The 56955-nt window shown below is 59.9% G+C and carries 51 protein-coding genes (2 of these 51 running past the window's edge); 17 read left to right on the top strand and 34 right to left on the bottom strand.

The window, feature by feature from the left end; genetic code table 11:
* Positions 1-1313 carry the 3' portion of a cysteine--tRNA ligase gene (cysS, locus tag AC3WRD_RS24555; protein WP_102622491.1) on the top strand. Its footprint begins 70 nt before the window's first position, so only the last 1313 of its 1383 coding nucleotides appear in the window; its start codon lies beyond the left edge, outside the window; its stop codon occupies positions 1311-1313.
* A 312-nt stretch (positions 1314-1625) separates the two neighbouring features.
* A complete protein-coding gene (locus AC3WRD_RS24550; RefSeq protein ID WP_102622490.1) occupies positions 1626-2834 on the top strand; it encodes an MFS transporter in 1209 nt (402 codons plus the stop codon).
* A gap of 66 nt (positions 2835-2900) precedes the next feature.
* Here the strand turns inward: AC3WRD_RS24550 and AC3WRD_RS24545 are convergent, their stop codons facing one another.
* Complete coding sequence (locus tag AC3WRD_RS24545) at positions 2901-3773, bottom strand: undecaprenyl-diphosphate phosphatase (RefSeq protein WP_102622489.1); 873 nt, start codon at positions 3771-3773, stop codon at positions 2901-2903.
* Between the two features lie 244 nt (positions 3774-4017).
* Entirely contained in the window at positions 4018-5865 is a 1848-nt protein-coding gene (locus AC3WRD_RS24540; protein ID WP_102622488.1) for a sigma-54-dependent Fis family transcriptional regulator, read from the bottom strand.
* A 249-nt stretch (positions 5866-6114) separates the two neighbouring features.
* Here AC3WRD_RS24540 and AC3WRD_RS24535 point away from each other — a divergent pair, with 249 nt between their 5' ends.
* The 6 genes from AC3WRD_RS24535 to AC3WRD_RS24510 are packed head-to-tail and all read left to right on the top strand — an operon-like array spanning position 6115 to position 12064.
* Positions 6115-7209: an ABC transporter ATP-binding protein gene (locus AC3WRD_RS24535; RefSeq protein ID WP_007951489.1), complete on the top strand. Its 1095-nt coding sequence runs from the start codon at positions 6115-6117 to the stop codon at positions 7207-7209.
* Positions 7209-8318, top strand: coding sequence for an ABC transporter ATP-binding protein (locus AC3WRD_RS24530; RefSeq protein WP_102622487.1), 1110 nt, complete (start codon positions 7209-7211; stop codon positions 8316-8318). Before AC3WRD_RS24535 ends, AC3WRD_RS24530 begins: the two co-directional genes overlap by 1 nt.
* Positions 8315-9181 carry a carbohydrate ABC transporter permease gene (locus AC3WRD_RS24525; RefSeq protein ID WP_007981247.1) on the top strand — a complete coding sequence of 289 codons (867 nt, stop codon included), beginning with the start codon at positions 8315-8317 and terminating at the stop codon, positions 9179-9181. Before AC3WRD_RS24530 ends, AC3WRD_RS24525 begins: the two co-directional genes overlap by 4 nt.
* Positions 9182-9190: 9 nt before the next feature.
* Positions 9191-9991 carry a carbohydrate ABC transporter permease gene (locus AC3WRD_RS24520; protein WP_085732164.1) on the top strand — a complete coding sequence of 267 codons (801 nt, stop codon included), beginning with the start codon at positions 9191-9193 and terminating at the stop codon, positions 9989-9991.
* Positions 9992-10001: 10 nt separating this feature from the next.
* Positions 10002-10274 (top strand): DUF2160 domain-containing protein, encoded by a 273-nt coding sequence (locus AC3WRD_RS24515; RefSeq protein WP_039767461.1) that lies wholly within the window; start codon positions 10002-10004, stop codon positions 10272-10274.
* A gap of 47 nt (positions 10275-10321) precedes the next feature.
* A complete protein-coding gene (locus AC3WRD_RS24510) occupies positions 10322-12064 on the top strand; it encodes an ABC transporter substrate-binding protein (RefSeq protein WP_102622486.1) in 1743 nt (580 codons plus the stop codon).
* Positions 12065-12106: 42 nt separating this feature from the next.
* Here the strand turns inward: AC3WRD_RS24510 and AC3WRD_RS24505 are convergent, their stop codons facing one another.
* The 6 genes from AC3WRD_RS24505 to AC3WRD_RS24480 form a co-directional block, all read right to left on the bottom strand.
* The gene (locus AC3WRD_RS24505; protein ID WP_102622485.1) at positions 12107-12985 is read right to left on the bottom strand and encodes an alpha/beta fold hydrolase; all 879 of its coding nucleotides are present in this window, start codon (positions 12983-12985) and stop codon (positions 12107-12109) included.
* On the bottom strand, positions 12982-13932 hold the full coding sequence (locus AC3WRD_RS24500; RefSeq protein ID WP_102622484.1) for a class I SAM-dependent methyltransferase: 951 nt from the start codon (positions 13930-13932) through the stop codon (positions 12982-12984). Before AC3WRD_RS24500 ends, AC3WRD_RS24505 begins: the two co-directional genes overlap by 4 nt.
* The gene (locus AC3WRD_RS24495; protein WP_102622483.1) at positions 13929-15152 is read right to left on the bottom strand and encodes a YcaO-like family protein; all 1224 of its coding nucleotides are present in this window, start codon (positions 15150-15152) and stop codon (positions 13929-13931) included. The genes AC3WRD_RS24500 and AC3WRD_RS24495 overlap by 4 nt, the downstream gene beginning before the upstream one ends.
* 50 nt (positions 15153-15202) lie before the next feature.
* Positions 15203-15331 carry a hypothetical protein gene (locus tag AC3WRD_RS24490; RefSeq protein ID WP_256580660.1) on the bottom strand — a complete coding sequence of 43 codons (129 nt, stop codon included), beginning with the start codon at positions 15329-15331 and terminating at the stop codon, positions 15203-15205.
* A 384-nt stretch (positions 15332-15715) separates the two neighbouring features.
* Positions 15716-17122, bottom strand: a complete 1407-nt coding sequence (locus tag AC3WRD_RS24485) for a heavy metal sensor histidine kinase (protein WP_102622482.1) — start codon at positions 17120-17122, stop codon at positions 15716-15718.
* Complete coding sequence (locus AC3WRD_RS24480) at positions 17119-17793, bottom strand: heavy metal response regulator transcription factor (RefSeq protein WP_096822275.1); 675 nt, start codon at positions 17791-17793, stop codon at positions 17119-17121. The genes AC3WRD_RS24485 and AC3WRD_RS24480 overlap by 4 nt, the downstream gene beginning before the upstream one ends.
* A 409-nt stretch (positions 17794-18202) precedes the next feature.
* Here AC3WRD_RS24480 and AC3WRD_RS24475 point away from each other — a divergent pair, with 409 nt between their 5' ends.
* From AC3WRD_RS24475 to AC3WRD_RS24455, 5 genes are all read left to right on the top strand, one after another.
* Positions 18203-19450 (top strand): TolC family protein, encoded by a 1248-nt coding sequence (locus AC3WRD_RS24475; RefSeq protein ID WP_102622481.1) that lies wholly within the window; start codon positions 18203-18205, stop codon positions 19448-19450.
* Positions 19451-19499: 49 nt separating this feature from the next.
* On the top strand, positions 19500-20693 hold the full coding sequence (locus AC3WRD_RS24470) for an efflux RND transporter periplasmic adaptor subunit (protein ID WP_096822273.1): 1194 nt from the start codon (positions 19500-19502) through the stop codon (positions 20691-20693).
* A 15-nt stretch (positions 20694-20708) separates the two neighbouring features.
* The gene (locus tag AC3WRD_RS24465) at positions 20709-23861 is read left to right on the top strand and encodes an efflux RND transporter permease subunit (RefSeq protein ID WP_102622480.1); all 3153 of its coding nucleotides are present in this window, start codon (positions 20709-20711) and stop codon (positions 23859-23861) included.
* Between the two features lie 133 nt (positions 23862-23994).
* On the top strand, positions 23995-24195 hold the full coding sequence (locus AC3WRD_RS24460; RefSeq protein WP_096822271.1) for a co-regulatory protein PtrA N-terminal domain-containing protein: 201 nt from the start codon (positions 23995-23997) through the stop codon (positions 24193-24195).
* A 79-nt stretch (positions 24196-24274) separates the two neighbouring features.
* Positions 24275-24607, top strand: a complete 333-nt coding sequence (locus AC3WRD_RS24455; protein ID WP_102622493.1) for a DUF2790 domain-containing protein — start codon at positions 24275-24277, stop codon at positions 24605-24607.
* Between the two features lie 151 nt (positions 24608-24758).
* Here AC3WRD_RS24455 and AC3WRD_RS24450 read toward each other — a convergent pair whose 3' ends face one another.
* The 3 genes from AC3WRD_RS24450 to AC3WRD_RS24440 all read right to left on the bottom strand — a co-directional run bounded on the left by AC3WRD_RS24450 (position 24759) and on the right by AC3WRD_RS24440 (position 26899).
* On the bottom strand, positions 24759-26084 hold the full coding sequence (locus AC3WRD_RS24450) for an OprD family porin (RefSeq protein WP_102622479.1): 1326 nt from the start codon (positions 26082-26084) through the stop codon (positions 24759-24761).
* Between the two features lie 159 nt (positions 26085-26243).
* The gene (locus AC3WRD_RS24445; RefSeq protein ID WP_007951468.1) at positions 26244-26558 is read right to left on the bottom strand and encodes a helix-turn-helix domain-containing protein; all 315 of its coding nucleotides are present in this window, start codon (positions 26556-26558) and stop codon (positions 26244-26246) included.
* The gene (locus AC3WRD_RS24440; protein ID WP_096822369.1) at positions 26555-26899 is read right to left on the bottom strand and encodes a toxin; all 345 of its coding nucleotides are present in this window, start codon (positions 26897-26899) and stop codon (positions 26555-26557) included. Before AC3WRD_RS24440 ends, AC3WRD_RS24445 begins: the two co-directional genes overlap by 4 nt.
* A gap of 369 nt (positions 26900-27268) precedes the next feature.
* On the opposite strand from AC3WRD_RS24440, the gene AC3WRD_RS24435 reads away from it, so the two are divergent.
* A complete protein-coding gene (locus AC3WRD_RS24435; protein WP_096822269.1) occupies positions 27269-27733 on the top strand; it encodes a GNAT family N-acetyltransferase in 465 nt (154 codons plus the stop codon).
* Positions 27734-27799: 66 nt separating this feature from the next.
* On the opposite strand, the gene nuoN is transcribed toward AC3WRD_RS24435, so the two are convergent.
* From nuoN to AC3WRD_RS24325, 22 genes are all read right to left on the bottom strand, one after another.
* Positions 27800-29263, bottom strand: coding sequence for an NADH-quinone oxidoreductase subunit NuoN (gene nuoN, locus AC3WRD_RS24430; protein ID WP_102622478.1), 1464 nt, complete (start codon positions 29261-29263; stop codon positions 27800-27802).
* Positions 29264-29270: 7 nt separating this feature from the next.
* Positions 29271-30803: an NADH-quinone oxidoreductase subunit M gene (gene nuoM, locus AC3WRD_RS24425; protein ID WP_096822265.1), complete on the bottom strand. Its 1533-nt coding sequence runs from the start codon at positions 30801-30803 to the stop codon at positions 29271-29273.
* A gap of 39 nt (positions 30804-30842) precedes the next feature.
* On the bottom strand, positions 30843-32696 hold the full coding sequence (gene nuoL, locus AC3WRD_RS24420; protein ID WP_102622477.1) for an NADH-quinone oxidoreductase subunit L: 1854 nt from the start codon (positions 32694-32696) through the stop codon (positions 30843-30845).
* Positions 32693-33001 (bottom strand): NADH-quinone oxidoreductase subunit NuoK, encoded by a 309-nt coding sequence (nuoK, locus tag AC3WRD_RS24415; RefSeq protein WP_003180046.1) that lies wholly within the window; start codon positions 32999-33001, stop codon positions 32693-32695. Before nuoK ends, nuoL begins: the two co-directional genes overlap by 4 nt.
* A gap of 3 nt (positions 33002-33004) precedes the next feature.
* Complete coding sequence (gene nuoJ / locus AC3WRD_RS24410) at positions 33005-33505, bottom strand: NADH-quinone oxidoreductase subunit J (RefSeq protein ID WP_096822263.1); 501 nt, start codon at positions 33503-33505, stop codon at positions 33005-33007.
* A gap of 9 nt (positions 33506-33514) precedes the next feature.
* On the bottom strand, positions 33515-34063 hold the full coding sequence (gene nuoI, locus AC3WRD_RS24405) for an NADH-quinone oxidoreductase subunit NuoI (protein WP_085712394.1): 549 nt from the start codon (positions 34061-34063) through the stop codon (positions 33515-33517).
* Between the two features lie 11 nt (positions 34064-34074).
* Positions 34075-35082, bottom strand: a complete 1008-nt coding sequence (gene nuoH, locus AC3WRD_RS24400; protein WP_007951460.1) for an NADH-quinone oxidoreductase subunit NuoH — start codon at positions 35080-35082, stop codon at positions 34075-34077.
* Positions 35079-37793 carry an NADH-quinone oxidoreductase subunit NuoG gene (nuoG, locus tag AC3WRD_RS24395; protein WP_102622476.1) on the bottom strand — a complete coding sequence of 905 codons (2715 nt, stop codon included), beginning with the start codon at positions 37791-37793 and terminating at the stop codon, positions 35079-35081. Before nuoG ends, nuoH begins: the two co-directional genes overlap by 4 nt.
* A 136-nt stretch (positions 37794-37929) precedes the next feature.
* Entirely contained in the window at positions 37930-39285 is a 1356-nt protein-coding gene (nuoF, locus tag AC3WRD_RS24390) for an NADH-quinone oxidoreductase subunit NuoF (protein WP_064380702.1), read from the bottom strand.
* A complete protein-coding gene (gene nuoE, locus AC3WRD_RS24385; RefSeq protein WP_003223804.1) occupies positions 39282-39779 on the bottom strand; it encodes an NADH-quinone oxidoreductase subunit NuoE in 498 nt (165 codons plus the stop codon). The genes nuoF and nuoE overlap by 4 nt, the downstream gene beginning before the upstream one ends.
* A gap of 2 nt (positions 39780-39781) precedes the next feature.
* Positions 39782-41566 (bottom strand): NADH-quinone oxidoreductase subunit C/D, encoded by a 1785-nt coding sequence (gene nuoC / locus AC3WRD_RS24380; protein WP_096822261.1) that lies wholly within the window; start codon positions 41564-41566, stop codon positions 39782-39784.
* A gap of 70 nt (positions 41567-41636) precedes the next feature.
* Positions 41637-42311, bottom strand: coding sequence for a NuoB/complex I 20 kDa subunit family protein (locus tag AC3WRD_RS24375; protein WP_003223809.1), 675 nt, complete (start codon positions 42309-42311; stop codon positions 41637-41639).
* A gap of 10 nt (positions 42312-42321) precedes the next feature.
* On the bottom strand, positions 42322-42735 hold the full coding sequence (locus AC3WRD_RS24370; protein WP_003223812.1) for an NADH-quinone oxidoreductase subunit A: 414 nt from the start codon (positions 42733-42735) through the stop codon (positions 42322-42324).
* Positions 42736-43281: 546 nt separating this feature from the next.
* A complete protein-coding gene (gene aceA, locus AC3WRD_RS24365; protein WP_011334956.1) occupies positions 43282-44607 on the bottom strand; it encodes an isocitrate lyase in 1326 nt (441 codons plus the stop codon).
* 476 nt (positions 44608-45083) lie between these two features.
* A complete protein-coding gene (locus AC3WRD_RS24360) occupies positions 45084-45821 on the bottom strand; it encodes a secretin N-terminal domain-containing protein (protein ID WP_096822260.1) in 738 nt (245 codons plus the stop codon).
* 132 nt (positions 45822-45953) lie between these two features.
* Positions 45954-46379, bottom strand: a complete 426-nt coding sequence (locus AC3WRD_RS24355) for a GNAT family N-acetyltransferase (protein WP_085712389.1) — start codon at positions 46377-46379, stop codon at positions 45954-45956.
* The gene (locus AC3WRD_RS24350) at positions 46372-47544 is read right to left on the bottom strand and encodes a ribosomal protein uL16 3-hydroxylase (RefSeq protein WP_096822258.1); all 1173 of its coding nucleotides are present in this window, start codon (positions 47542-47544) and stop codon (positions 46372-46374) included. The genes AC3WRD_RS24355 and AC3WRD_RS24350 overlap by 8 nt, the downstream gene beginning before the upstream one ends.
* Before the next feature lie 86 nt (positions 47545-47630).
* Complete coding sequence (gene purB, locus AC3WRD_RS24345) at positions 47631-49001, bottom strand: adenylosuccinate lyase (RefSeq protein ID WP_039767413.1); 1371 nt, start codon at positions 48999-49001, stop codon at positions 47631-47633.
* A 126-nt stretch (positions 49002-49127) separates the two neighbouring features.
* Entirely contained in the window at positions 49128-49751 is a 624-nt protein-coding gene (gene hflD / locus AC3WRD_RS24340; RefSeq protein WP_096822257.1) for a high frequency lysogenization protein HflD, read from the bottom strand.
* The gene (mnmA, locus tag AC3WRD_RS24335) at positions 49748-50872 is read right to left on the bottom strand and encodes a tRNA 2-thiouridine(34) synthase MnmA (protein WP_074688946.1); all 1125 of its coding nucleotides are present in this window, start codon (positions 50870-50872) and stop codon (positions 49748-49750) included. The genes hflD and mnmA overlap by 4 nt, the downstream gene beginning before the upstream one ends.
* Before the next feature lie 59 nt (positions 50873-50931).
* Entirely contained in the window at positions 50932-51378 is a 447-nt protein-coding gene (locus AC3WRD_RS24330; protein ID WP_096822256.1) for an NUDIX hydrolase, read from the bottom strand.
* Positions 51379-51456: 78 nt separating this feature from the next.
* Positions 51457-53682, bottom strand: coding sequence for an NADP-dependent isocitrate dehydrogenase (locus AC3WRD_RS24325; protein ID WP_102622475.1), 2226 nt, complete (start codon positions 53680-53682; stop codon positions 51457-51459).
* A gap of 481 nt (positions 53683-54163) precedes the next feature.
* On the opposite strand from AC3WRD_RS24325, the gene icd reads away from it, so the two are divergent.
* Positions 54164-55420 (top strand): NADP-dependent isocitrate dehydrogenase, encoded by a 1257-nt coding sequence (icd, locus tag AC3WRD_RS24320; protein WP_003223831.1) that lies wholly within the window; start codon positions 54164-54166, stop codon positions 55418-55420.
* 79 nt (positions 55421-55499) lie between these two features.
* On the opposite strand, the gene AC3WRD_RS24315 is transcribed toward icd, so the two are convergent.
* Positions 55500-55781 carry a cold shock domain-containing protein gene (locus AC3WRD_RS24315; RefSeq protein ID WP_096822254.1) on the bottom strand — a complete coding sequence of 94 codons (282 nt, stop codon included), beginning with the start codon at positions 55779-55781 and terminating at the stop codon, positions 55500-55502.
* A 224-nt stretch (positions 55782-56005) separates the two neighbouring features.
* Between AC3WRD_RS24315 and clpS the strand changes: the two genes are divergently transcribed.
* Both clpS and clpA read left to right on the top strand, forming a co-directional pair.
* Entirely contained in the window at positions 56006-56368 is a 363-nt protein-coding gene (gene clpS / locus AC3WRD_RS24310; protein WP_015094394.1) for an ATP-dependent Clp protease adapter ClpS, read from the top strand.
* Between the two features lie 30 nt (positions 56369-56398).
* Positions 56399-56955 carry the 5' portion of an ATP-dependent Clp protease ATP-binding subunit ClpA gene (gene clpA / locus AC3WRD_RS24305; RefSeq protein ID WP_085732141.1) on the top strand. Its footprint extends 1714 nt past the window's final position, so the window shows 557 of its 2271 coding nt (coding positions 1-557); its start codon is at positions 56399-56401; its stop codon lies off the right edge, out of view.

The following is a 56955-nucleotide window of genomic DNA, read 5'->3' as shown; positions in this document are numbered from 1 at the left end:
GCATGTACGTCTGCGGGATGACCGTGTACGACTACTGCCACCTGGGCCATGGCCGCAGTATGGTCGCGTTCGACCTGGTGACCCGCTGGTTGCGGTTCAGCGGTTATGACCTGACCTACGTGCGCAACATCACCGACATCGACGACAAGATCATCAACCGGGCCAACGAGAACGGCGAGTCGTTCGAAGCGTTGACCGAGCGCATGATCGCCGCGATGCACGAAGACGAAGCGCGCCTGAACATCAAGAAGCCGGACATGGAGCCGCGCGCCACGGATCACATCCCTGGCATGCACGCGATGATCCAGACCCTGATCGACAAGGGTTACGCCTACGCCCCGGGCAATGGCGACGTGTACTACCGCGTCGGCAAGTTCATGGGTTACGGCAAGCTCTCGCGCAAGAAGATCGAAGACCTGCGCATCGGTGCGCGGATCGAGGTCGACGAAGCGAAGGAAGATCCGCTGGACTTCGTGCTGTGGAAAGGCGTCAAGCCGGGCGAGCCGAGCTGGGAGTCGCCGTGGGGCGCCGGGCGTCCAGGCTGGCACATCGAGTGCTCGGTGATGTCCACCTGCTGCCTGGGCGAGACCTTCGACATTCATGGCGGCGGCAGCGACCTCGAGTTCCCGCACCACGAAAACGAAATCGCCCAGAGCGAAGCGGCCACCGGCAAGACCTACGCCAACGCGTGGATGCATTGCGGCATGATCCGTATCAATGGCGAGAAGATGTCCAAGTCCTTGAACAACTTCTTCACCATTCGCGACGTGCTCGACAAGTACCACCCGGAAGTCGTGCGTTACCTGCTGGTGTCGAGCCACTACCGCAGCGCGATCAACTACTCGGAAGACAACCTCAAGGACGCCAAGGGCGCACTGGAGCGTTTCTACCACGCGTTGAAAGGCCTGCCGAACGTTGCTCCGGCTGGCGGCGAAGCGTTCGTCGAGCGTTTCACCACGGTGATGAACGACGACTTCGGCACGCCGGAAGCCTGCGCGGTGCTGTTCGAGATGGTCCGCGAGATCAACCGTCTGCGCGAGAGCGATCTCGATGCGGCGGCCGGTCTGGCGGCGCGCCTGAAAGAACTGGCCAGCGTGCTGGGTGTGTTGCAGCTCGACGCCGATGACTTCCTGCAGGCCGGCGCCGAAGGGCGCGTGGATGCGGCTGAAGTCGACGCGCTGATCGCTGCACGTCTGGCGGCACGTGCTGGTAAAGACTGGGCCGAATCCGACCGCATCCGCGACCAGCTCACCGCCATGGGCGTGGTGCTGGAAGACGGCAAGGGCGGCACGACCTGGCGTCTGGCTGACTGATCGCTGTACCTGTTACAGACAAAACCCGCCTTGTGCGGGTTTTTGTTTTTCTGCTGTTTGGGAGATTGATCGTTCCCACGCTCCGCGTGGGAATGCAGCCCGGGACGCTCCGCGTCCCATGCCGAAGCGGACGCGGAGCGTCCATTGAGGCATTCCCACGCAGACGGTTCGACGCCTCGACGTGGGAACGATCTAACAATGCTCGCCTTGGTTGTCAAAATGAAAGCCTGTGATTGCTTTTGGTATTCGCATAGGTCTTGATAGCGCACGCGGCAGGACGCTCATCAGCGGCGAATCCGGAAGGGAGGAATCATGGCTAATCACTATCGCGAACTTGTATCTACACCCGGCGCCACCGGGCTGATCCTCGCGAGCTCTATTGCGCGATTGCCGCAGGCGATGATCGGCATTGGCATCATTACCATGCTGGTGGAGCAAACCGGTGTCTACTGGCTGGCCGGTGCAGTCGCCGGTACGTTTACCCTCGCCAATGCACTGATCGGCCCGTACATCTCGAAACTCGTCGATCAGCGTGGCCAAAGCCGTGTGCTGCCTGTCGTGACGACGTTCAGCATCGGCATGTTGCTGGCGCTGATCTTCGCCGTGCATATGAGGGCGCCGGCGGCATTGTTTTTTATTCTGGCTGCATTGGCGGGCACCATGCCGAGCATGCCGTCGATGATCAGGGCACGCTGGACGCAATTGTTCCGGGGCAAGCCGCAGCTGCACACGGCGTTCTCTCTGGATACGGTGCTGACCGAACTCGCGTACATCGTCGGCCCACCCTTGGCGATCGGTTTGAGCGTGAGCTTTTTTGCCGAAGCCGGGCCGCTTGTCGCGGTCGGGCTGCTGGCCGTCGGGGTGACGGCGTTTCTCCTGCAGCGTCAGACCGAACCCAAGGTTGTTGTGGGCCATACGCGGCATACGGGCTCAACCCTGCTGATTCCCGGCGTTCCCACCATCGTGCTGGCGCTGTTGGCGATGGGCGCAATCGGAGGCTCGATCGATGTCGCCGTTGTTGCCTTCGCCAATGCGCAAGGCTGGCCTGCCTCTGCGACCTTCATCCTCGCCGCCTATGCGTTCGGTTCGCTGGTGGCGGGCCTGACGTTCGGTGCCTTGAGGGTTTCCCTGCCGATAGAAAAGCAGTTCTTTATCGGGATATTGGTCACGGCAATCACAGGCGTATTGCCGCTGTTCTCACCTGACGTTTATGTCCTCTCGGCGATGCTGTTTATCGCCGGCATATCGTTTGCGCCAACGATGGTCGTGGTCATGAAGCTGGGGACGATCATCATCCCGCCGTCAAGGATCACCGAAGGGCTGACATGGATGACCACTGGCATCAGCATCGGCGTCGCTCTGGGTGGCTTGCTCTCGGGTTTGATCATTGATGCCTATGGCGCTCGGGCCGGTTTCGGCGTCGCCATTTTCGCGGGGCTGGCGATGCTGATAGTGGTGCTGGTCGGGCTGCGTACATTGGGTGCCGTATCCGCCACGAGTGCTGAACCGGCCTGCCGGTAACGTGTGTTGTACGAAGGCACAAAAAACAAAACCCGCACCAGGCGGGTTTTGTTTTTTTGGCGGGCCTTAGCTCAACAGCCCGGTGCTGACCGCGACGATCAGGAAAATCCCGAGCACCGCGCGGTAAATCACGAAAGGCCAGGTGGAGAATTTCTCCAGAAAGCGCATCAGGCCCCAGATCGCGAAGAACGCCGAGATACTGGCAACCACCAGACCGAAAATCAGATGCGCCCAGGCTTGCGCCGGCAGTTGCGCATGGAACAACACCCACAACTCCTTCAAACCCGCCAGCGCGATGGCCGGCAGCCCGAGCAGGAAGGAGAAGCGTGCTGCTTCTTCACGTTTGAAATTGAGGAACAGCGCCGCCGTCAGCGTCGACCCGGAGCGTGAAACCCCAGGAATCAGCGCACCGATTTGCGCAATGCCAACGATCAGCGCGTCGCGCAAACGCATTTCACCAACGGTGCGGCGGTGGCGGCACGTGAGTTCGGCGATGGCCAGCAACACCGCCATCACCACGCAGGAAATTCCGATCACCATCAAACCGCGCAACGGCGAGTTGCAGGCGTTGAGCGTCGAGGACAAGGCCAGGCCTGCAATACCGATGGGAATGGTCGCCAGTACGATGGCCACCGCCAGGATGAACCACTGATTGTTGAAATCGCGCTGCCGCACAGCCTCGACACTGCCGCTGACAACCTGCCTCACGTCTCGCCAGAAGTAACTGATGACCGCCGCCAGTGCGGCCATCTGCATGGCGGCAGAAAACGCCGAGCCGGGATCCGGCCAGCCGAGCAAGGCCGGGACGATGCGCATGTGGGCGGTGGAGGAAACGGGCAACAACTCGGTGATGCCTTGAATGATGCCGAGGATGCCGATTTGCAGGTAGTCGAGAGAGGCAAAGCCGGTATCAAGGCCGGTGGTGCAGATGTTGGTCAAAGAGCGTGTCCTGTGAGGGGCAGGAGGAGGGAGGTGTCTGGATCAAAGGTATGCAGCGATAAGCTGAAACATTTCGTCACAGTCTGGTCGGTGTGGTCAATGGGTGGGCTTGATGGTTTTTGATGGCCGCACTGGCGTCATTGCGGGCAGGCTCGCTCCCACAGGGGATTCGTGTCGTGGACGAAACCGCAGATGACGAAAATTTAATGTGGGAGCGGCGATTTGACGTGCCTTCGGTCCACGATCACTCAGCCTGACGCAAGCGTTTGTAGAGCGTGTTGCGACTGACCCCCAACCGCCGCGCCAGATGGGAAATATTGCCGCCGGCCGCCTGCAACTCCCGACTCAACGCCTCGCTGTCATTCAGATCGATCCCCAAGGGCTCTGGCGTATCCAGCGGCTCCATCTCCAGATCGACAAAAAAATCATCCGGCAGATGCTCAGGCCTTACCGGTTGCTCTTCGGCCATGGCCAGCGCGACTTGCATCACGCTGCTGACCTGACGCAGATTGCCCGGCCATGGGTGACGGTCGAACAATTCCAATACTTCGCGGCTCAATCCCGCCCATTGCGTTGGTTCGCGATGCTGTTCCCACAGCCGCTTGAACAGCGCTTGCTTGTCACTGCGTTCGCGCAGCGGCGGCAGTTCCAGGGTGAGGCCGCCGATGCGGTAGTACAAATCTTCGCGAAACCGCCCCAGTTGCACCTGCTCGCGCAACGAGCGGTTGGTGGCGGAGATGATCCGCAGATCCACCGGGAACAATTCGCTGCTGCCCACCGGTTGCACGCAACGCTCCTGCAACACCCGCAGCAGGCGGGCCTGGGTTGGCAGCGGCATGTCGCCGATTTCGTCGAGGAACAGCGTGCCTTTGTCGGCCTTGCGGATCAGGCCGATGCTGCCTTTCTGGTTGGCACCAGTGAAGGCGCCTTTTTCGTAGCCGAACAGCTCGGACTCCACCAGTTCGGCGGGGATCGCCGCGCAGTTCACGGCGATGAATGCCTGTTTGCTGCGAGAGCTGGCCTGGTGCAGGGCTTTGACGAACACTTCCTTGCCGACCCCGGTTTCACCGTGAATCAACAGCGGAATATCTTTCTCCAGCAGGCGTTCGGCCTGACGCACGGCTTTTTCCACGCGGCTGTCGCCGAAGTGCAGGGTGCTCAGGCTGATGGCCGTGGGGGCGGTGATTGTCGGTTCGATGGCTTTGGCTTCAGCGAATACTCGCGCCTGAATCGGTGCCTGTTTAGGCCGTTTCAACAGGCACTGGAATCGGTTGCGGCCCGACGTCTGCAAGGAAAACGGCAAGCCGTCAGGCTGATTGAGCAATTCCAGTAGCGACACTTTGAACAGGCTTTCGACACTCACCCGCGACAAGCGCACACCCAACAGATTGTCGGCCCGGCGGTTGGCCGAAAGCACTTGGCCGCTCTCATCGAAAATCAGCAGACCCGCCCATTGACTGTCGAGGTTGTTTAGCCCGGTGTTGAAGGTCAGTTGAAAGTGCTGGCCATGGAACAGGTTGAGGATCAGCCGGTTCTCCACGGTCTGGCTCATCATCTTGACCATGCCGAGGGTGTGCGAGGGCGGCAGATAGCTGTCGCTGGACACATCGAGCACGGCGATGACCTTGCGCTCGGCGTTGAAAATCGGTGCGGCGGAGCCGGTCATGAAACGGTTGGCCTTGAGGAAATGCTCATCGTGCTCGATGTGCACCGCCTGCTCGCAGGCCAGCGCCGTGCCGATCGCATTGGTGCCGCTTGAGCGTTCCATCCAGCTCGCGCCGGCCTGAAACCCCCGCGCCAGGTTCGGCTCGATAAAGCGTTGGGTGCCCCAGGACGTCAGGACCTGGCCCTGATTGTCGGCCAGCATGATCAGGCAGTTGGAATTGCTCAGGATGTTCTCGTAGTACGGCAGCACTTCCTGGTGGGTGGTCTGCACCAGCGAATGGTGACTGTCGAGCAACCGGGCGATGCCGGCGGAGGGCAACTGATCGAACGCCGGGACGCTTTGATGCTTGAGGCCGAAGGCGCGGCAACGGGACCAGGAGTCCTGAACGATGGCCTCGTGGGAAAGCGGCGGGACAGGTGCGGCCATGACAGTCAGCCTCTGAAAGCAGCGTTTTTATTATTGTTATGAGGCCCCTCGGGGCCCGAAAAGCATCGATAGAGTGTTGTTCACTATTGTTCATTGTCAATCGTTGAACTGTTCAAATGTGTTCAGCAATGAAGGTGGTTTACCCGCGTTTTCGGCGATTTTCGCGGCGAATCAACGGCTTGGGATTTCTGGCACGAATGTCGCTCTACTGCACACGTCGCTTGACTCCAATAATAAAAAGGCCGAGCCATGTCACTCACCCTGGAGCACGTCAGCCGCACCGTCGAGGGCCAGACCTGGATCGACGATGCGAGCCTGAAATTCGAACCTGGATCCTTCAACGTCCTGCTCGGGCGCACGCTGTCCGGCAAGACCAGCCTCATGCGCCTGATGGCCGGTCTGGACAAGCCCGACAGCGGCCGCATCCTGATGAACGGCGTCGACGTTACCCAGCGCCCGGTGCGTCTGCGCAACGTGTCGATGGTCTATCAGCAGTTCATCAACTACCCGACCATGACGGTGTTCGAGAACATTGCCTCGCCGCTGCGCCAGGCCGGGATCTCCAATGAGCAGATCCAGAGCAAGGTGCAGGAAACCGCGAAGATGCTGCGCATCGAGAAGTTCCTGAAGCGCTATCCGCTGGAACTCTCCGGTGGCCAGCAACAGCGCACGGCCATGGCCCGGGCGCTGGTCAAGGATGCCGAGTTGATCCTGTTCGATGAGCCGCTGGTCAACCTCGACTACAAACTGCGCGAAGAACTGCGCCAGGAAATGCGCGAGCTGTTCAAGGCGCGCCACACCATCGCCATCTACGCCACCACCGAGCCCAACGAAGCGCTGGCGCTAGGTGGCACCACCACCATTCTTCACGAAGGCCGGGTGATCCAGAGCGGCCCGTCGACCGAGGTCTATCACCAGCCACAAACGGTGCTCGCGGCTGAATTGTTCTCCGAGCCGCCGATCAACCTGATGCCGGGGCGCATCGCCGGTAATGAAGTGAGTTTCGCCAACTTCGTGCACTTCCCGTTGAACGTCGATCTGCGCCCGGTGGGCGAAGGCGAGTTCCGTTTCGGCGTGCGCCCGAGTCATATCTCGCTGGTGCCGAGCAACGACGACGACCTGGAACTGGCGGTGACCGTCGAGGTGGCGGAAATCAGCGGTTCGGAAACCTTCCTGCACGTGCGCAACGAGCATTTCCTGCTGGTGCTGCACTTGCCCGGCGTTCACGAATACGACGTCGATGCGCCGATCCGCATCTATATCCCGACCCATAAACTGTTTGTGTTCGATGCGCAGGGCCGTCTGGTGCAGGCACCGGGCCGGCGTGTCGCGAGGGTTGCCTGATGGCCGAAATTCGTTTGCAACACCTCGCCCACAGTTACACCAGTACCCCCGCCGGACCCGAGGACTATGCGATCCGCGAGATGGATCATATCTGGGAGCAGGGCGGCGCCTATGCCTTGCTCGGGCCGTCGGGTTGCGGCAAGTCGACCTTGCTCAACATCATTTCCGGCCTGCTCAGCCCGTCTCAGGGCCACGTGCTGTTCGACGGCAAAGCGGTCAACGACCTGACCCCGGAGAAGCGCAATATCGCGCAGGTTTTCCAGTTTCCGGTGGTCTACGACACCATGACCGTGTTCGACAACCTGGCCTTCCCGCTGCGCAATCAGGGCATGGCTGAGGCCAAAGTCCACAGCAAGGTGCAGGAAATCGCCGAAGTCCTCGACCTGCAAAACCTGTTGAGTAAAAAGGCACGCAACCTGACCGCTGACGAAAAACAGAAAGTCTCCATGGGCCGTGGTCTGGTGCGCGACGACGTCTCGGCGATCCTCTTCGACGAGCCGCTGACAGTGATCGACCCGCACCTGAAATGGAAACTGCGGCGCAAGCTCAAGCAGATCCACGAGCAATTCAACATCACCATGGTCTACGTCACCCACGATCAACTGGAGGCCTCGACCTTCGCCGACAAGATCGCGGTGATGTACGGCGGCCAGATCGTCCAGTTCGGCACACCCCGGGAATTGTTCGAACGGCCGAGCCACACCTTTGTCGGCTACTTCATCGGTAGCCCCGGGATGAACCTGATCGAAGTGCAGCCGCAACCGGGCGGGGTCGGTTTCAATTCGACCCATCTGCCGCTGTCCGACGCGCTGCAACGGCATATCGAACATGGCCAGTGGAAAAACCTGAAGGTTGGCATCCGCCCCGAGTTCATTCATGTGTGGGACGAACCATTCGATGACGCGATGCAGGCGCGGGTCGTACACGTCGAAGACCTCGGTACCTACAAGATCATGACCCTGGATCTGGACGGTGCACCGCTGAAAGTGCGCCTGGCCGAAGACAAACCGGTGCCGCAGGGCACGGCGTACATCAGTTTCCCGGCGCAGTGGCTGATGGTCTATGCCGATGAGTTCCTGCTCGAAGCCAGCGAAGAGGTGCAGCCATGAACAAGGTGCAGAACAACAAGGCCTGGTGGCTGGTGTTACCGGTGTTCCTGCTGGTGGCATTCAGTGCGGTGATCCCGATGATGACCGTGGTCAATTACTCGGTGCAGGACATTTTCGACCAGTCCAGCCGCTACTTCGTCGGCGCCGACTGGTACAAGCAAGTGCTGCTCGATCCGCGTCTGCACGACTCGTTGCTGCGTCAGTTCATCTATTCGGCGTGCGTGCTGCTGATCGAAATCCCCCTCGGGATCGCCATCGCCCTGACGATGCCGACCAAGGGTCGCTGGTCGTCGGTGGTGCTGATCGTGCTGGCGATTCCGTTGCTGATTCCATGGAACGTGGTCGGCACCATCTGGCAGATCTTCGGTCGTGCGGACATCGGCCTGTTGGGTTCGAGCCTCAACGCCATGGGTATCAGCTACAACTACGCGGCCAACACCATGGACGCCTGGGTCACGGTGTTGGTGATGGACGTGTGGCACTGGACCTCGCTTGTGGCGCTGCTGTGTTTCTCCGGGCTGCGGGCGATTCCCGATGTGTATTACCAGGCGGCGCGGATCGACCGGGCTTCGGCCTGGGCGGTGTTCCGGCACATCCAGTTGCCCAAGCTGAAAAGCGTGCTGCTGATCGCGGTGATGCTGCGCTTCATGGACAGTTTCATGATCTACACCGAGCCATTCGTGCTCACCGGCGGTGGGCCGGGCAATGCCACGACCTTCTTGAGTCAGACGTTGACCCAAATGGCCGTAGGCCAATTCGACCTGGGGCCAGCGGCAGCCTTTTCGCTGGTGTACTTCCTGATCATCCTGCTGGTGTCCTGGCTGTTCTATACCGCCATGACCCATAGCGACGCCAACCGCTGAGGCCCGGCCATGAGCAAGAGAAAAGTGATCCCGTTGCTGCTCTACATCCTGTTCCTGCTGGTGCCGATCTACTGGCTGCTGAACATGTCGTTCAAGAGCAACACCGAAATCCTCGGCGGCCTGACGCTGTTTCCCCAGGATTTCACCTTCCACAACTACAAGGTGATCTTCACCGATCCGAGCTGGTACACCGGTTATCTCAACTCGCTGTACTACGTGAGCCTGAACACGGTGATTTCCCTGAGCGTGGCGTTGCCGGCGGCTTATGCGTTTTCCCGGTATCGCTTTCTCGGCGACAAGCACCTGTTCTTCTGGCTGCTGACCAACCGCATGGCGCCGCCGGCGGTGTTTCTGCTGCCGTTCTTCCAGCTGTATTCGTCGATTGGTCTGTTCGACACCCACATCGCGGTGGCACTGGCGCACTGCCTGTTCAACGTGCCGTTGGCGGTGTGGATTCTCGAAGGGTTCATGTCCGGCGTGCCCAAGGAAATCGACGAAACCGCCTACATCGACGGCTACAGCTTTCCCAAGTTCTTCGTGAAGATCTTCATCCCGCTGATTGGCTCCGGCATCGGTGTGACAGCCTTTTTCTGCTTCATGTTTTCCTGGGTCGAACTGCTGCTGGCGCGCACGCTGACCTCGGTGAACGCCAAGCCGATCGCGGCGGTGATGACGCGCACGGTGTCGGCGTCCGGCATCGACTGGGGCGTGCTCGCGGCGGCGGGGGTGCTGACCATCCTGCCGGGCATGCTGGTGATCTGGTTTGTTCGCAACCACGTGGCCAAGGGCTTTGCCCTGGGCCGGGTCTGAGGAACTGATGATGGAATGGATGAGCTGGACCGTCCCGACGGCGGCATTTTTCATCGTGATTGGCTTGATCCTGGTGGGCATGACCACCTGGGAACTGCGCTCGCCGAGCATCCTGCGGCGAGGGTTTCTGCCGATTGCCACCACTCGTGGCGATCGCTTGTTCATCGGTCTTCTCGGCAGCGCCTACCTGCACCTGCTGGTAATCGGCGTGACCGACTGGAGCATCTGGGTAGCGTCCGCGTTGTCCCTGGTGTGGCTGTTGGCTGTGATGCGTTGGGGCTAGTCGAATCGCTCGGCAATCGTGCTCCAGAACTTAAACAGGAGGTCTCTATGTTCGACAAAAACAATAAGCTGCGACATAGCATTTCATTGGCAGCCATGCTGGCACTCAGCGGTTTGAGCGCAACCGCCTGGGCCGATGCGTACGAAGACGCGGCAAAAAAATGGATCGGCAGCGAGTTCAAGCCGTCGACCCTGACGGCCGATCAGCAGCTCGAAGAACTGAAGTGGTTCATCAAGGCCGCCGAGCCGTTTCGCGGGATGGAAATCAAGGTCGTTTCCGAAACCCTGACCACCCACGAATATGAATCGAAGGTGCTGGCCAAGGCCTTCACCGAAATCACCGGGATCAAGCTGACCCACGACTTGCTGCAAGAAGGCGACGTCGTGGAAAAAATGCAGACCGTGATGCAGTCGGACAAGAACATCTACGACGGCTGGGTCAACGACTCGGACCTGATCGGTACGCACTTTCGCTACGGCAAGACCGAGTCGATCACCGACCTGATGGCCAACGAAGGCAAGAACTTCACCTCGCCGACCCTCGACATCAAGGACTTCATCGGCATTTCCTTCACCACCGCACCTGACGGCAAGATCTATCAATTGCCCGACCAGCAGTTTGCCAACCTCTACTGGTTCCGCGCCGACTGGTTTGAACGCGCCGACCTGAAGGCGAAGTTCAAGGAAAAGTACGGTTATGACCTAGGCGTGCCGGTGAACTGGTCCGCCTATGAAGATATCGCCAGATTCTTCAGCGAAGACGTCAAGGAAATCGACGGCAAACGCATCTACGGGCACATGGACTACGGCAAGAAAGACCCGTCGCTGGGCTGGCGTTTCACCGATGCCTGGTTCTCCATGGCCGGCGGCGGCGACAAGGGCCTGCCCAACGGCTTGCCGGTGGACGAGTGGGGCATCCGCGTCGAGGACTGCCATCCGGTGGGCTCCAGCGTGACCCGCGGCGGCGACACCAACGGCCCGGCCGCGGTGTTCGCCACGACCAAGTATGTAGACTGGCTCAAGGCCTACGCGCCACCGGAAGCGGCGGGCATGACCTTCTCCGAGTCCGGCCCTGTACCGTCCCAAGGCAACATTGCTCAGCAGATTTTCTGGTACACCGCGTTCACTGCCGACATGACCAAACCGGGCCTGCCGGTGGTCAACGCCGACGGCACACCGAAATGGCGGATGGCGCCGTCGCCGCGCGGACCGTACTGGGAGGAGGGCATGAAGCTGGGTTATCAGGACGTGGGTTCCTGGACCTTCATGAAGTCCACGCCTGAGAAACAGAAACTCGCGGCCTGGCTGTACGCGCAGTTCGTGACCTCGAAAACCGTGTCGCTGAAGAAAACCATCGTCGGCCTGACGCCAATCCGCGAGTCGGACATCAACTCGCAAGCCATGACCGACCTGGCACCGAAACTCGGTGGTCTGGTCGAGTTCTACCGCAGCCCGGCCCGCGTGCAATGGACGCCGACCGGCACCAACGTGCCGGACTACCCACGTCTGGCACAACTGTGGTGGAGCCACATCGCCGAAGCCGCCAGCGGCGACAAGACCCCGCAACAGGCGCTCGACGGCCTGGCCAAGGATCAGGACGCGATCATGACCCGTCTGGAACGCTCCAAGGCCCAGGCCACCTGCGCCCCGAAAATGAACCCCGAGCGCGACGCGCAATACTGGTTCGATCAGCCTGGCGCACCTAAACCAAAACTGGCCAACGAGAAACCGAAAGGCGAAACCGTGAGCTACAACGAACTGCTCAAATCGTGGGAGGCGGCACGCAAGTAAGCGTTTTTGGGGAACAGAACGGCACCTTCGGGTGCCGTTTTTTCAGCCCTCGATTTCACGTTTCACCGCCCGGCGTACGGCTTTGAGGATGGCGCTTTCAAAGGCGTTGTGCCCGGCGTGCAGCAAACGACAGTGAAGGTTCATGCGTTGCCTGAGCCAGCGCACGCTGGCCATGCCGAAGGTATCGCGGATGCCCTGGATCAGCAGGGTGTTGTCGTCGAGGATCAGGTCCTGATCCCTTGGCCGGAAGAAATAGCCTTGCAGGTGGTAATGCAGCTCCAGACGGATCGCGAGCACTGCTTCCTGATCGACGAAACGCTCCAGCGTGCCGGGGCAGACCGTCTGCCCCGTACGGCGCAAAACCCCATTCAACCATTCAATGGCGGCGACACGCTGTTGCAATGGGCAACCTTCACCGAGTATCCGGTAGATGTCCCTGGCGCGATGGCCTGACGTCGCTTGAGGCGATTGTGCCAACCCGTCATTGAGTGCCTGATCGTATGACCGGACATTGGCTGCGAATGGGACGAACACCGACACCAGTGTGGTTTTCAGCAGGTGCTGCGGATAGCGCTGCTGGTACTGGATCGCCAGCCAGCTGCCCCACGAAACACCCAGCACACTGATTTTTTCGAAGCCGAAGTGCTGGCGCAGGGCGTCGATGTCTTCGACGCACAGACCGGTGTTGTTGTCGCGCCGTTCGCCGTAGGGCGTCGAGCGCCCGCAACCGCGTTGGTCAAACAGGATGATGTCGAAACGGCGCAGGTCGAAGAAGTCCAGATGATGACGACTGCAGCGCCCACCGGGGCCGCCATGCAGGAAAAACACCGGTTCGCCTCCCGCAATGCCATGGCGTTCCCAGTAGAGTTGATGGCCATCGCCGGTCGGGTAATAGCCTCTGCTTTGCAATGAAAACGTCATGCTGGCAGGACCTTCAGACGATAGAACTGGAACAGCTCGACCTGCCCCGGGCGCGCTGCAACGCTGGATTCCAGTTGCAGGTGGTGGGTGACAGCGAGCCAGGCGACAGGGATCAGCACCGGCGTGTGACCAAAGACGAGGATCGTGCCGCCAGGTTTGACGCAACGGATGAGCGACTCGAATGCGGCCCGGGCCTCACGGCGGGTCAAGACTTCCGCATTCAGGAAACGCAGGATCAGCACATCGCAGTGAATCCCGGCATCAAAGGCCTCACTCGCATCGAGCAAACGGAACTCGACAGACGTCCTCCCATGAGTTTGTCGAGCGTGTTCGATCATCGAGGCTGAGCGATCAGTCCCCAGGCACAGGCAGTCGGGGAGGGCGCGGGCGAGATGGGCAATGAACTCGCCCGTCGAGCAGGCGGGGTCATAAATCAGTGCGCCTGTTGCGGTGATCGCCTGGAGCAATCCGGCGCAATATTCGCGCAAGTGTTGTTCGTCGGTGTTCAGCTGTTCGGCCAGTACCAGGCTGCATTGCCAGAAGTCCGCCGAGCAGACCGCTTCCCGTCCGGCAGCGTCAAGTACCGGGAACGGGAACAGAATCTCGCTGTCGGCCTGATGCAATGCACGCTCGAAGATTTGCGTTTTTTTCTCGGCAGAAACTGTTCGAAAGCCGATCGACAAACCGTCGTCACCCCACAGTGAATGGAGATGCGGGCCCAGCAGCATGCCGGGCTTGAGTGCGCTGCTGGCCTGCCATCGAAAGTGCCGATCACGTTGCAGGAGTTTGCGGCCGACCCAGACCTGATCGTTCAGCCGCAGGAAAAAAACGTGGTGCAGCCCGCTGCCTGGCGGTTCGAGGTAATGGCCGACGCCACCGTTCTCGTTCAGGTGACGGGGCATGGAGCGGGCCAGTGCCAGTTCCCGGGTGCGATCAAGTCGGTTCATGGGACTGGCCTCTCCAGAGTTCGGCCCCGGGCCTGCGGGATGACCACGTTGCCGCTGGAGACCACGAAGAACCTCTCCAGTCCGGGAATCACCACGTTGATCAGGGTTGTGCCGAGCTTGGTTTGCTTCAGGATCGAAGCGCCCAGTGTACGGCCGTGGCTTTGCAGGTCTTGAGTCAGCAAGTGAAGTTGATCGTCCACGGACATGTCCTCACCAACGCCGGGCAGCGTCACCTCGTGTTGCGGGCTGCGATGCAACAGCGTCTGCGGATCGAATTGCGCACAACGCAGTAGACGCGGGAAGGGCTGCAGGTTGCGCAGCGCGTTGACCAGCGTTTGGTGGTATTCGGGCTCGGCGGCGCTGAGCTGCAATTGCGCCAGCTCAGTGAGCGCTCGCCATGCGGCGTGACGTGGGTCAAGGGAACAGCCGCTGCCGTATACCTGTGGATGTGGCGTCGGCTTCGTCGTAAATGCCAAAAAGGTTCGTGCCTTGAATTCGCTGCTGATATCCACCAGCACGATTTCGCTGCCGACTTCCTGCTCGGCATTGGCCCACAGGCGACCGAGTTCGTCGCCGTCACCGAGGCGGGCCACCCGCTGCAGTGGCGGGTGATTCTCGTAATAGAAATGATTGAGCAGAAACAGCGACACGGCATCGCGCTCGATGCATTCGTTGGTGGCGTGCAGCATTGCTTCGCTGCAAGTGGCGCCGATGGCAGTGCCGCTGTTGCTGGCGTAGCGTCGCACGGCGCGGCAGTCTGCCGTGCCCGGTGAAGAAGGCTGAAGTGAACCGTTGGGAGAAGTCAGCGCAACCGGATAGGAAAAACGGTCATGCCACGGAGGACAGACATAGGTTCTGCAGGTAATGCGTACGTTTTGCTGACAGGTGAGCCTGTGCAGAAGCGAGTCATCGGCAAAGATCGGCATGTCTTTGAAATAGCGCTCCGTCTCGTGGTGAACATCGGTCGCGAAGTGTTCATCCGTCCAATAGTGCTCAAGTGCTTCATAGAGCGCGCCCAGGTGTGCCTGATCCGCATAACCCTTGCCGCAGCCACGGGCATGACGGTTGTCGCTGCCGTGAAGACTCGCCTGAACGGCAACGACCTTGCGGCCGAGTGTGCGGGTTACCGGTGTGAGGCCCAGAAGTGAAAGCTCGGCATGAATCCGTCGTTCTGCCTGATCGGCCGTGAGCTCGCGCTCGGCCATCCTTGTCTTGTCCATGATGTCCTTCCCGGAAAGCCCGCGAGGGCGTGTGGCCCCCGCGGGTCTTGTCACTCGGCGTTCAGTTCCGCCTGTTCTTCCTCGGTCAATTGCAGTGCTTCAATCTGCTCTGCCGAGGGCGTTTCCTGCTCGTCGAGTTCATCGACAGGATTTGCGTTCCAGCTGCCCATGTAGCCCATGATGTTTCTCCTAGGTTGTTGTTCGGGGGTGCTGTTGCAAGCACGAGCCGAATCTAAGAGGGCAGCGACGGCGGGGTCAAAAATGTCCAGACGTTTCCGTTCGCGGTTTTTACCCGCGCCGAAATACGTGCTGATAAATCTTGAATAGACGCGTCAGGATCACCGGGAAGGCTTGTTTTAGAGGGGGAGAGCGCTGTGCAAGAAGGCGAACGAAACGATCATGAACCAATCGTCTGCGGAGTTTTTTTCCTGTCCTTGTCAGACGTTTCATCGCAAAGCCGACGCAAAATCACACTGAAGGGAGTACGTGGATGTATGGCGCGCTTGTGCGGTGATTTTTCTGATGGAGATTAAGAAAACACCGCACAAATCTGTTTGAAGGGTTTAGTGCTTTTGCGCGAGCACGGGGAACACCAGACTGAAAACCGTCATCGCCCCCGGACGGCTTTGCACGTGCGCGGTGCCCGAATGCAGGCTCATGATCGAGCGTACGATAGCCAGCCCCAGACCGGTGCTGCCCTGCGAGCGGGTGCGGCTGCTGTCGACACGGTAAAAGCGGTCGAACAGATGCGGCAAGTGCTGCGCTGCAATGCCTGCGCCGGGATTGCTCACACGCAGTGCCACCTGTGTCGGCGCCTGCTCGATGAACAGTGAAACGGTTTTGCCGGCGGGGCAGTGGCGCAGGGCGTTGGACAGCAGGTTCGATATCGCTCGCTGGATCATCAGTCGGTCGCCAGAGACTTGCGCGCTGCCGACCACCTTCAGCTGGATCTGCTTGTCCTGCGCCGACAGGGAAAACAGCTCGGCCACCCTGAGCGCCTCGTCTTCCAGTGCAATCGACTCGAACGACGCGTGCGCCATCGGCTGGCTGGCCTGGGCCAGAAACAACATGTCCGAGACAATGCGTGCGATGCGCTCCAGTTCTTCGGTGCAGGACACCAGGACGTCGGTGTATTCCTCGACCGAGCGTTCCCGCGACAGCGTGACCTGAGCCTTGCCCATCAGGTTGTTGATCGGCGTACGCAGTTCGTGGGCCAGATCATCGGAGAACTGCGACAACTGCTGCACGCCGCTGTCCAGGCGATCGAGCATCACGTTGATGCCTTGCGCCAGTTCGCTGAGCTCCTGAGGCATGTTCACTACTGACAGCCGATGGTCGAGGTCCTGGGTGGTCACCCGGGCCGCCACTTTGCGAAACTCGCGCAGCGGCGCCAGTCCGCGCTGCACCGCGCCCCAGGCGGTCAGGCCGATGAACACCAGCAGCAACGGCAAGGCAATCAGCGTCGAGCGCAGGTAGGCGCTGAGCAAGGCCTGGTCGTGGGCATTGTCCATCGACAACAGCACCGGCACGTTGCTGCCGTCCTTCAGACGAATCAGCTTCGAGGCGGTGAGAAACTTCGCGCCTTCAGCATCGACGCTGTCGGTGTAGGTCAACTGATCGGTCGTCGCCCGCACTGCTTTCAATTCAATCCGTGGGTCCGTCAATCCTGACCCTGACTTGAGCAGCGGCGAGCGCAAATTGCCTCGGTCATAAATCGTCAGCGTCAGGTTGTCATGCCCCATGACCTGATCGAGCAGAATGTGCGGCTTGCCACTGACTTCATTGGTATCGATGTACAGCGAGAGGCTGTGTTCCACTTGCGCCATCTTCTTTTCCAGGCTGTCCCGAGACAACGCATTCAGTTCATGGGTCAGGGCGAAATACGCGAGGATCGCCAGGAACACCACCAGCAGCGCACCGAGAGTACTGACTGTCAGCCCCAGTCGCAGTGACAGGCTGACCGGCTTCATTCCCGTGCCTCCAGCACATAGCCGACACCGCGCAGGGTGTGGATCAGTTTGCTGTCGAACGGGTCGTCGATCTTCGCTCGCAAGCGGCGGATCGAGACCTCGACCACGTTGGTGTCGCAGTCAAAATTCATGTCCCACACCAGCGAGATGATCTGGGTGCGGGTCAGCACTTCGCCGGACTGGCGCATCAGCAAGTGCAACAGGGCGAACTCCTTGGTGGTCAGGTCGATGCGTTGCTGGCCACGAAACGCCCGGTGACGGCCCGGATCGAGCTCCAGGTCGGCGACCTTGAGTACCTGCGGCACCGGGATGTTTTCGCTGCGGCGCATCAGGGTACGCACCCGGGCCAGTAGTTCCGGAAACTCGAACGGCTTGACCAGATAGTCGTCGGCGCCCAGATCCAGCCCCCGGATCTTGTCCGCCAGCCGCCCGCGCGCGGTAAGCATCATCACCCGGGTGGAGTGGGTGCGGCGTAACTGTTCCAGCACGCCCCAGCCGTCGAGTTCCGGCAGGTTCACATCCAGAATGATCAGGTCATAAACCTGTTGTTGTGCCAGGTGCAAACCATCAGCGCCGTTAACAGCGTGGTCAACGATATAGCCACTTTCGGTCAGACCCTGATGCAAGTATTCGGCAGCTTTAAGCTCGTCCTCGACGACAAGGATTCGCATGATTTATCACCACTTTTATTCAATGGATAATTAATTAAGGTGGCCGGGAAAGTTGTTGTTTTTGTAGGGGCTTCCGGACGGTTTCAATAACTGAATGGCGTGCACGGTAAAGGCTGTAGTGGCTACAGAGTCAACGCCTGAGGCCTTTAAGTCGGCCATCCGCGACAGCCTGTCGCAGCAGAAAAGCGAATTTCTCATGACTTCGATTTCGGCAAGTGCTGTTCGGCGGATAACTAACGTGCATTTGTTTCCATGTATTGCAACAAAGCCATTCGAACTTCGAATCCTAGAGCAAAACAACTTCGATAAACCGTGGATAACGGATTTGTAATGTTCACGTCACCTTGTCGATAAGTTCAAAACCCTACCGTGGCGCAATCAACGATTCTTGATTAAAGGAAGCCTTCCATTGCCCGGTTTAATAGAACTGACGGCGCGATCACGCCTGAAAAAAACCGCCAGCGGCCTCTTGTTGTTGGCCTGTACAAGCCTTGCCAGTGCTTCGACCCTGACCCTGGATCAGGCCCTGCAAACCGCCTTCGCCGGCAACCCGGATCTGGCCGCTGCACAGTGGGAAATCGGCATTGCCGAAGGTGACCGCAAGCAGGCCGGGCTGATTCCCAACCCCGAGGTTTCGTGGGAGGCCGAAGACACCCGGCGCCAGTCGCGCACCACCACGGTGATGCTCAGCCAGCCGATCGAGCTGGGCGGCAAGCGTGGCGCGCGGATTGATGTGGCGAGTCGTGCGCAGGATGCCGCCGGCATCGAACTGGAGCGCAAGCGCAACGCACTGCGTGCCGACGTGCTTCAAGCGTTCAACGGTGCGCAAACTGCGCAGCAACGTTTGCAACTGGCCCGGCAGTCGCTGCAACTCGCCGAGCACGGTTTGCGTGTGGCGCAGGGGAGGATCGAGGCGGGCAAGTCGTCGCCGGTGGAAGGCACTCGCGCCCAGGTGCAGCTCTCGGAAGTGCGCCTGGAGCTGAGCCGCGCGGAGCGCGATCAGGCCAATGCGTACCAGCAATTGGCACAGGTCATGGGCGCACCGTTGCCGACGTCGACCACGGTGCAGACCGCGACTCAAAGCCTGCCCAGCGTACCGCCGCCTACCCGTTTGCTTGAGCGCCTGAACGAAACGGCGGAGCTGCGCCTGGCCAGGTTGCAGATCGACCAGCGCGAGGCGTCGCTGGGACTGGAAAAGTCCCAGCGGATACCCGATCTCACCGTCAGCATCGGCAGCCAGTACAGTGAAACCGAGCGCGAGCGGGTCAATGTGGTCGGGCTGTCGATGCCGATTCCGTTGTTCAACCGCAATCAGGGCAACGTGCTGGCGGCCGCGCGGCGTACCGATCAGGCGCGGGACCTGCGCAACGCCACCGAGCTTCGCTTGCGCACTGAAATCCAGACCACGCTTGCGCAATGGCAGACCGCCAACGGCGAAATCAAGGCGTTCAACCAGACCATCCTGCCCGCCGCGCAAAGTGCGGTGGACAGCGCCACTCGCGGTTTCGAAATGGGCAAGTTCGGCTTCCTCGACGTGCTCGACGCCCAGCGCACGCTGATCAGCGCTCGCACCCAATATATCCAGGCGGTGAGCGAGGCGACCGACGCTCGGGTCTGCATCGAACGCATTTTCGGCGACCTCAGCGTCAGCCCTTGAATTTCAATTTTCTGATCACTGCGCGATGGCACGGCGCAGAGGAGTTTCCATGGATAAAAAACTGATCGTGGTCGCTGCGGCGACCTTGGCGTTGGGCATTGGTATCGGCTCGATGTGGGCGGGCAACTCAGGCATCGACGCGCATGCCGATGAGGCCGCCGAACATGCGGATCACGCGGAAGAGGGCGCTGCCGCAGAAGGCGAACATGGCGAAGAAGGGCACATCGAATTGACGGCCGAACAAATCACGGCGGCGGGGATTCAACTGGCCGAAGCGCGAGCGCAGCGCATCAGTCTCGGCCTGCCGTTCCCCGGTGAAGTGCGCTTCGACGAGGACCGCACTGCGCATGTGGTGCCACGCGTACCGGGTGTGGTCGAGTCGGTGTCGGTCAATCTCGGGCAGTCGGTGAAGAAGGGCCAGTTGCTGGCTGTGATCGCCAGTCAGCAGATTTCCGATCAGCGCAGCGAACAGGCGGCCGCGCAACGCCGTTTGGCCTTGGCGCGCACGACTTTCGAACGCGAGAAGAAACTGTGGCAGGACAAGATCTCCGCCGAGCAGGATTTCCTCCAGGCGCGTCAGGCTCTGGAAGAAGCCGAAATCGCCCTGAACAACGCCCGGCAAAAGATCAGCGTGCTTAGCGGCAGTGTGGTTGCCACTGGCGGTAATCGCTATGAGCTGCGGGCACCGTTCGACGGTGTGGTGGTGGAAAAACATCTCACGCCGGGGGAGGTGGTCGATGAAACTACGGCGGCGTTCACGCTTTCGGATCTGTCGCGGGTGTGGGTCACCTTCGGCGTGTCACCGAAGGACTTGAACAAGGTACAAGTGGGCAAACCCGTCACGGTCAGCGCGGCGGAATTGAATGCTGAAGTGACCGGCACCGTGGCCTACGTCGGCAGCCTGCTCGGCGAACAGACCCGTACCGCGACGGTTCGCGTGACGTTGGAAAACCCGCAAGGCTCATGGCGCCCGGGCCTGTTTGTCACCGCGCTGGTCGCCACCGACAGCCGCCAGGCCAAAGTCGCTGTACCGGAAACCGCGATCCAGACCGTCGAGGACAAACCCACGGTATTCGTGCGCACCGACGACGGCTTCAAGGCGCAAGCGGTGGAGCTGGGCAGTCGCGCAGCAGGGCAGGTGGAAGTCACCGCCGGGCTGGAACCGGGCGTGCAAGTCGCCAGCGCCGGCAGCTTCGTCCTCAAATCGGAGCTGGGCAAAGCCTCGGCCGAGCACAGTCACTAATTGCGGAAGACTCCCATGTTCGAACGCCTGATCCAGTTTGCCATCGAGCAGCGCATCATCGTGCTGCTCGCCGTTTTGCTCATGGCCGGCCTCGGCATCGCCAGTTACCAAAAGCTGCCGATCGACGCCGTGCCCGATATCACCAACGTCCAGGTGCAGATCAACACCGGCGCGGCCGGGTTCTCGCCGCTGGAAACCGAACAGCGCATTACGTTCCCGATTGAAACCGCGATGGCCGGCCTGCCGGCGTTGGAACAGACCCGTTCGCTGTCGCGGTCGGGGTTGTCCCAGGTCACGGTGATCTTCAAGGACGGCACTGATCTGTTCTTTGCCCGGCAGTTGGTCAACGAGCGGTTGCAGTCCGCCAAGGAGCAATTACCCGAGGGCGTGGAGGCGGTGATGGGGCCGATCTCCACCGGGCTTGGCGAGATCTTTCTGTGGACGGTCGAGACGAAGGAAGGCGCGCTGAAGGACGACGGTACGTCCTACACGCCGACCGATCTGCGGGTGATTCAGGACTGGATCATCAAGCCGCAATTGCGCAACGTCCCCGGCGTGGCCGAGATCAACACCATCGGCGGCTTTGCCAAGGAGTACCAGATTGCCCCCGATCCGAAAAAACTCGCGGCCTACAAACTGACCCTCACCGATCTGGTCACGGCGCTGGAGCGCAACAACGCCAACGTCGGCGCCGGGTACATCGAGCGCAGCGGCGAGCAATTGCTGATTCGCGCACCCGGGCAAGTGGCGAGCACCGAGGACATCGCCAACATCGTCATGGCCAATGTCGACGGCACGCCGATCCGCATCAAGAACGTCGCCACCGTGGATGTCGGCCGCGAACTGCGTAGCGGCGCCGCCACGGAAAATGGCCGGGAAGTGGTGCTCGGCACCGTGTTCATGCTGATCGGCGAAAACAGTCGCACGGTCTCCCAGGCAGTTGCCGCCAAGCTCGAACAGATCAACAAATCCTTGCCCGACGGCGTGATTGCGGTGCCGGTGTATGACCGCACGCATCTGGTCGACAAGGCCATCGCCACGGTGAAGAAAAACCTCGTCGAAGGCGCGATTCTGGTGATCGCGATTCTGTTTCTGTTCCTCGGCAACATCCGCGCTGCGCTGATCACGGCAATGGTGATTCCGCTGTCGATGCTGTTCACCTTCACCGGCATGTTCAGCAATAAGGTCAGCGCCAACCTGATGAGTCTCGGCGCGCTCGACTTCGGCATCATCGTCGATGGTGCGGTGGTGATCGTCGAAAATACGCTGCGACGACTGGCCCATGCGCAGCAGCATCACGGGCGTCTGCTGACGCGATCCGAGCGTTTCCATGAAGTGTTTGCCGCGGCGAAAGAGGCGCGGCGACCGCTGATTTTCGGCCAGTTGATCATCATGGTCGTGTACCTGCCGATCTTCGCCCTGAGCGGCGTTGAAGGGAAAATGTTCCACCCGATGGCGTTCACCGTGGTCATCGCGCTGCTCGGCGCCATGCTCTTGTCCGTCACCTTCGTGCCGGCGGCGATTGCGCTGTTCGTGACCGGCAAGGTCAAGGAAGAAGAGGGTGTGGTGATGCGCGGTGCACGTCGCGTCTATGCACCGGCGCTGGCCTGGGTCATGTCCCACCGGGCGATGGCGGTCGGTGCGGCGTTGGGAGTGATCGTGCTCAGTGGCGTGGTCACCAGCCGCATGGGCAGCGAGTTTGTGCCGAGTCTCAGCGAAGGCGATTTTGCCTTGCAGGCGTTGCGCGTGCCGGGCACCAGCCTGACGCAATCGGTGGATATGCAGCAGCGATTGGAAACGTTGATCCTCGATAAAGTGCCGGAAGTCGAGCGCGTGTTCGCCCGTACCGGCACCGCGGAAATCGCCTCCGACCCGATGCCGCCGAACATTTCCGACAGCTACGTGATGCTCAAACCGAAAGACCAATGGCCGGACCCGGGCAAGTCCCGGGAAACCCTGATGGCCGAACTGCAACAGGCCGCCGCGACGCTGCCGGGCAGCAACTATGAACTGTCGCAGCCGATCCAGTTGCGTTTCAACGAACTGATCTCCGGCGTGCGCAGCGACGTGGCGGTCAAGGTGTTTGGCGATGACATGGACGTGCTAAATGCCACGGCGGCGAAGATTGCCGCCGCGATGCAGAAGGTCAATGGCGCGTCCGAGGTCAAGGTCGAGCAAACCACCGGTCTGCCGGTGCTGACCATCAACATCGATCGCGATAAGGCTGCGCGTTACGGGCTCAACGTCGGCGATGTGCAGGACACCATTGCGGTGGCCGTCGGCGGGCAGAAGGCCGGGACAATGTATGAAGGTGATCGTCGATTCGACATGGTGGTGCGCTTGTCCGACGCCATGCGCAAGGACGTCGACGGGTTGTCGGCGCTGCTGATTCCGGTGCCGGCGGCTGGCGGTGAGGCGGCCAGTCAGATCGACTTCATTGCGCTGAAAGATGTTGCCAGTCTCGATCTGGTGCTGGGGCCGAATCAGGTCAGCCGCGAGAACGGCAAGCGCCTGGTGATCGTCAGCGCCAACGTGCGCGGGCGTGACATCGGCTCTTTCGTCGCCGAGGCGGGCGAGGTGATCGAGCGCGATGTGCAGGTGCCGGCGGGTTACTGGACCACCTGGGGCGGTCAGTTCGAGCAACTGCAATCGGCGGCCAAACGCTTGCAGATCGTGGTGCCGGTGGCGTTGCTGCTGGTGTTCGGGTTGCTGTTCATGATGTTCAACAACCTCAAGGACGGCTTGCTGGTGTTCACCGGGATTCCGTTTGCGCTGACTGGCGGGGTCATGGCGTTGTGGCTGCGGGACATCCCGTTGTCGATCTCGGCGGGTGTTGGTTTTATCGCGTTGTCCGGTGTGGCGGTGCTCAACGGGTTGGTGATGATCGCGTTCATACGTAATTTGCGGGAGGAGGGGCGCTCGCTTGCCGAGGCGATTCATGAAGGTGCGCTAACGCGATTGCGCCCGGTGTTGATGACGGCGTTGGTCGCGTCCCTGGGCTTCATTCCGATGGCCCTGGCGACCGGCACCGGGGCCGAGGTTCAGCGACCGCTGGCGACGGTGGTGATTGGCGGGATCCTGTCCTCGACCATCCTCACGTTGTTGATCTTGCCGGCGCTGTATCAGATTGCCCATCGTCGGGACGAGGAATCACCGGCTGCTGCTTAGTCGCTTCATGGTTCAAAACAGGCCCGCGATTGCGGGCCTTTCTACATAACGGATATGTAATTTCGGCGCCACCGTCACGAAAGGTTCGGATTGTTACCTTGATCCCGTCAGTTACTTAAACGAGGAATCAAACATGAAATCTGTACAGATCGGTGCTTTTCTGGTGGCGTTGGTGATGTCTTCCCTGGCCATGGCCGAAGGTGGCGGTGACCGCACTTTCGACCGAATGATGACCGCCAACGACCGCTCCGTGGAGCTGTTTGTGGCCAAGGAGAAGGCTCGTGATCCTGTCGTCGTGAATGATAAAAAGGACGAAAAGACCCAAGACCTGTAAGCGTGTCACCAATGAATGAGCCCGTCATCGCGCATCGATGGTGGGCTTTTTTATGAGTCGTTTTTTGAAGGAAATGGATATGAACTTTCTCAAGTTGATGACGTTCACCGGTGTCATGGCAATGTCTTTGAATGCGTTGGCCGAAGGGGGCGGAGACCGGACGTTTGAGCGGGCGCTCAGCGCCAATGCTCAAGCCATGGAGCAGTACGCGGCCGCCCAGGGCAAAGCGGCGCCGGTGGTCAAGGAATACGAGTACGGTATGAAGCTGGATGTGAAGAAAGTGGTCAGCGTTGTCCGGCCGAAGAATGAATGCGCGGTTGTGCCGGCAGCGATGACTTATGAGGACTCCAAAGGGCAACTCAATACGCTCACCTATAGCGTGATGGGCACCTGCCGTCAGCAGGGTGGATAGCGCCGATAGCGGCTCAAACGCCCGGTTCATGTTCAGTGAGTCGGGTTTTTTTTCAGGCATAAAAAAGGCGCCCCGAAGGACGCCAAAGGATTCACCTCTTACCAAAGGAGCAAGGAGCTTCTAAAGGTGAATTTGTATTGCTCGTGAAAACTCAGAGAATCGCCAGCGGGTATTCGACAATCACGCGTACTTCATCCAGATCGGACTCGAATGCCGTGGCACGGGTGGTGGCCTGGCGCAAACGCAGCGACAGGTCTTTCATCGAACCGCTCTGCACCACGTATTTGACTTCGATGTCACGCTCCCAGCGCTTCTGGTCGGTCAGCGGATTGCCGTCGGCATCGCGGCGCATGTACACGGCGTTGGCGTTGGAGTAGTCGGCGTCGGTGCCGCGGGCATAACGGGTCATGAACGACAGGCCCGGCACGCCGTAAGTGGTCATGTCGAGGTCGTAGCGCACCATCCATGAACGCTCTTTCGGCGAGTTGAAGTCGCTGTACTGGATGGAGTTGTCGAGGAAGATCGAGTCGGACTGGCGCAGGTAATCGAAGTCGTCGTTGCCGTTGTTGCGCTGGTGGGAGAGGGCGACAGAGTGGGCGCCAAGCTTCACACCGACACGGCCGCTCCAGATGTTGTTGTCGAACTTGCCGAGCAATTGTTTGCCTTCGTCGACTGCTTTGTAATAGTTCAGGCCGCCGAACAGCGACAGGTCATCCGACAGCGGATACGTCCAGGTGGTGCCAGCGTAGTACTGGTTCCAGGCATCTTTCAGTCGACTGGTGTACAGGCTGAAACTGAGGTTTTTGTTCAGCGCGTAGTCGCCGCCGCCATAGGCGATCCACGGCGAGTTGACCGGTCCGGCATAGAAGGTTGCGAAGTTTTCGCGCATGTCGCTGGACACCGGCTGACTCATCGCATGCAGCCGGCCACCCTGGATCGACAGGCCTTCGATGCTGGTGTTGGTCGCCGTCACGCCGCGAAAGCTTTCCGGCAGCAGTCGCGAATCACCTGCTGCAACCACTGGGTTGGCCGGGAACACATCGCCGATTTTCACCACCGTATCGAAGGCCCGTACTTTGGCGGCGCCCCCGACCTTGGTGTATTCGTCCCGTGCTTTGCCTTCGCTGTCGACCGGCAACACATCGAACGAACTGCGGCCACCGTTGCGACCATCACCGGTGTCGAGTTTCAGACCGATCATGGCAAACGCATCGACACCGACCCCAACGGTGCCTTGGGTGAAGCCGGATTCGAACTTGCTGATGACCGCATGGGCCCAGGCTTCGGAATAACCATTGCCGGTAGGGCTGGACTGGCCGTTGCGGTGGTCACGATTGAAATAGAAGTTGCGGTTGAGCACCGTCAGGCTGCTGCCTTCGATAAACCCTTCGGGTTTTTCTTCTGCAAACACCATGGACGGCCCGGAGCCGACAACCACTGCTAAAGCGGCCATCGACATTTTTTTGTTGTTAACCATCAATCACTCCTTGGGTTCGGCAGAACGGGAACGTGTGTCGGCGTGAGTTTTATTGTTCGACGGGCAAGGCCCGTCTGGAGAGTCGCCGGGTGACATCGTTGCAGGCTGCGGATAACGCGGAGGTGATTGGGGGATTACAATTTCGTTAGATCCCGGAAGTCAGGTCAGAGCCGCAAGGTGGTCGATCGTTTGTGGAAAACGCTCGACCAGTCGAATGAGTGTCGTCGCTTGGGCATTTGGCGTTGCTCGACCTTGTTCCCAGTTTTCGAGGGTTCGAGTGTTGGTTCGCAGGTACATGGCGAAAACTGACCGGGAGAGGTTGAGTTGCTGGCGGATCGCAACAACTTCCTCGGCAGTGATCGGCAATAGTTTTGGTAACTGGACTTTGTGGGTGCGAAGGGTGACCTTGCCCTGGCGCTCGTCGGCCAAAGCCTCAAGGCCCTCCATCAGTTCGGAAAAAATGTCACGTTTCATATTTGGGTTCTCGTGTTGATTTCTGTATCCAGAGCCTGTTTGAAGACTCTTTTCTGGGAAGGCAACAGATCGTCTTGCTCGTTTTTGCTGTACACGGTGAACAGCCAGAATTGGTCGAAACCAGACCACCAGTAATAAATCACTCGTAATCCGCTGCGCTTGCCTTTACCGCGTCGTTGGTCGCAGAAGCGAATTTTACGCAGCCCACCCGTTCCTTCGATGAGATCGCCCGCTTCGGGATTTTTCAGCAGCTCCAATTGAAAGCTGCGGAACAAATCATCATCCAGGTAATCGTCCCGGTGCTTCTGGAACGCGGGTAATTCGATAAAAAGAGCATCCATGTTCTGTACGTTACCTGCGTATAGTTTTGTCCCGATGATCGAATTGGTCAAGGCCTCCAGGCCATCCTTTTCGCCCCCTTTTCAACGGTAGTCACCGATCGTAAAAACGCCTGCAGGACGAATCGACCAGTGTGATGGGAGCATTCGACTGAATAGGGAGGAACCTTGCAATTGACGTGACCGAACAATCCGCAGCACTATCCAGCCATGAATGCCCAACATCGAATGACCGTGATGTGCTCCTCTATGACCGCTTCCGGCGGGCCATAAGGTCATGCATGTCTGGTCAATGACGTGTTACCCAAAGCCCCGCCAGAAATGGACGGGGCTTTTTAATTGCCCGTCCGCACATGGCTCAAGGAGAGAGAAATGTTCGAAATCAAAAGAGCCACCCCGGACGATGCCGGGATAGCGTTCGAGATTCGGCGACTGGCGATCCGGCATCAATGCATCGGTGCCTACAGCGAGCAGCAGATGCTCGACTGGACAAAAGGCTCGGCGGCAGACGGTTACGACACGCTCATGCAAAAGCATTTCTATCTGGGTTACGTTGAGGGTGAGCCCGTGGCAACCGGCATGCTCGATCTGGAGCATCGCGAAATCGGCGCCATCTTCATCCATCCGGATTTCATGCAGCGCGGTCTGGGCAAGCGAGTACTGCACTTTCTTGAAGTGCTGGCACGGAGTCTGGGACTGGCAGAGGTTTGTCTGGATGCGACCTTGAATGCCGCTGATTTCTACAGGTGCTGCGGTTACGTCGGGGAGGGGTGTGCGGTTTATCAATCGCCTTCAGGTCTTCAACTGGCCTGTGTGCCGATGCTGAAAAAACTGTGATGGCATAAACGCAAAAACGGCACCCGAAGGTGCCGTTTCTGTTTGTAGCCCATTCCAGCAGAGCAATCAGCCCGCCAGACCCGCCTGCTGAACCAGGGTCAGCAACGGTTGTGGGTAGACGCCGAGGAAGAACGCAACCAGGGCGATTGCCAGCAGCATCACGCCGCCTGCTTTCTGTTCCCAGTGCAGTTGGGCGTCGTGGCGGCGCAGGTTCGGTTCGATCAGGTACAGGGTGACCATCACGCGCAGGTAGTAGAACACGCCGATGGCGCTGCCCAGAACCAGCGAACCGACCAGCCACCATTGGTGCGACTCGACACCGGTAGCGATGATGTAGAACTTGCCGATGAAGCCTGCGGTCAGCGGGATACCGGCCAGGGACAGCATCATCACGGTCAGTACGGCGGTCAGGTACGGACGGCGCCAGAACAGGCCGCGGTACTCGTACAGCGCGTCTGCGTCACGGCCGTTGTACGGCGAGGACATCAGGGTGATCACGCCGAACGCGCCGAGGCTGGTGATCACGTAGGTGACCAGGTACACGCCGATGGCTTCCACCGCCAGACCCTTGCTCGCCACCAGCGCGATCAGCAGGTAGCCGAAGTGCGCGATGGACGAATAACCGAGCAGACGCTTGAGGTTGCTCTGGGTCAGGGCCAGCAGGTTACCGAACAGGATCGAGGCGATGGCGATGATGGTCAGTACGTTGCTCAGCACGCCACTGCTTGCGGCAGGGGAGATCTGGAACAGACGAACCATGACCGCGAACACAGCCACTTTCGAAGCGGTGGCGAGGAACGCGGCCACCGGTGCCGGAGCACCTTCGTACACGTCCGGCGTCCACAGGTGGAACGGTACCAGCGACAGTTTGAACGCCAGGCCGATCAGCATCATGCCCAGGCCCAGTTGCGCCAGCGAGCTCGGCAGGTTGGTGGTGGCCAGTGCCTGACCGATACCCACGAAGCTCAGGGAACCCGAGTCTGCGTACAGCAGCGCCATACCGAACAGCAGGAACGCGGAACCGGCGGCCGACAGCACCATGTACTTGATACCGGCTTCCAGCGAACGCTTGTTGAAGAAGGCGTAGGCCACCAGACCGTAGACCGGCACCGACAGCAGTTCCAGACCGATGAACAACCCGGCCAGGTGCTGCGCGCTGACCAGAACCAGGCCACCGGCGGCAGCCATCAGGATCAGCAGGTACAGTTCTTCACGGTTGCCCGGGTAACCCGAACCGCCATCGCCGAGGTAGGCGTGGGCGAGGGTTACGCAGGCGAGGGTGGCGACCAGGATCAGCGCCATGTACAGGCAGGCAAAGGTGTCGATCTGCAGCAATGGGGTCACGGCCAGAGGCGCGACTTTCAGTGCCGGCAGGATCGACAGCAAGGCCAGGTTCAGACCTGCCACCGAAATCAGGAAGGTCTGCGAGTGGTTGCGGCGCCAGGCGATTGCCAGCATCACCACGATAATGGTGAGGCTGGTGATCAACAGTGGCGCAAGCGCAATAAAGTGTTGAATCGTGAATTCCATAGCGCTCTTACCGGGCCGAAGCGAGTTGAGTGAAGGCGGTGCCGAGCCACTGCTGCACGCCATGCATCGTGGCGGCAGAGGTGTCGAGGAACGGTTGCGGGTAGACGCCGAGGTAAATCAGCAGTGCCGCAAGGCCCAGCACCATGATCAGTTCGCGACCGTCCATGCCGTGCAGGATCGAATCCGATTTGGACGGACCGAAGTAGGCACGGTGGATCATGATCAGCGAGTAGACCGAACCGAACACCAGACCGGATGTGGCAATCGCGGTGATCCATGGAGCACTGGCGAAGGTACCGATCAGGATCAGGAACTCGCCGACGAAGTTACCGGTGCCCGGCAGACCCAGGGAGGCGGCTGCGAAGAACAGGCTGATCGCCGGCAGGTAAGCGATACGCGACCACAGACCGCCCATCTCACGCATGTCACGAGTGTGCAGACGCTCGTACAGCTGACCGCTGAGGATAAACAGTGCCGCGGCCGACAGACCGTGCGCCAGCATCTGGATCACGGCGCCTTGCAGCGCCAGTTGGCTGCCGGAGTAGATGCCGATCAGTACGAAGCCCATGTGGGAAACGGACGAGAAGGCGATCAGACGCTTGATATCGGTTTGGGCGAACGCCAGGAACGCACCGTAGAAGATCCCGACCAGGCCCAGGGCCATGGCGAACGGTGCGAACTCGGCCGAGGCGTTCGGGAACAGCGGCAGGGCGAAACGCAGCAGACCGTAGGCCGCGGTTTTCAGCAAGATACCAGCGAGGTCGACGGAACCGGCGGTCGGTGCCTGGGCGTGAGCGTCAGGCAGCCAGGAGTGGAACGGAACCACTGGCAGTTTGACCGCGAAGGCGATGAAGAAGCCGAGCATCAGGATGTACTCGGTGGTCATCGACATCTTGGTCTTCAACAGATCGGCGTAGTTGAAGGTGATCACGCCGGTGCTGTTGTAGTTGACCAGTACCAGACCCAGGATCGCCACCAGCATGATCAGGCCGGAAGCCTGAGTGAAGATGAAGAACTTGGTCGCGGCGTAGATCCGGGTTTTCTTGCCGTCCGAAGAACTGTGACCCCAGAGCGCGATGAGGAAGTACATCGGCACCAGCATCATTTCCCAGAAGAAGAAGAACATGAACAGGTCGAGGGCGAGGAACACGCCGACAACGCCGCCCAGGATCCACATCAGGTTCAGGTGGAAGAAGCCAACGTGACGCTGGATCTCTTTCCACGAGCAGAGTACCGACAGGATACCCAGCAGACCGGTCAGCAGGATCATCAGCAGCGACAGGCCGTCGAGGGCCAGGTGCACGTTGATGCCGAAGCGTTGGATCCAGACGTGCTTGAACTCAAGCGCCCAGGTCGGATCGGCGCCAGGCGCCGGAGCAAATGAATAGTCACCGTGGGCCCACAGCCAGAGGCCGAGGGCGAGTTCCAGGGTCATGGTCAACAGCGCAATCCAGCGGGGGAGGGTAGCGCCGAAGCGCTCACCCATCCAGCACAGCAGGCCGCCGATGAAGGGGATCAGGATTAGCCAAGGCAGAATCATGACGGGCTCGTTTCCTTTCGCAAATTCGCAAGGTTCATATCAGACCGCTACCAGCACGACAGCGCCGATTACCAACACGGCACCAGCAGCCATCGAAGCAGCGTACCAACGCAGTTGACCGGTTTCGGTACGGCTCAGGGCAGTGTGACCACCCTTGGCCATGCGCGGGATCAGACCGATGGTCTGGTCGAGCGGGTCTTTGCGCAGCATGTGGCTGATCGCAAGGTACGGCTTCACGAACAGTTTGTCGTAGATCCAGTCGAAGCCCCAGGCAGCGAACCACCAGGCCGAAAGGAAACGGCCGATGCCGCTGTTGGCGATCGCGGTCACGAAGCGACGCTTGCCGAGGAACAGCAGGGCCGCCAGCAGGATACCGGCCAGGGCGATGGCGCCCGACGCGATTTCCAGACTGTGCTTGGCTTCGCCACCGGCATGGCCAACGCTCTCAGGCAGTACACCGTGCAGCGGTGGAACGATCATGGCACCGACGAAGGTCGACAGCACGATCAGCACCGACAGTGGCAGCCAGTGAGCGATGCCGTGACCGGCGTGAGCTTCGGTCTTGGCTTCACCGTGGAACGCGATGAAGATCAGGCGGAAGGTGTACAGCGAAGTCATGAACGCGCCGACCAGACCTGCGTACAGCAGACCGTGGTTGCCGCTGGCGAACGCTTCCCAGAGGATTTCGTCCTTGGAGTAGAAACCTGCGGTCACCAGCGGCAGGGCGGCCAGAGCGGCACCACCGACGATGAAGCTGGCGTAGGCCAGCGGCAGTTTCTTCCACAGGCCGCCCATCTTGAAGATGTTCTGCTCGTGGTGGCAGGCAACGATCACCGCACCGGAAGCAAGGAACAGCAGGGCCTTGAAGAAGGCGTGGGTCATCAGGTGGAAGATCGCGCCTTCCCAGGCGCCAACGCCCAGCGCCAGGAACATGTAGCCGATCTGGCTCATGGTCGAGTAGGCGAGGATACGTTTGATGTCGGTTTGCACCAGTGCTGCGAAACCGGCCAGCACCAGGGTCACACCACCGACGATGCCGACCAGGTGCAGGATGTCCGGCGCCAGGGCGAACAGACCGTGGGTACGGGCGATCAGGTAGACACCAGCAGTAACCATGGTTGCGGCGTGGATCAGTGCCGAAACCGGGGTAGGGCCGGCCATCGCGTCCGCAAGCCAGGTCTGCAGTGGCAGTTGAGCCGATTTACCGACCGCACCACCCAGCAGCATCAAGGTCGCCAGCACGATCCAGAAATCGCCGACCTTGAAGTGCTCAGGCGCCTTCACCAGCAGTTCCTGGACGTTCAGCGTGCCCAGTTGCTGGAACAGGATGAACAGGCCGATCGCCATGAACACGTCGCCGATACGGGTGACGATGAAGGCTTTCAGTGCAGCGTTACCGTTGTTGCGGTTGCTGTAGTAGAAACCGATCAACAGGTACGAGCACAGGCCCACGCCTTCCCAACCGAAGTAGATGAACAGCAGGTTATCGCCCAGGACCAGGAACAGCATGCTGGCGATAAACAGGTTGGTGTAGGCGAAGAAACGCGAGTAACCGGCTTCACCGCGCATGTACCAGGAGGCGAACAGGTGGATCAGGAAGCCCACACCGACTACCACACCGAGCATGGTCACGGACAGACCATCCAGGTACAGGGCGAAGTTAGGCTGGAAGCCCTCGACGGACATCCACTTCCACAGCACATGAACGTACACGCCACCTTCCGGTGGAGCGACGTTGAATTGCCAGATCACGTAGGCCGCGACGATGGCAGACAGGCCGATGGAGCCGACACCGATCAGCGCCGACAGGTTTTCCGAGAGGCGGCCGCGGGAAAACGACAGCAACAGGAACCCGATCAGAGGGAATACGAAAGTCAGAAAGAGTAGGTTCATCCGCGCATCTCACTGGCAGCGTCGATATCGAGCGTGTGGAAGCGGCGATACAGTTGCAGCAGGATCGCCAGGCCAATACTGGCTTCGGCGGCTGCAAGGCTGATCACCAGGATGAACATGATCTGTCCATCCGGTTGCGCCCAGCGGGCACCCGCAACGATGAAGGCCAGTGCAGAGGCGTTCATCATCACTTCCAGACTCATCAACACGAACAAAATGTTGCGGCGGACCATCAGGCCGACCAGACCAAGGCAGAACAGGATGCCGGCAACGGCCAATCCATGTTCGAGAGGGATAGCAGGCATGTCTTACTCCTTCGCCTCGTTACGGCCCAAATGGAACGCCGTGACGGCTGCAGCGAGCAGCAGCATCGAGGCGAGTTCGACCACCAGCAGGTACGGACCGAACAGGCTGATGCCCACGGCTTTTGCGTCCACGGTGGTGTGGCCGATGGCCTGACCGCTCTGATGAGCGAACAGCACATACAGCAGTTCGGCCAGCAGCAGGGCGCCGAGAATCACCGGACCTGCCCAGATACCGGGCTTGAGCCAGGTGCGTTCCTGCTGAACCGAGGCGGGGCCCAGGTTCAGCATCATCACCACGAATACGAACAGCACCATGATGGCGCCAGCGTAGGCGATCACTTCCAGCACGCCGGCGAACGGGGCGCCGAGTGCGAAGAAGGTCATGGCCACGGCGATCAGCGAAATGATCAGGTAGAGCAGGGCGTGCACAGGATTGGTGTTGGTGACCACACGCAATGTGGACACAACAGCGATACCCGATGCGAAATAGAAAGCGAATTCCATCGTTCTTCCTTAAGGCAGCAAGCTCTTCACGTTGATCGGCTCGGCTTCGTTTTGTGCGGCGCCTTTCGGCTTACCGGCAACGGCCATACCTGCAACACGATAGAAGTTGTAATCAGGGTTTTTGCCGGGGCCGGAGATCAGAAGATCTTCTTTCTCGTACACCAGGTCCTGACGTTTGAACTCGGCCATCTCGAAATCCGGGGTCAGCTGGATCGCGGTGGTCGGGCAGGCTTCCTCGCAGAGACCGCAGAAAATGCAGCGCGAGAAGTTGATACGGAAGAAGTCCGGGTACCAGCGACCGTCTTCGGTTTCAGCTTTCTGCAGCGAGATGCAACCCACCGGGCAAGCCACGGCGCACAGGTTGCAGGCTACGCAGCGTTCTTCGCCATCGGGGTCGCGGGTCAGGACGATGCGGCCACGGTAGCGTGGCGGCAGGTAGACCGGTTCTTCCGGGTATTGCAGGGTGTCGCGCTTGCGAAAGCCATGACCGAAGATCATGACCAGGCTGCGCAACTGGGTACCGGTACCCTTAATGATGTCGCCAATATATTTGAACATGGGTCAAATCCTCACTGAACCGCAACTGCAGGCGTGTTCCACAACACGATTGCAGCGGTCACCAGCAAATTGATCAGGGTCAGTGGCAGGCAGAATTTCCAGCTGAAGTCCATCACCTGGTCATAACGCGGACGCGGGATCGAAGCGCGCAGCAGGATGAACAGCATGATGAAGAACGCGGTCTTCAGTGCGAACCAGACGAAGGACAGTTGCGGCAGGATGCCGAACGGACCGTGCCAGCCACCGAAGAACAGGGTGACCAACAGCGCCGAGATCAGGATGATGCCGATGTATTCACCGACGAAGAACATGCCCCATTTCATACCGGCGTATTCAATGTGGTAACCGTCGGCCAGTTCCTGTTCCGCTTCCGGCTGGTCGAACGGGTGACGGTGAGTCACGGCCACGCCAGCGATGAAGAAGGTACAGAAGCCGAAGAACTGCGGAATGATGAACCACAGGTTCTGCGCCTGGTACTCGACGATGTCGCGCATGTTGAACGAGCCGACCTGCACCACGATGCCCATCAGGGCCAGGCCCATGAACACTTCGTAGGACACGGTCTGCGCCGAGGCCCGCAAGCTGCCGAGGAGGGCGAACTTGTTGTTACTCGACCAGCCGGCGAACAGCACCGCGTAGACCGAGAGACCGGCCATGGCGAAGAAGAACAGCAGGCCGATGTTCAGGTCCGCCACGCCCCAGGTCGGGGTGATCGGGATGATCGCGAAAGCGATCAACAGGGCGGACATGGCCACCACCGGCGCCAGGGTGAAGATCACCTTGTCGGCAAACGGTGGGGTCCAGTCTTCCTTGAAGAACATCTTCAGCATGTCGGCAGCGATCTGGAACATGCCGAACGGGCCAACGCGGTTCGGACCGTAACGGTCCTGCCACCAGCCCAGCAGGCGACGTTCGACAAAGCTGAGCAACGCACCCGCGACCACCACGGCCAGCAGGATGACGATGGCTTTGATGACCGTCAGGATCACATCGATCACTTCAGGGGTGAACCAGGTCATTGCGCTGCCTCCTGCAGACCATCAACGGTTTGGCCGAAAATCGCCGGCGGAATGCCTGCCAGACCGGCCGGCAGTGCAACCAGGCCGGCGCCCAGCTCTTCATTGATGCGCAGCGGCAGACGCAGGGTCTGGCCGGCAACATTGAGGCTCAGCAGTGCACCGTCGTTGACGCCCAGGCGATCCGCTTCGGATTTGGCCAGGCCAACGTAGGCAGCCGGGATGCGTTCCTGGACCGGAGCGGCTTTCGACGAGTTCTCGTCGCTGCCGAACAGGTGGTAGAACGGCACGGCTTGCCAGGTGCCCTGGGCCGGGTTGAACGCGCGCGGAACGCTGGCGAACCAGTTCAGCGAATCACCGGTGCTTTCGATCAGGCGGGTGCCCGGATCGCCAGCGCGCAGGTGACCACCGACTTCGTCCTGGAACTTGTTCCAGGCTTGCGGCGAGTTCCAGCCCGGCGACCATGCAAAAGGAACCTGCTGACGCGGTTCGACGGAGCCCGAGTAACCTTCCATCGAGAAGGCGAACGCGGTGTCCTTGTCTTGCGGGGTGCGTGGTTCGTGAACGCTGATGTCGGCGCGCATCGCGGTGCGACCGGAATAACGCAGCGGCTCACGCGCCAGTTTCAGACCCTTGATGCGGAACGAGGCGGACGGTGCGGCGTCGACGATACGCGCCAGCTGCGTGGTGCTCGAAGCAACGGCAGCGGTCACGTGGTCGAGTTGCGTCCAGTCGATCGGCTGGTTCAGCAGGGTGGCGCGCAGGGCGTGCAGCCAGCGCCAGCCTTCGTGGACCAGAATGCTCGAGTCCATGTATTGCGGGTCGAAAACCTGGAAGAAGCGCTGGGCGCGGCCTTCCTGGCTGACCAACGTACCGTCGCCTTCAGCGAAGCTGGCGGCTGGCAGAACCAGGTGCGCGCGGTCGCTGGTGGCCGTCTTCTGATGGTCGGCAACGATCACTACTTTCGCAGCGTTCAGTGCAGCATCGACCTTGGCTTTGGCGGTGCGGGTGTACAGATCGTTTTCCAGCACGACGATGGCGTCGGCCTTGCCGTCGATGACCGCTTGCAGCGCAGCATCAACCGATTCGCCACCGAGCATGGCCAGACCGAGGCTGTTGGCTTCCGGCACGATCAGGCTGATCGAACCGTTCTTCTCGCGCAGCTTCAGGGCCTTGGCGATGTTCGCAGCAGCTTCGATCAAGGCTTTGGAGCCCAGCGAAGTACCGGCGATGATCAGCGGACGCTTGGCGGCGAGCAGAGCATCGGCGATGCGTTTGGCCAGTTCCAGGGCTTCGGCGTCCAGACCTTCGACGGCAGGTGCGCTGGCGTCCAGGGCGTGAGCCACGGCGAAACCGATGCGGGCCAGATCGTCCGGAGCGGCGTGTACACACTCTTCGGCGATGTCGTCGAGCTTGGTTTCAGCCAGGCTGGCGATGAACAGCGGGTTCAGCTCGTGCTGACCGATGTTCTTCACGGCGGCGTCGAGCCAAGGCTGGACGCGCATGGCTTCGGCCATGTCTTCGGCCTTGCCTTTTACCGACTGACGCAGAGCCAGGGCCATACGGGCAGCGGTCTGGGTCAGGTCTTCACCGAGGACGAACACGGCGTCGTGGTCTTCGATGTCGCGCATGTTCGGCACTGGCAGCGGGCTGTCTTTCAGCACTTGCAGGACCAGACGGATGCGTTCCAGTTCGGAGGCTTCGATACCGGAGTAGAAGTGCTCGGCGCCCACCAGCTCACGCAACGCGTAGTTGCTTTCGAGGCTGGCACGCGGCGAACCGATACCGACGATGTTGCGACCGCGCAGCAGGTCGGCGGCTTTGTCCAGCGCAGCATCCAGTCCAAGCTTGGTGCCGTCGGCCAGCAGCGGCTGACGTGGACGGTCGGTGCGGTTGACGTAGCCATAACCGAAACGGCCACGGTCGCACAGGAAGTACTGGTTCACCGAACCGTTGTAACGGTTTTCGATGCGACGCAGTTCGCCGTAACGCTCGCCCGGGGAAATGTTGCAACCGCTGGAGCAGCCATGGCAGATGCTCGGCGAGAACTGCATGTCCCACTTGCGGTTGTAGCGCTCGGAGTGAGTCTTGTCGGTGAACACACCGGTCGGGCAGACCTCGGTGAGGTTGCCGGAGAACTCGCTTTCCAGCGTGCCGTCTTCAACGCGACCGAAGTACACGTTGTCGTGGGCGCCGAATACACCGAGGTCGGTGCCGCCGGCGTAGTCCTTGTAGAAACGCACGCAACGGTAGCAGGCGATGCAGCGGTTCATTTCGTGGGAAATGAACGGGCCCAGTTGCTGGTTCTGGTGGGTGCGTTTGGTGAAGCGATAACGGCGCTCGTTGTGGCCGGTCATCACGGTCATGTCTTGCAGGTGGCAGTGACCGCCTTCCTCGCACACAGGGCAGTCGTGCGGGTGGTTGGTCATCAGCCATTCAACAACACTGGCGCGGAACGCCTTGGATTCTTCATCGTCGATGGAGATCCAGGTGTTGTCGGTGGCAGGCGTCATGCAGGACATGACGATGCGACCACGGGTGTCGTTCTCGTCGGTGTACTGCTTGACCGCGCACTGGCGGCAGGCCCCGACGCTACCAAGCGCGGGGTGCCAGCAGAAATAAGGGATGTCGAGGCCCAGCGACAGACATGCCTGTAACAGGTTGTCTGCCCCGTCGACTTCGAGCGCTTTGCCGTCTACGTGGATAGTGGCCATGGTTCAAAGGTCTTCGTTGGCCCGGTGTCAGCGGGCGTGGCTAATGGAATCTTGTTATCCGTCCGAATCCAGTCAGCCCCGAAAGGCGTCATCGGACGAAAGGCGAAGGGCACGGACCCTTCGCCTTTTTAAGCGTTTACGCGCCGACTACGATCGGCTTTGCCAGAGGCGGGACGGCGGCGCTTGCGGGCGCGATACCGGCTTCGAACTCTGGACGGAAGTATTTGATGGCACTGCCCAACGGTTCCACGGCACCCGGTGCGTGAGCACAGAAGGTCTTGCCCGGGCCGAGGAAGTTGACCAGACCCAGCAGGGTCTCGATGTCGCCTGGCTGGCCGCGGCCTTGTTCGATGGCCATCAGCAGCTTGACGCTCCATGGCAGGCCATCACGGCAAGGGGTGCAGAAACCACAGGATTCGCGAGCGAAGAACTGCTCCATGTTGCGCAGCAGGGACACCATGTTGACGCTGTCGTCCACCGCCATGGCCAGGCCGGTACCCATACGGGTGCCCACCTTGGCGATGCCGCCGGCGTACATTTGTGCGTCGAGGTGTTCCGGCAACAGGAAACCGGTACCGGCGCCGCCTGGCTGCCAGGCCTTGAGCTTGTAACCGTCGCGCATGCCGCCGGCGTAGTCTTCGAACAGCTCGCGACCGGTCACGCCGAATGGCAGTTCCCACAGGCCAGGGTTCTTGACCTTGCCAGAGAAGCCCATGAGCTTGGTGCCCATGTCTTCACTGCCGTCGCGGGCCAACGATTTGTACCAGTCCACGCCGTCGGCAATGATCGCCGGCACGTTGCACAGGGTTTCAACGTTGTTCACGCAGGTCGGCTTGCCCCAGACGCCAACGGCGGCAGGGAAGGGCGGCTTGGAGCGCGGGTTGGCGCGGCGGCCTTCGAGGGAGTTGATCAGTGCGGTTTCTTCACCGCAGATGTAACGCCCGGCACCGGTGTGGACGAACAGCTCGAAATCGAAGCCGCTGCCCAGGATGTTCTTGCCCAGCAGGCCCGCTGCCTTGGCTTCTTCCACGGCACGGTTCAGGTGCTTGGCGGCGGTGGTGTACTCGCCACGCAGGAAGATGTAGCCACGGTAGGTTTTCAGCGCGCGAGCACTGATCAGCATGCCTTCGATCAGCAGATGGGGCAGTTGCTCCATCAGCATGCGGTCTTTCCAGGTGTTCGGCTCCATTTCATCCGCGTTGCACAGCAGGTAGCGGATGTTGATGGATTCGTCCTTTGGCATCAGGCCCCACTTCACGCCAGTGGGGAAGCCTGCACCGCCGCGACCTTTGAGGCCGGCGTCTTTCACGGTCTGGACGATGGCGTCCTGATCCATGTCGGCAAAGGCTTTGCGCGCTGCGGCGTAACCGTTCTTGGCCTGGTACTCGTCGAGCCACACGGCTTCGCCGTCGTCACGCAGGCGCCAGGTCAGCGGGTGAGTCTCGGCCGAACGCTGGATGCGGTTGGCAGGACCGAAAGAGGTCAGGGTCATACGTAGCCCTCGAGCAGTTTGGCGACGCCGGCAGGCTGGACATCGCCAAAGGTGTCGTCATCGATCATCAGCGCCGGTGCCTTGTCGCAGTTGCCGAGGCAGCAGACCGGCAGCAGGGTGAAGCGACCGTCGGCGGTGGTCTGGCCCAGGCCGATACCCAGGTTGTTCTGGATTTCGCTGACAACCGACTCGTGGCCGCCGATGTAGCAGACCATGCTGTCGCAGACGCGAATGATGTGACGGCCGACCGGCTGACGGAAGATCTGGCTGTAGAACGTGGCCACGCCTTCAACGTCGCTGGCCGGGATGCCGAGGATCTCGCCGATGGCGTACAGAGCGCCGTCCGGCACCCAGCCGCGTTCTTTCTGAACGATCTTCAGGGCTTCGATCGACGCCGCGCGCGGGTCTTCGTAGTGATGCAGCTCGTGCTCGATGGCCGAGCGCTCGGTTTCACTCAAGGTGAAACGGTCTGTCTGGATAAGCGTGCTGTTCATGCTTAGCGGTCCACGTCGGCCATAACGAAATCGATACTACCCAGGTACGCAATCATGTCCGCGACCATGCTGCCTTTGATCACCGAAGGGATCTGTTGCAGATGCGGGAAGCTTGGAGTGCGGATCCGGGTACGGTAGCTCATGGTGCCGCCGTCGCTCGTCAGGTAATAACTGTTGATGCCCTTGGTCGCTTCGATCATCTGGAAGGATTCGTTGGCCGGCATGACCGGGCCCCACGAAACCTGCAGGAAGTGCGTGATCAAGGTTTCGATGTGTTGCAGCGTGCGCTCTTTCGGCGGCGGCGTGGTCAGCGGGTGATCCGCCTTGTACGGGCCTTCCGGCATGTTGCGCAGGCACTGGTCGATGATCTTGACGCTCTGGCGCATCTCTTCGACGCGAACCATGCAGCGGTCGTAGGCATCGCCGTTGGCGGCCAGCGGCACTTCGAACTCGAAGTTCTCGTAGCCGGAGTATGGACGCGCCTTACGCAGGTCGAAGTCGCAACCGGTGGAACGCAGGCCGGCACCGGTGACGCCCCATTCCAGGGCCTCTTTGGTGTTGTACTGGGCAACGCCGATGGTACGACCCTTGAGGATGCTGTTCTGCAGGGCGGCCTTGGTGTATTCGTCGAGGCGCTTTGGCAGCCATTCAACGAAGTCTTTCACCAGTTTTTCCCAGCCGCGCGGCAGGTCGTGGGCAACGCCGCCGATGCGGTACCAAGCCGGGTGCAGACGGAAACCGGTGATGGCTTCGATCACCGTGTACGCCTTCTGACGGTCGGTGAAGGTGAAGAACACCGGGGTCATGGCGCCGACGTCCTGGATGTAGGTACCCAGGAACAGCAGGTGGCTGGTGATCCGGAAGAACTCGGCCATCATGATGCGGATGACGTCGACCTTCTCGGGCACCTTGATGCCGGCCAGCTTCTCGACCGAGAGCACGTACGGCAGGTTGTTCATCACGCCGCCGAGGTAGTCGATACGATCGGTGTACGGAATGAAGCTGTGCCAGGACTGACGCTCGGCCATCTTCTCGGCGCCACGGTGGTGGTAACCGATGTCCGGAACGCAGTCGACGATCTCTTCGCCGTCCAGTTGCAGGATGATGCGGAAGGCACCGTGAGCCGAAGGGTGGTTCGGACCCAGGTTGAGGAACATGTAGTCCTCGTTCGGGCCGGAACGTTTCATGCCCCAGTCTTCAGGACGGAAACGCGCAGCTTCTTCCTCAAGCTGTTGCTTGGCCAGGTTCAGGCTGTACGGATCGAATTCCGTGGCGCGCGCCGGGAAGTCCTTGCGCAGCGGGTGACCTTCCCAGGTCGGCGGCATCATGATGCGCGACAGGTGAGGGTGACCTTTGAAGTCGATACCGAACATGTCCCAGACTTCACGCTCGTACCAGTTGGCGTTCGGCCAGATGCTGGTGACGGTCGGCAAGCTGAGGTCGCTCTCGGACAAGGCGACCTTGATCATCACGTCACTATTACGTTCCAGCGACATGAGGTGATAGAACACGGTGAACTCAGCGTCGCTCGGCAGGCCTTGACGCTTGGTGCGCAGACGCTCGTCCACGCCGTGCAGGTCATAGAGCATGACGTACGGCTTGGGCAGGTTGCGCAGGAAGGTCAGGACTTCGACGAGCTTGGCACGCGCCACCCACAGCACCGGCATGCCGGTGCGGGTCGGCTGGGCGGTGAACGCCTCGGGGCCAAAACGATTGTTCAGTTCGACGACCACATCCTGGTCGTCTGCCTTATAAGGCGGGATGTACAGAGCACTGCCTGTAGTCATGGTTATTTTTTCGCTTTCGGTCAACGTAAAGAATGAAGCCAGCTTCTCGTTTCTTTGAAACAGATCTGGATCAGACTTCGTCAGGGCTGCGCAGGTTGGTGACTGCGATTCGCTGTTCGCGGCGCTGTTCCTTCTGCGAAGGCATGTCGGCGCGATAAACGCCTTGATCGCCAACGACCCAGGAAAGTGGGCGACGCTCCTGTCCAATGGATTCCTGCAACAGCATCAAGCCTTGCAGAAATGCTTCCGGACGGGGCGGGCAGCCAGGTACGTAGACGTCAACGGGCAGGAACTTGTCCACCCCTTGAACCACGGAGTAGATGTCGTACATGCCACCGGAGTTGGCGCACGAACCCATCGAGATCACCCATTTGGGCTCGAGCATCTGCTCGTACAGACGCTGAATGATCGGCGCCATCTTGATGAAGCACGTACCGGCGATAACCATGAAGTCGGCCTGGCGCGGTGATGCCCGGATTACTTCGGCGCCGAAGCGCGCGATGTCGTGGGGCGCCGTGAAGGCCGTGGTCATTTCCACGTAGCAGCACGAAAGACCGAAGTTGTACGGCCACAGGGAGTTCTTACGTCCCCAGTTGACCGCGCCACTCAGCACGTCTTCCAGCTTGCCCATGAAAATGTTTTTGTGGACTTGATCTTCTAACGGATCGGAAACGGTTTCCCGTTCGCCAATCGGATACTGCTCGTTAGGAGCATCGGGGTCGATTCTGGTGAGATTGTATTGCATTGCCAAAGCCTCATTGTTTCAGCTTCGCCTGCCGCTTGCGACGAGCTTCCGGAGCCCAGTCAAGGGCGCCCACTCGGAACAGGTAGACAAGACCTGCCAACAGAATTGCTATGAAAACGAGAGCTTCGACGAATCCGGTCCAGCCGCTTTCGCGGACGGACACAGACCATGCAAAGAGAAAGAGGGCTTCGATATCGAAGATCACGAACAGCATCGCGACCAGATAGAATTTGGCTGAGAGCCGCAAGCGGGCGCCACCGGTAGGTAGCATGCCGGACTCGAACGGTTCGTTTTTGCTGCGGCCCCAAGCTTTTGACCCGAGGAGGCTGGAGACGCCGAGCATGAAGGCACACAGGCCGACTACACCCAGAAGGAAAATGGCAAAGCCCCAGTTGTGGGCCATGAGTCCTGTCGCTTCGGGCATGCTGGTAATCCTTAACAGAGAGCAAAGGTCTCTGAGCTTGATAAAGAAATAAGGCAGTGACGATATGTCGCAGCAATCAATCGCGCTGATTTTATGGCTAAACACCCTGCAAGTAAAATTCCTATAGCGAAATTATTTATTGGAATAAGGACATAGCGCACCTCGATGGCCCCGCAGCCCATGCGTTGCGGGCATTAGCCGGGATTTCACGAATTATGTTTTGTAGGAAATGTAACGAACATAGTTGCCGCTAAATGATAATTAATATCGTTTGGAGTGGTTTTGTAACTGTTTAGCGATTGGGCAGTTGGGAAGTTGTCTTATATCCGCGTTACTGCAAGTAGCGGCGGCGCACGTTTTAACCGATTTTTGTGACCTGGATAGCGCTCTGGATCAATGTTTTGCCTGACAGATTGTGCCGACCCTGAGAGGTTCAGGAAGTCACAGGTAAAAAAAACGCCCCGAACCAGTCGGGGCGTCAGTTTTTCGGCAATGCGGTTAGCTTTCTACACGGTCCGCAAAGGCCGTTTACTCAGGCGAAGTCGATCAGTGGAACTGTTCTTCTTCGGTCGAACCGGTCAGCGCGGTCACCGAGGACGTGCCGCCCTGGATCACGGTGGTCATGTCGTCGAAGTAGCCAGTGCCCACTTCCTGCTGGTGAGCCACGAAGGTGTAACCCTTGGCGGCGTCAGCGAATTCCTGCTCTTGCAGCTTCACGTAGGCAGTCATGTCGTTGCGGGCGTAGTCGTGCGCCAGGTTGAACATGCTGTGCCACATGTTGTGAATGCCGGCCAGGGTGATGAACTGGTGCTTGTAACCCATGGCGGACAGTTCGCGCTGGAACTTGGCGATGGTCGCGTCGTCCAGGTTTTTCTTCCAGTTGAAGGAAGGCGAGCAGTTGTAGGACAGGATCTGGTCCGGGTATTCCTTCTTGATCGCTTCAGCGAAGCGACGGGCTTCGTCCAGATCCGGCTTGGCGGTTTCGCACCAGATCAGGTCGGCGTACGGCGCGTAGGCCAGGCCACGGGCGATTGCCTGGTCCAGACCAGCACGAACCTTGTAGAAGCCTTCCTGAGTGCGGGTGCCGGTTACGAACGGTTGGTCGTACGGGTCGCAGTCGGACGTCAGCAGGTCGGCAGCGTTGGCGTCGGTACGGGCCAGGATGATGGTCGGTACGCCGGCAACGTCGGCAGCCAGACGAGCAGCGGTCAGCTTCTGTACGGCTTCCTGGGTAGGAACCAGCACCTTGCCGCCCATGTGGCCGCATTTCTTCACGGAAGCCAGTTGGTCTTCGAAGTGAACGCCGGCGGCGCCTGCTTCGATCATGCTCTTCATCAGCTCGTAGGCGTTCAGTACGCCGCCGAAACCGGCTTCAGCGTCAGCCACGATTGGTGCGAAGTAGTCGATGTAGCCTTCGTCGCCCGGGTTCTTGCCGGCTTTCCACTGGATCTGGTCGGCACGACGGAACGAGTTGTTGATGCGCTTGACCACAGTTGGAACCGAGTCCACCGGGTACAGCGACTGGTCCGGGTACATCGATTCGGCGGAGTTGTTGTCCGCAGCGACTTGCCAGCCCGACAGGTAGATCGCCTGGATACCGGCTTTAACCTGCTGCACAGCCTGGCCGCCGGTCAGGGCGCCCATGCAGTTGACGAAATCTTTCTCTGGGCGGAAGGACGGCTTGGCACCCTGGGTGACCAGGTTCCACAGTTTTTCGGCGCCCATTTTTGCAAAGGTGTGCTCTGGTTGAACCGAGCCACGCAGACGGACGACGTCAGCAGCGGAGTAATTGCGAGTCACGCCTTTCCAGCGCGGGTTTTCAGCCCAGTCTTTTTCAAGGGCTGCAATTTGCTGTTCGCGTGTCAGTGCCATGGAGATAAACCTCGTCGCGTCTTTATGAAAAGTTGTTCTGCGGTGGAAAATTCCTTGCGCTCGCTGACCAGAAGCTTAGGTGGTCAGGTCGGGTTCGGCGGGGCAGGCGACGGGATGAACGATGGGCTCGAGGGGAAGTGAGCAGGTAAAGGCGAACTGGCGGGCGCATTCGGGCGTCGTGGGCCTTTATGCGAACTACAGTGTAAAGCCGGGTTACCTAATTACGCTTCCGTCCCTCGGGACAACTTCGTTCCAGTCGGCAACCTCGTCAAACACACCTTGTGGGCGGTACAGACACGAAACGGCTCGCGGGGATGGGTGCGAGCATCGCTTCGAAGGCCCTTGCCAGGGCCTCTGATTAGCGGGAGCGAGGCCATCATGCCTTCGCTTTTTTGGCTCGTCAAACGTTTTGTAGTGCTTTTTTTCAAGCACTACATCTTTCGTCTAATACGACTAATCAGTCAGTTTTTGGTGCTTTAGTCCAACGTGTCGACTTTCACCCGCAACGTCATGTCATCCCGGCCTTGAGTCGAGTAGCTGCGGGCCAGGCCCTGTTTGTCGGCCTGAGTCTCGCGGTTCACGCCGGCGAGGGTGATCCACTCGCCCAGGCGTCCGGTGACGGTTGTGTCGGTGCTCTGCACGTTCACTACATCGGGACGTTCCTGGCTCATGCGGTCACGGTTGGTACTGATTGCCAGGTGAACGGTGTCGCCGGTGACGCTGGCGGTGACGTAGAAGCCCTGAGTGACGTTGCGATACTGGGTCTGGCTGCTGTAATCGCCGTAGGAATTGGTCTGGCTGCTGGTGATCGGCACGCTCTGGCCGACCTGGATCAGGGCGGGCGCGCCTTCGCTGGCCTGAATCTGCTGAATGCCGCCGTCTCGGCTGGACGTGCTGTAATTGATGATCCTGGTTTGCTGGTCACCAGTGTTCTGTTGGTTGTTTTCGTTGGTGTCGACGGTGATCAGCAGGCGTTTGGGCTCGGTATCCAGTTGGGTCAGCAGGGCCTTGAGGGCCTGAATCTTGTCCGGTTCGGCCTTGACGATCAGTTGGTTGCCATAGGCGCTGACCTGGCCGTCCTTGCCGATGAAGTCCTGGGCCACCGGCAGCATGTCGGCACTGGTGTGGTACTTGAGGGGCACGATTTCTGTGGCTGCCATCACCGAAAAACTGCAGCCGAGCAGCAGGGTGGTGAGCAGGGTGCGTAGGGACATGTCCGTTATCTCCGCTTTCGAAAGGCTTGATATTGCCAGTTTGTCGGCCCGGGGTGGGGCAAGTTGAATCGTAGACAGCAAAACGCCCCGGCATCATGAGATGGCGGGGCGTTTTGAGGTGTACATCAAGCGTTATGCCGAATGACGAACCATGTCGACATGCGGAATCCCGGCTTCCAGGAATTCCTCGCTGACCAGGTTGAAACCCAGGCGTTCATAGAACGCCGTGGCCTGCACCTGCGCGCTAAGCATCTGCTGCTTCAGTCCGCGAGCTTCGGCTTCGGCGATGACCGCTTGCATCAGCGCATCACCGACCTTCAGACCGCGCCAGTCCTTGAGCACCGAAACCCGGCCGATGTGCCCGTCGGGCAGCAGGCGGGCGGTGCCGATCGGAAAGTCGCCTTCGAAAGCCAGGAAATGCACCGCCGTGGCGTCATCGGCGTCCCACTCAAGCTCGGGCGGAACCGATTGTTCGGCAATGAACACCGTTTCGCGAATGCGGCGGATCTCGGCGTTGTCCTTTTGCCAGTCTGCAACACGTACGCGAATCTTATTCATCGTCGGCGAACCCCAGGCTCCCTTGCTTGACCAGTTCGCACAGCAGGCCGCGACCGTCTTCGTCGCTCAGCCAGTCACCGAGGTTGTCGGTGTGCAGAGCGTCAGCCGAGCAGATCAACTTCAGCAGTTCGCGCAACTTGCCCGGCAGGTAACGGCTCTGGCCGCTGGCGAACAGCAGCAGATCGTCATCGACTTCCGACCATGCCAGGCGCGCGCTCGGGTTGCGGATCAGGATGGCGCCGTCTTCGAGCGCGCTGAGGAAGTCTTCTTCTTCGACTTCTTCCGGGCCGACCACCAGCTCCGGATAACGCGGCTCGGTCATGTACTGGCCGAACCAGGTCAGCAGCAGGCGTTCGTCGCTCATGTGCTCGGCGAGCAGCGCTTTCAGGCGGCCGAGTGCATCGTGCTGGATCTGGTGTGGATCGCTGACCGGCTTCGCATCGGCGTCGGTGTAGCGCTCTTCGTCAGTCAGGAACTGGCTGAGGAAGTCGGTGAAGTGGGTCAGCACTTCAGCGGCGCTCGGTGCGCGGAAACCAACCGAGTAGGTCATGCAGTCATCAACGGCGACGCCGCAGTGAGCCAGGCGCGGCGGCAGGTAGAGCATGTCGCCCGGTTCCAGGACCCACTCTTCGGTCTCGTGGAATTCGGCGAGGATGCGCAGGTCCGCATGTTGCAGCAATGGGCTTTCGGAGTCGCACATCTGGCCGATTTTCCAGTTGCGCTTGCCGTGGCCTTGCAGCAGGAACACGTCGTAGTTATCGAAGTGCGGGCCGACGCTGCCACCTGGGGCGGCGAAGCTGATCATCACGTCGTCGACGCGCCAGCTCGGCAGGAAACGGAAGTTTTCCAGCAGTTCGCTGACTTCCGGCACGAACTGATCGACAGCCTGCACCAGCAGGGTCCACTCGCGTTCCGGCAGTTTGCTGAATTCGTCTTCGGCGAACGGGCCGCGGCGCAGTTCCCAAGGGCGCTCGCCGTGTTCGATCACCAGGCGCGATTCGACTTCTTCTTCCAGGGCCAGGCCGGCGAGTTCGTCGGCGTCGATCGGGCTTTCGAAATCAGGAATCGCCTGACGGATCAGCAGTGGCTTTTTCTGCCAGTAGTCGCGCATGAACTCGCGCGCCGTGAGACCACCCAGAAGTTGAAGAGGAATATCGGGATTCATATGTAACCTATTGAAAAAAAGCATTTTTCAGACGGGAATAAAAACGCCCGGCGCGGCCGGGCGTCTCAAACGGGTCAAGCAGTCGATCAGATGCGTTTGGCTTGCGCTACAGCGTTGCCGATGTAGTTGGCCGGGGTCAGTTGCTTGAGCTCGGCTTTCGCAGCGGCCGGCATGTCCAGGCCATCGATGAAAGTCTGCAGCGCTTCAGGGCTGATGCCCTTGCCACGAGTCAGTTCTTTCAGCTTCTCGTACGGGTTTTCGATGTTGTAGCGGCGCATCACGGTCTGGATCGGCTCGGCCAGGACTTCCCAGCAAGCGTCCAGATCGGCAGCAATCTTGTCAGCGTTCAGCTCGAGCTTGCTGATGCCTTTGAGGCTCGCTTCGTACGCGATCACGCTGTGGGCGAAGCCGACACCGAGGTTACGCAGAACGGTGGAGTCGGTCAGGTCGCGCTGCCAGCGGGAGATCGGCAGTTTGCTCGCCAGGTGCTGGAACAGCGCGTTGGCGATGCCCAGGTTGCCTTCGGAGTTTTCGAAGTCGATCGGGTTGACCTTGTGCGGCATGGTCGACGAACCGATTTCGCCGGCGATGGTGCGCTGCTTGAAGTAACCCAGGGAGATGTAGCCCCAGATGTCACGGTCGAAGTCGATCAGGATGGTGTTGAAGCGCGCAATGGCGTCGAACAGCTCGGCGATGTAGTCGTGCGGCTCGATCTGCGTGGTGTACGGGTTGAAGCCCAGACCCAGTTCGTCTTCGATGAAGGCGCGGGCGTTGGCTTCCCAGTCGATCTGCGGGTAGGCCGACAGGTGAGCGTTGTAGTTGCCGACAGCGCCGTTGATCTTGCCCAGCAGCGGAACGGCAGCGACCTGAGCGATCTGACGCTCGAGACGATAAACCACGTTCGCCAGCTCTTTGCCCAGGGTGGTCGGCGAAGCCGGTTGACCGTGGGTGCGCGACAGCATCGGCACGTCGGCAAAGCGGATGGCCAGTTCGCGGATGGCGTTGGCGGTCTGGCGCATCAGCGGCAGCATCACGTCGTCACGGCCTTCGCGCAGCATCAGGGCGTGGGACAGGTTGTTGATGTCCTCGCTGGTGCAGGCGAAGTGGATGAACTCGCTGACCTTGGCCAGTTCCGGCAGCTTGGCCGCCTGCTCCTTGAGCAGGTATTCGATCGCTTTTACGTCGTGGTTGGTGGTGCGCTCGATCTCTTTCACGCGCTCGGCGTGCTCCAGCGAGAAGTTCTCGGCCAGTTCGTTCAGAACGGCGTTGGCTTCGGCGGAGAAGGCTGGCACTTCCGGGATACCGGCGTGAGCGGCCAGGCGCTGGAGCCAGCGCACTTCAACCAGAACACGGGCACGGATCAGACCGTACTCGCTGAAAATTGGGCGCAGGGCCTGGGTTTTGCCGGCGTAGCGGCCGTCAACAGGGGAAACCGCAGTGAGCGAAGAGAGCTGCATGGGGTGTTCTCGGACAGTCGGGCAACGAAATGGGGCGCGTATCATACATGAAAAAATCCGCCGGTCCGTCGCCAACTGACCGGCGTATTACGCGTTACTGACTCAAAACGGTGTTGCGGGCGCGGTTCAGCTGCTGCGCATCAGCGGGTAAAGCTCTTTGAGCAACTTGCGACGGCTGATCACCAACTGCCAGCGATGACCACCCAGCTGACGCCACAGGCGTGCCGAGCGGATGCCGGCGAGCAGCAGGGCGCGAATCTTTGAGGCGTTGCTCGGCTGCTGAAGATTGCGCATGTCGCCGTGCACCTGGATGCGTTGACGCAAGGTGCTCAGAGTGTCCTGGTACAACGCGCCGCACGCGGCGATCACGTTTTCGTGGGCTGGGCCGAAATGCTCGACCTGCGACTGGATCTGCGGCAGACGCTTGCCGATCACGTCGAGCATGTCGTTGCGCTTGGCCAGTTGTCGCTCAAGGCCGAGCATCGACAAAGCGTAGCGCAACGGCTCGCGCTGCAAGGTGCTCGGGTCGCGTTCGAGGGCGCCGATCAATGCGCGATAACCGTCGCGCAGGTTGATGTCGTCGCCGCCGTACACGTCCAGCGTGTCTTTCGGGTCGCGAACCAGCAGGCTGCCGAGCATGCAGCTCAGGCCGGCCTCGTTGGTCTGGCCGGTCTTGGCGATCCGGTCGACCAGCACGGCGGCGAGAAACACGCCGCCCAGAGCCGTCAGTTGCTCCTGAGTCGGGCTCATGCCTGGCCGCTCCACGGCTCGGCGACTTCAATCACGCCACCACCGAGGCAGATTTCTCCGTCATAGAACACCACCGACTGGCCCGGCGTGACTGCGCGTTGCGGCTCGTCGAACACCGCGCGATAGCCGGTCTCGGTTTTTTCCAGTGTGCAGGCCTGATCGCTCTGGCGATAACGAACCTTGGCGGTCAGGCGCAGCGGCTGGCTCAAATCGATCGGGTTGACCCAATAGATTTCCGAAGCGAGCAGGGCGCTGGAGAACAGCCACGGATGGTTGTTGCCCTGGCCGACGATCAGCTCGTTGGTGTCCAGATCCTTGCGCAGCACGTACCACGGCTCGTCGCCGGCGTCTTTCAAGCCGCCGATGCCCAGGCCCTGGCGCTGGCCGATGGTGTGGTACATCAAGCCGTGGTGACGGCCAATGACTTCGCCTTCGGTGGTCTTGATCTCGCCCGGTTGCGCCGGCAGGTATTGCTTGAGGAAATCGCTGAAACGACGCTCACCGATGAAGCAGATCCCGGTGGAATCCTTCTTCTTGGCGGTCGCCAGTTCGTATTTCTCGGCGATTGCACGGACTTCCGGTTTTTCCAGCTCGCCGACCGGGAACAGGGTCTTGGCGATCTGTTCGCCGCCGACGGCGTGCAGGAAGTAGCTCTGGTCCTTGTTCGGGTCCAGGCCCTTGAGCAGTTCGGTACGACCATCGATGTCGCGGCGGCGCACGTAGTGACCGGTGGCGATCAGGTCGGCACCGAGCATCATGGCGTAGTCGAGGAACGCCTTGAACTTGATCTCGCGGTTGCACAGGATGTCCGGGTTCGGCGTGCGTCCGGCCTTGTATTCGGCCAGGAAATGCTCGAACACGTTGTCCCAGTACTCGGCGGCGAAGTTGGCGGTGTGCAGCTTGATACCGATCTTGTCGCACACAGCCTGAGCATCCGCCAGGTCGTCCATGGCGGTGCAGTATTCCGTTCCGTCGTCTTCTTCCCAGTTCTTCATGAACAGGCCTTCCACCTCATAACCCTGCTCGATCAGCAGGAGAGCGGAAACGGAAGAGTCCACGCCGCCGGACATGCCGACAATGACGCGCTTCTTGGATGTGTCAGAAGGGGCTGGATCACGCATAGGGATTCAATGAGTGTCTTGAAAAAGGACGCGATTCTATCAGGCTCACGGCCTCAAGGCTAAAGGGAAGGGCGGATCAGTTCGAGGCCGAAGCGATTGCCGGCCAGATAATCATCGATGCAGCGGATAATCAGCTCGCTGCGCCAGTGATCGCGCTGGGCCAATAATTCGTCGCGGGTCAGCCACTTGGCGCCGACGATACCGTCGTCCAGCTGATAATCCGGGTGGTGTTTCACGGCTTTGGCGCTGAAGCACACGCGCTGGTAAGTCACGCCGTTGCTGGGTGCGGTGTACAGATAAATGCCGATCACGCTGGTGGGTTCGACGTCCCAGCCGGTTTCTTCGAGGGTTTCGCGCACGGCGGCTTCGATCAGGGTTTCGTCCGGATCCAGATGACCGGCGGGCTGATTGAGCACGTTACGGCCAGCCTTGTGTTCCTCGACCATCAGGAAGCGACCGTTGTCCTCGACGATGGTGGCGACGGTGATGTGGGGGAGCCATTGCATGAATTGAATCTCCTGGGCGGAAGGCGGAAACACAAACCCCGGCACGAGGCCGGGGTTTGTGATGTTCCCTTTACAACCTTATACCAGCGCAGCGATGGCCGCGTTGAGGGTTGCGCTTGGGCGCATGGCCTTGCTGATCAGCTCGGCATTGGCGTGGTAGTAACCGCCGATGTCCACTGGCTTGCCTTGAACGGCGTTGAGCTCGGCAACGATGGTCGCTTCGTTCTCGGTCAGGGTCTTGGCCAGGGTCGCGAACTGCGCTTGCAGTGCAGCGTCTTCGGTCTGGGCGGCCAGGGCTTGTGCCCAGTACATTGCCAGGTAGAAGTGGCTGCCGCGGTTGTCGATGTTGCCGACTTTGCGCGATGGCGACTTGTTGTTGTCCAGGAACTGGCCAGTGGCCTGGTCCAGGGTCTTGGACAGAACCAGCGCTTTCGGGTTGTTGTAGTTCACACCCAGGTGCTCGAGAGAAGCGGCCAGGGCCAGGAATTCACCCAGCGAATCCCAGCGCAGGAAGTTCTCTTCGACCAGTTGCTGCACGTGCTTCGGAGCCGAACCGCCAGCGCCGGTTTCGAACAGGCCACCGCCGTTCATCAGCGGCACGATCGACAGCATCTTGGCGCTGGTGCCCAGTTCCATGATCGGGAACAGGTCGGTCAGGTAGTCACGCAGTACGTTGCCGGTCACCGAAATGGTGTCCTTGCCGTCGCGGGTGCGCTGCAGGGTGTACTTCATTGCGTCGACCGGCGCCATGATCTGGATGTCCAGACCGGCGGTGTCGTGATTCTTCAGGTAAGCCTGAACCTTCTCGATCACCACGCCATCGTGGGCGCGCATCGGGTCCAGCCAGAAAATGGCCGGAGTGCTGCTTGCGCGAGCACGGTTGACGGCCAGTTTGACCCAGTCCTGGATCGGCGCGTCTTTGGTCTGGCACATGCGGAAGATGTCGCCGGCTTCAACAGCCTGTTCCATCAGCAGGGTGCCTTTGCTGTCGGTCACGCGAACCACGCCATCGGCCTTGATCTGGAAGGTCTTGTCGTGGGAGCCGTACTCTTCGGCCTTCTTAGCCATCAGGCCAACGTTTGGCACGCTGCCCATGGTGGTCGGATCGAAAGCGCCATTGGCTTTGCAATCTTCGATCACGGCCTGGTAGATGGTGGCGTAGCAACGATCCGGGATCACGGCCTTGGTGTCGTGCAACTGGCCGTCAGTGCCCCACATCTTGCCGGAGTCACGGATCATGGCCGGCATCGAGGCGTCGACGATAACGTCGCTCGGCACGTGCAGGTTGGTGATGCCTTTGTCGGAGTTGACCATCGCCAGCGACGGACGAACGGCGTAGACCGTTTGAATGTCAGCTTCGATCTGAGCTTGTTGCTCGGCCGGCAGCGCTTTGATGCGGGCGTACAGGTCGCCGATGCCGTTGTTCAGGTTGAAGCCGATCTCGGCCAGCACGTCGGCGTGCTTGGTCAGGGCGTCTTTGTAGAACTCGGCAACGATCTGGCCGAACATGATCGGGTCGGAGACCTTCATCATGGTGGCTTTCAGGTGAACCGACAGCAGCACGCCTTGTTGCTTGGCGCTGTCGATTTCAGCGGCGATGAACGCGCGCAGGGCCTTTTTGCTCATTACGGAGCAGTCGAGGATCTCGCCCGCCTGAACGGTGGTTTTTTCTTTCAGGACGGTCGCGGTGCCGTCTTTGGCGATCAGTTCGATCTTCACGGCGTCAGCGGCGTCGATCAGGGCGGCTTTTTCGCTGCCGTAGAAATCGCCGGTGCTCATGTGAGCGACGTGGGACTTGGAGTCTTTGGCCCAGGCGCCCATTTTGTGCGGGTGCTTGCGAGCGTAGTTCTTGACCGACAGCGGAGCACGACGGTCGGAGTTGCCTTCACGCAGAACCGGGTTCACGGCGCTGCCCTTGACCTTGTCGTAACGCGCCTTGGTGTCTTTGTCGGCGTCGCTGGTCACGGTTTCCGGGTAGTCCGGCAGGTCGTAGCCCTGGGCTTGCAGCTCTTTGATAGCGGCTTGCAGTTGCGGAGCCGAAGCGCTGATGTTCGGCAGCTTGATGATGTTGGCTTCAGGCGTAACGGCCAGGTCGCCCAGTTCGGCGAGGTGGTCGGCTACGGCTTTGTCGCCCAGTTGCTCGGGGAAGCTGGCCAGAATACGTGCTGCAAGAGAGATATCGCGGGTTTCCACGGCGATATCGGCCGAGGCGGTGTAAGCCTCGATGATCGGCAGCAGGGAATAGGTGGCGAGGGCTGGAGCTTCGTCGGTGAAGGTATAGATGATCTTCGAGCGGGTGGGCATATTCGGATTAACTCTCTCTTCTTTGCTAAAGCGTGCGCAGAAACTCGAGGGGCGCCGGGTAAGCGCGTTCGTTCAAAGTCATCCATGAACCGAATGTCGAGATTCTTCGCGGTGATGTTGGGTGCATCAGTAGAGCGTCAAGCAGTCGGACTGCGGTAACAGTTCAACCAATCAGGCGGAAAGTCTCGTGCTAGAGAGGCCAGCCGTCGTGACCCTTTGGTCAGCGGGCGGCATTATACATAGGTAGCTGGCAATCTGCCGATGGTTCATATGCAACGATTCTCGTCCATTGGTCTAAAGGTCGCAGGCCGGGGTGGGGCGTAGAGTCGCCGTGAATGCTTGAGATTGGCGCTTTTCCCTTTGCTTTCAGGCTTGTACGAAACGAGATGTGGCCGCGCCCGGAACAGAGGGTTTGCGTGTTGATTCAACTGGGTTACGCTCGAACCAAGCCAGATGTTCAATCCAAACAATGGAGTTCAGCATGGGTTACAAGAAGATTCAGGTTCCAGCCGTCGGCGACAAAATCACCGTCAACGCAGACCATTCTCTCAATGTCCCTGATAACCCGATCATTCCCTTCATTGAAGGTGACGGCATTGGCGTCGACGTCAGCCCTGTGATGATCAAAGTGGTTGATGCTGCCGTGGCCAAGGCCTACGGGGGCAAGCGCAAGATTTCCTGGATGGAGGTTTATGCTGGCGAAAAGGCAACTCAAGTCTATGACCAGGACACCTGGCTGCCCCAGGAAACCCTGGACGCCGTCAAGGATTACGTCGTTTCCATCAAGGGCCCGCTGACCACCCCGGTCGGTGGCGGCATCCGCTCCCTCAACGTTGCCCTGCGTCAGCAACTCGATCTCTATGTCTGCCTGCGCCCTGTGGTGTGGTTCGAAGGCGTACCGAGCCCGGTGAAAAAGCCTGGCGACGTCGATATGGTGATCTTCCGCGAGAACTCCGAAGACATCTATGCCGGTATCGAATGGAAGGCCGGCTCTCCTGAAGCCACCAAGGTCATCAAGTTCCTGAAAGAAGAAATGGGCGTCACCAAGATCCGTTTTGACCAGGATTGCGGTATCGGCATCAAGCCTGTTTCGAAAGAAGGCACCAAACGTCTGGTGCGCAAGGCCCTGCAATACGTGGTGGACAACGACCGCAAGTCGCTGACCATCGTGCACAAGGGCAACATCATGAAATTCACCGAAGGTGCCTTCAAGGACTGGGGCTACGAGGTGGCGAAGGAAGAATTCGGCGCCGAGCTGCTCGATGGCGGCCCATGGATGAAATTCAAGAACCCGAAAACCGGCCGTGAAGTCATCGTCAAGGACGCCATTGCCGACGCCATGCTCCAGCAGATCCTGCTGCGTCCGGCCGAATACGATGTGATCGCCACCCTCAACCTCAACGGTGACTACCTGTCCGACGCCCTGGCGGCGGAAGTGGGCGGTATCGGTATCGCGCCGGGTGCCAACCTGTCCGACACCGTGGCCATGTTCGAGGCGACCCACGGTACCGCGCCGAAATATGCCGGCAAGGACCAGGTCAACCCGGGTTCGGTGATTCTGTCGGCCGAGATGATGTTGCGCCACCTGGGCTGGACCGAGGCGGCTGACCTGATCATCAAGGGCACCAATGGCGCGATCAAGGCCAAGACCGTGACCTACGACTTCGAACGTCTGATGGAAGGCGCCACGCTGGTGTCTTCTTCGGGCTTCGGTGAGGCGATCATCAAACACATGTAAGAAAGACCGCTGCAACGAAACCGCCCGGCTTGAGTGATCGAGCCGGGCGGTTTGTTTTCTGGCAGGTGTTCTGGTCGCTTCAGCTGGTCACTGATTGATGCTGCGCGGCGGCCGAGACGGTATCTTTCGCAGGCTCGGCATTCTGAATTTTTGTGGCGTGCAGCCCTTTGGGGCCTTGCACGATATCGAATTTGACGATTTGCCCGGCTTTGAGGGTTTTGTACCCGTCCATCTCAATGGCGGAGTAGTGTGCAAAGAAATCGATTTCCTTGCCGTCCTCGTCCTTCCCCTCGCGGGATTCGGTATTGATGAAACCGAACCCCTTGGCATTGTTGAACCATTTCACCTTGCCGACAGCCATGCTCAAATCCCTCTGCAACAGTCTCCATCGCTGGAGTATCATCCAATTCATCCGCAGTCGAATCCGTTAAAAAGATTGACTCCGCGGATCTTTTTTACCCACTGTGGGTTCTATTGGTTGTAACACCGTTTTCCCGATAGTCAAGGTGACCGGGCAGTCGGAGTTGAAAACGTGTCAAGCCGCCCCCACCACTGTATTTGCACAACTGACGAACCTTTCTTTCCATGCATGCAATCAGCCAGATTCGACTAACATTCAATCAGGATCGCCCTGATTTACACGACGACGATTCAGCGGGTATTGCTGTTCAGGAAGCAAAGCCTGCGTTACAGGCGCCGCCGATGTACAAGGTGGTTTTGTTTAATGATGACTACACACCGATGGATTTCGTCGTCGAAGTGCTCGAGGTGTTTTTTAACCTGAATCGCGAGCTGGCGACCAAGGTCATGCTGGCCGTCCACACAGAAGGACGGGCAGTATGTGGAGTGTTTACCCGCGACATCGCCGAGACAAAGGCCATGCAGGTCAACCAGTACGCCAGGGAAAGCCAGCATCCGCTACTCTGTGAAATCGAGAAGGACGGTTAATCGCCGACCACTTGGGTATGAGGTGAAGCTATGTTAAACCGCGAGCTCGAAGTCACCCTCAATCTTGCCTTCAAGGAGGCACGTTCGAAGCGTCATGAGTTCATGACCGTCGAACACCTGCTGCTGGCCCTATTGGACAATGAGGCTGCCGCCACCGTATTGCGTGCCTGCGGCGCAAACCTCGACAAACTCAAGCACGACCTGCAGGAGTTCATCGACTCCACCACGCCGCTGATCCCCGTCCATGACGAAGATCGCGAAACCCAGCCAACCCTGGGCTTCCAGCGTGTGCTGCAACGTGCTGTCTTTCATGTGCAGAGCTCGGGCAAACGCGAAGTGACTGGCGCCAACGTGCTGGTTGCAATCTTCAGTGAGCAAGAGAGTCAGGCGGTGTTCCTGCTGAAACAGCAGAGCGTTGCACGCATTGATGTCGTCAACTATATCGCCCATGGCATTTCCAAGGTGCCGGGGCATGGCGATCACTCTGAAGGTGAACAAGATATGCAGGACGACGAGGGCGGTGAGTCTTCTTCTTCAGGCAATCCGCTGGATGCTTATGCCAGCAATCTCAACGAACTCGCACGTCA

It is taken from the genome of Pseudomonas sp. FW215-R2, from assembly GCF_058789255.1.
The sequence above is the reverse complement of the archived record's forward strand: the minus strand, read 5'-3'. Positions and strand labels throughout refer to the sequence as shown.

What these genes read in the sequence shown, in the direction of transcription:
- AC3WRD_RS24550 (WP_102622490.1), top strand. Translation starts at nt 1,626, where the DNA reads ATGGCTAATCACTATCGCGAACTTGTATCTACACCCGGCGCCACCGGG.
- AC3WRD_RS24540 (WP_102622488.1), bottom strand. Translation starts at nt 5,865, where the DNA reads ATGGCCGCACCTGTCCCGCCGCTTTCCCACGAGGCCATCGTTCAGGAC.
- AC3WRD_RS24535 (WP_007951489.1), top strand. Translation starts at nt 6,115, where the DNA reads ATGTCACTCACCCTGGAGCACGTCAGCCGCACCGTCGAGGGCCAGACC.
- AC3WRD_RS24530 (WP_102622487.1), top strand. Translation starts at nt 7,209, where the DNA reads ATGGCCGAAATTCGTTTGCAACACCTCGCCCACAGTTACACCAGTACC.
- AC3WRD_RS24525 (WP_007981247.1), top strand. Translation starts at nt 8,315, where the DNA reads ATGAACAAGGTGCAGAACAACAAGGCCTGGTGGCTGGTGTTACCGGTG.
- AC3WRD_RS24520 (WP_085732164.1), top strand. Translation starts at nt 9,191, where the DNA reads ATGAGCAAGAGAAAAGTGATCCCGTTGCTGCTCTACATCCTGTTCCTG.
- AC3WRD_RS24515 (WP_039767461.1), top strand. Translation starts at nt 10,002, where the DNA reads ATGGAATGGATGAGCTGGACCGTCCCGACGGCGGCATTTTTCATCGTG.
- AC3WRD_RS24510 (WP_102622486.1), top strand. Translation starts at nt 10,322, where the DNA reads ATGTTCGACAAAAACAATAAGCTGCGACATAGCATTTCATTGGCAGCC.
- AC3WRD_RS24505 (WP_102622485.1), bottom strand. Translation starts at nt 12,985, where the DNA reads ATGACGTTTTCATTGCAAAGCAGAGGCTATTACCCGACCGGCGATGGC.
- AC3WRD_RS24500 (WP_102622484.1), bottom strand. Translation starts at nt 13,932, where the DNA reads ATGAACCGACTTGATCGCACCCGGGAACTGGCACTGGCCCGCTCCATG.
- AC3WRD_RS24495 (WP_102622483.1), bottom strand. Translation starts at nt 15,152, where the DNA reads ATGGACAAGACAAGGATGGCCGAGCGCGAGCTCACGGCCGATCAGGCA.
- AC3WRD_RS24490 (WP_256580660.1), bottom strand. Translation starts at nt 15,331, where the DNA reads ATGGGCTACATGGGCAGCTGGAACGCAAATCCTGTCGATGAACTCGAC.
- AC3WRD_RS24485 (WP_102622482.1), bottom strand. Translation starts at nt 17,122, where the DNA reads ATGAAGCCGGTCAGCCTGTCACTGCGACTGGGGCTGACAGTCAGTACT.
- AC3WRD_RS24480 (WP_096822275.1), bottom strand. Translation starts at nt 17,793, where the DNA reads ATGCGAATCCTTGTCGTCGAGGACGAGCTTAAAGCTGCCGAATACTTG.
- AC3WRD_RS24470 (WP_096822273.1), top strand. Translation starts at nt 19,500, where the DNA reads ATGGATAAAAAACTGATCGTGGTCGCTGCGGCGACCTTGGCGTTGGGC.
- AC3WRD_RS24465 (WP_102622480.1), top strand. Translation starts at nt 20,709, where the DNA reads ATGTTCGAACGCCTGATCCAGTTTGCCATCGAGCAGCGCATCATCGTG.
- AC3WRD_RS24460 (WP_096822271.1), top strand. Translation starts at nt 23,995, where the DNA reads ATGAAATCTGTACAGATCGGTGCTTTTCTGGTGGCGTTGGTGATGTCT.
- AC3WRD_RS24455 (WP_102622493.1), top strand. Translation starts at nt 24,275, where the DNA reads ATGAACTTTCTCAAGTTGATGACGTTCACCGGTGTCATGGCAATGTCT.
- AC3WRD_RS24450 (WP_102622479.1), bottom strand. Translation starts at nt 26,084, where the DNA reads ATGGTTAACAACAAAAAAATGTCGATGGCCGCTTTAGCAGTGGTTGTC.
- AC3WRD_RS24445 (WP_007951468.1), bottom strand. Translation starts at nt 26,558, where the DNA reads ATGAAACGTGACATTTTTTCCGAACTGATGGAGGGCCTTGAGGCTTTG.
- AC3WRD_RS24440 (WP_096822369.1), bottom strand. Translation starts at nt 26,899, where the DNA reads ATGGATGCTCTTTTTATCGAATTACCCGCGTTCCAGAAGCACCGGGAC.
- AC3WRD_RS24435 (WP_096822269.1), top strand. Translation starts at nt 27,269, where the DNA reads ATGTTCGAAATCAAAAGAGCCACCCCGGACGATGCCGGGATAGCGTTC.
- nuoN (WP_102622478.1), bottom strand. Translation starts at nt 29,263, where the DNA reads ATGGAATTCACGATTCAACACTTTATTGCGCTTGCGCCACTGTTGATC.
- nuoM (WP_096822265.1), bottom strand. Translation starts at nt 30,803, where the DNA reads ATGATTCTGCCTTGGCTAATCCTGATCCCCTTCATCGGCGGCCTGCTG.
- nuoL (WP_102622477.1), bottom strand. Translation starts at nt 32,696, where the DNA reads ATGAACCTACTCTTTCTGACTTTCGTATTCCCTCTGATCGGGTTCCTG.
- nuoK (WP_003180046.1), bottom strand. Translation starts at nt 33,001, where the DNA reads ATGCCTGCTATCCCTCTCGAACATGGATTGGCCGTTGCCGGCATCCTG.
- nuoJ (WP_096822263.1), bottom strand. Translation starts at nt 33,505, where the DNA reads ATGGAATTCGCTTTCTATTTCGCATCGGGTATCGCTGTTGTGTCCACA.
- nuoI (WP_085712394.1), bottom strand. Translation starts at nt 34,063, where the DNA reads ATGTTCAAATATATTGGCGACATCATTAAGGGTACCGGTACCCAGTTG.
- nuoH (WP_007951460.1), bottom strand. Translation starts at nt 35,082, where the DNA reads ATGACCTGGTTCACCCCTGAAGTGATCGATGTGATCCTGACGGTCATC.
- nuoG (WP_102622476.1), bottom strand. Translation starts at nt 37,793, where the DNA reads ATGGCCACTATCCACGTAGACGGCAAAGCGCTCGAAGTCGACGGGGCA.
- nuoF (WP_064380702.1), bottom strand. Translation starts at nt 39,285, where the DNA reads ATGACCCTGACCTCTTTCGGTCCTGCCAACCGCATCCAGCGTTCGGCC.
- nuoE (WP_003223804.1), bottom strand. Translation starts at nt 39,779, where the DNA reads ATGAACAGCACGCTTATCCAGACAGACCGTTTCACCTTGAGTGAAACC.
- nuoC (WP_096822261.1), bottom strand. Translation starts at nt 41,566, where the DNA reads ATGACTACAGGCAGTGCTCTGTACATCCCGCCTTATAAGGCAGACGAC.
- AC3WRD_RS24375 (WP_003223809.1), bottom strand. Translation starts at nt 42,311, where the DNA reads ATGCAATACAATCTCACCAGAATCGACCCCGATGCTCCTAACGAGCAG.
- AC3WRD_RS24370 (WP_003223812.1), bottom strand. Translation starts at nt 42,735, where the DNA reads ATGCCCGAAGCGACAGGACTCATGGCCCACAACTGGGGCTTTGCCATT.
- aceA (WP_011334956.1), bottom strand. Translation starts at nt 44,607, where the DNA reads ATGGCACTGACACGCGAACAGCAAATTGCAGCCCTTGAAAAAGACTGG.
- AC3WRD_RS24360 (WP_096822260.1), bottom strand. Translation starts at nt 45,821, where the DNA reads ATGTCCCTACGCACCCTGCTCACCACCCTGCTGCTCGGCTGCAGTTTT.
- AC3WRD_RS24355 (WP_085712389.1), bottom strand. Translation starts at nt 46,379, where the DNA reads ATGAATAAGATTCGCGTACGTGTTGCAGACTGGCAAAAGGACAACGCC.
- AC3WRD_RS24350 (WP_096822258.1), bottom strand. Translation starts at nt 47,544, where the DNA reads ATGAATCCCGATATTCCTCTTCAACTTCTGGGTGGTCTCACGGCGCGC.
- purB (WP_039767413.1), bottom strand. Translation starts at nt 49,001, where the DNA reads ATGCAGCTCTCTTCGCTCACTGCGGTTTCCCCTGTTGACGGCCGCTAC.
- hflD (WP_096822257.1), bottom strand. Translation starts at nt 49,751, where the DNA reads ATGAGCCCGACTCAGGAGCAACTGACGGCTCTGGGCGGCGTGTTTCTC.
- mnmA (WP_074688946.1), bottom strand. Translation starts at nt 50,872, where the DNA reads ATGCGTGATCCAGCCCCTTCTGACACATCCAAGAAGCGCGTCATTGTC.
- AC3WRD_RS24330 (WP_096822256.1), bottom strand. Translation starts at nt 51,378, where the DNA reads ATGCAATGGCTCCCCCACATCACCGTCGCCACCATCGTCGAGGACAAC.
- AC3WRD_RS24325 (WP_102622475.1), bottom strand. Translation starts at nt 53,682, where the DNA reads ATGCCCACCCGCTCGAAGATCATCTATACCTTCACCGACGAAGCTCCA.
- icd (WP_003223831.1), top strand. Translation starts at nt 54,164, where the DNA reads ATGGGTTACAAGAAGATTCAGGTTCCAGCCGTCGGCGACAAAATCACC.
- AC3WRD_RS24315 (WP_096822254.1), bottom strand. Translation starts at nt 55,781, where the DNA reads ATGGCTGTCGGCAAGGTGAAATGGTTCAACAATGCCAAGGGGTTCGGT.
- clpS (WP_015094394.1), top strand. Translation starts at nt 56,006, where the DNA reads ATGCATGCAATCAGCCAGATTCGACTAACATTCAATCAGGATCGCCCT.